The sequence below is a fragment of the Aquamicrobium defluvii genome (assembly GCF_004363725.1).
GTDB classification, from domain to species: Bacteria; Pseudomonadota; Alphaproteobacteria; order Rhizobiales; family Rhizobiaceae; genus Mesorhizobium; species Mesorhizobium defluvii.
The window spans coordinates 111,863-169,533 of sequence record NZ_SNZF01000002.1; the positions used below are offsets into that span (position 1 = coordinate 111,863).

Here is a 57,671-nt window from a genome sequence, read left to right on the forward strand (position 1 = left end):
CACCCCCTTGACTAAACGCCACGGAAAATCCTGCCGGGGAAATTTCGTCCTTCCCGGTCGCGGTGACGATAGGGCGTTGCGGAGGGGGGGATAGCTGGCCGGGAGGCAGACCACCACCAACCCCATCGTGACCATCAAGGACGGCAAGGTCTTTGCCAACAGCCGGGACGTGGCGGAGTTCTTTGGGAAGGAGCATCGAAACGTTCTTGCGGACATTGATCGTCTGATTGAACAGGGGGTGCTGGATTTTCAGCAGACCCCCTACAAGCACCCGCAGAACGGCCAGTTGTACCGCTCCTACGACATGACCCGAGACGGCTTCACCCTGCTCGCCATGGGCTTCACCGGAAGGCGCGCGTTGGAGTTCAATCTGTCCGCTGGGGTATAGGCTAGCGGTCGCCCCTAACCTGACCATGAGCCCTGTACGCATGGGTTGACAACGATCAACGTACATGCCTTTCTACGTACATGATCCATTCGTACATGCGGAGGCAATCTCATGGCAACCATTCTCTATGCCCGCGTCTCGACCGCTGACCAGACCCTTGACCATCAGCGCACCCAAGCCGAGCAGGCTGGATTCGCGATTGATATGGTCATTGCCGACCATGGTGTTTCCGGCGTCTCGACAACCCTTCGCGAGAGACCGGAAGGCCGGAGGTTGTTCGACATGCTACGCAAGGGGGATACCCTCGTTGTCCGCTGGGTGGACAGGCTGGGCCGCAACTATCAGGACGTGACAGACACCATCCGAGAGTTCATGCGCAGGGGCGTCATCATCAGGACCGTCATCAACAACATGACATTCGATGGAGCGACCGCAGACCCGGTGCAAATGGCCGTGCGGGATGCCCTTATCGCCTTCATGGCGGCAACCGCACAGGCGCAATATGAGGCGACCAAGGCGAGCCAGCGGGCAGGCATTGAAGATGCGAAGCTGAATCCGAAGCCGGGAAAGAAGCCGTATCTAGGCCGGAAGCCGAGCTATGACCGGGCGGCGCTGGAGACCGTCAAGAACATGCTGGCGATGGGGACGGCAGGCACCAGCGAGATAGCCAAGGCCACGGGACTGACCCGGCAGACCGTTTTACGCATCAAGGCGGACCCGACCAAGGCCGAGGCCGTTCTGAATGCGTGGGAGTGAGCCGGGGCGTCTATTAGTTTTCGTTAGCCTTGGCCCAGGGCAGGGGACCAAACAAAATTGAACCGGGGGGTCTTTTGTTTTCAATATGAGGAGATTGTGGCCGCCCGCCGCCGCCACTTCCAGCGCACGCCGGGCACTCTCCTGCCCCTTGATCTCGGCAAGGTCGGGCAGATCCGGTCCACCCGACCTCACGCCGGGCTCGGGCCGCGACAGCACCTGCGTGCCACGGAAATGATTGGCCAGCGCGATCAGGCTGCGCGGTGCCAGAATGTCGATCCCGCTGCCAGCCCATGCGGCCTCCGGTCCGCACTCGTGCGGGCAGATCAGGCCACGGCCATCCCCGTTGGCCGCAATCGCCGCCGGCAGCGCCCCGGCCACGGAGGCGATAGTGCCGTCGAGAGACAATTCGCCCAGCACCACATAGGCCGAAAGCGCATCCACGGGTATGACGCCAATCGCCGCCATGAGGCCCAGCGCAATCGGAAGATCGTAATGGCTGCCTTCCTTGGGCAGGTCGGCCGGCGCCAGATTGATCGTCACCCGTTTCGCGGGCATCGAAAGGCCGGAAGCATGCAGCGCGGCCTGCACGCGTTCCCGGCTTTCGGCCACCGCCTTGTCCGGCAGACCGACGATCGACATACCGACCTTGCCAGGCGCTACCATCACCTGCACATCGACAGGCACGGCCTCGATGCCCTGAAAGGCGACGGTGCGCACGCGTGAAACCATATCCCCCTGCCCCCGACCGATGACGGCCCGCCCGGCAATTCGTCCCCACGCCAGCGCATGAAGGGAAATGAAGCACGAATCGCTGCATTCTGCAAGAACATTACAGGAACGAATTCGCCTCAAAGGTGCAATCAGGTTGCATGAAATTGAAAATGGAGAACATCCGTTCCGGCCAGACGACTTCGCGCATGAGAAAAGGGCCGGCGGTTCATCACCGCCGGCCCTCCTTCGAAGTCGTGTGCAAGCGCCGGCTTACTGAGCGGCGGCCTTGGCGGCCTCGATCCAGCCGTCGAAGGTCTGCTGGTTGGCCTTGATCCACTCGTCGGCCTGACGCTCAAGGTCGGCGGGCTTGTCCGCGCCCTGATACATCTGGGCGTTCTGCGCGAAGATGTCCTCGAGCGGAATGCTCATCTCCTCGAACAGCTTCTTCGCGGCCGGATTGCTCTCCAGGAACTCGTTGTTGGCGACGACCTGGATGTCGTTGGCCGGCCAGCCCATCTGGCACGGATTGCTGGCGCAGCCCTTCACGTCCGGGATGGATGTCTGCGATTCCATTTCCTTCTGGTCTTCGGGCAGCGACGGCTTCGAGACTTCAAGCCAGACGACGTCCTCGTCCGGCTTGAGCATGCCGACCGTCCAGTTGGGGGTCCATGTGTAGAAGAAGATCGGCTTGCCCTGCTCGTAGCGGCTGATGGCATCGGCCATGGATGCGGAATAGGCGGCCTTGATCGGCTCGACCGTGTCGCCCAGCTCATAGGCTTCCATCTGGTGGGTGATGGTCAGTTCGCAGCCCCAGCCCGGAGGACAGGCGACCAGATCCGCCTTGCCGTCGCCATTGTCGTCGAACAGCTTGGCGACCTCCGGTTTCCTGAAGTCGTCGACGGTGCGGATGTTGTGTTCATCGGCCGTCTTCTTGTCGATCAGATACCCCTGCAGCGCACCACCCTTGGCGACATAGCCGACCGTGCTGGCCTTGCCCTTGATCTCTTCCAGATAGGTGTTGTGCAGCGGGAACCAGCCGCTCGCCCAGAAGTCCATGTCGCCCTGGGAAAGGGCCTGATAGAAAGGCGGGTTGTCGAGCGCCGTCGGCCCCGCGACCGTATAGCCCAGCGCCTCCATGGCCTTCTTGTAGACCTGCGCCTGGAACCATTCCGTGTCCCAGGTGGGCTGGCCCATGCGAACGGTCTTGCCCTCGCCCGGCAGCGATTGCGCAACCAGCGGCGAGACGCTGAGCGTCAGCGCCGTCAGCGCCGCGCCGATACCGTAGAGAATCCTGTTTCCAGCCATGTCTTGTTTCTCCCTTTTCTGGTTTGGAGTGAGCCTGGATCTGGTGGTCGTCCGGATGTGTTTCACAGTCTCCTGTCAGCGGGGCTGCCGTCAGCCGCCCGCGCCCTTGCCGTCCCTGCCGGTTTCCCCCAGCGCCTGGGTGACCCGGTCGAGGATGATCGCCATCAGCACGATGCCAAGACCGCCAACGCTGGCGTAACCGACATCGAGCCTGCCGAGGCCGGTGTTGACGATGAGGCCGAGGCCGCCGGCTCCGATCAGCGCGCCGATCACCGCCATGGAAAGCGCCAGCATCAGCGTCTGGTTGACGCCGGTCATGATGGTGCGCAGCGCCAGCGGCAGCTGGATCTCCCACAGGATCTGGCGCGAGGTGGAACCGAAGGCGCGGCCTGCCTCCACAAGTTCCTCCTGCACCTGCCTTATGCCGAGATTGGTAAGGCGCACCAGCGGCGGCAGGGCGAAGATGATGGTGGCGATGACCGCCGGCACCATGCCGACGCCGAACAGCATGACGATCGGCACCAGATAGACGAAGGACGGGATGGTCTGCATGACGTCCAGTATCGGGCGGATGACCGCCGCCGCCCGGTCGCTGCGCGCCGCCAGAATGCCCGCCGGAATGCCGACGATGATGCAGAAAACGACGGCGGTCAGGATCATCGCCAGCGTGATCATCGTCTCGCGCCAGATGCCGATCCAGTCGAGAAGCAGCAGCGACACCAGCGTGAATATGGCCACGCCCCGCCCTGCCGCCCGCCAGGCGCCAAGCACGATTACAATGAGCAGAACGGCAAAGGGAATGGCCAGAAGCAGAGCCTGCAGATTGTCCAGCAACATCTGGATCGGCATTTGCAGCGCACGGAAAAAAGGACGCAGGACCGGCACCAGCCAGTCCTTGACGACAGCCTGGATCCAGTCGTCGAGCGGCAGCTCCCCATAGTGCGAGGGCCGGGCCATATCGGTAGCCGCGCGCAGTGCGTTCATGGAGTCCGACATGGTCACGACCTCCCTTGCCTTGTCTGGCCCTGCCTTGTCTGGCCGGCCTCCGGGCGAACCTGCGCTGGCTGCCCTTTTCCGGCGTCGTCGCCGGCGAGCATCGCGGCCATGTCGGTTGCGTCGAACTGGCCTTCGGGTTTGCCGTCCGGACCGATAACGACAACCGGCTTTCCGCCCGAAACAAGGCCGAACGCCTCATGGAGGGGACGGCTGCCTCCTATGCTTGCGGCACCTTTTTCGATCAGCGCGCTCAGCGCGGCGGGGTCGGCCGGGCGCCTTATGGCGGTGCGTGCCGGCAGCACACGCCCGCGATCTATGTCGCGGGTGAAGGCCGAAACATAGTCGTCGGCCGGATTGAGCACGATCTCGGCCGGCTTGCCGACCTGCGCCAGCCGTCCGTCCTTCATCACCGCCACGTGGTCGCCCAGCGTCAGCGCCTCGTTGAGGTCATGGGTAATGAAGATGATGGTGGTGCGGTAACGGCGCTGCAATTCGATCAGCTCGCCCTGCATGTCGCGGCGGATCAGCGGGTCGAGCGCGCTGAACGGCTCGTCCATGAGCAGGATCTCGGGATCCAGGGCCAGCGCGCGCGCCAGCCCCACGCGCTGCTGCATGCCGCCGCTGAGGTTGTGCGGATAACGGTCGCCCCAGCCGGCGAGACCGACATTCTCCAGCGTCTTCAACGCCTTTTCACGGCGCTCCGCCTTGCCCATCCCGCGCATCTTGAGGCCGTATTCGACGTTTTCCGCAACGGTGCGATGCGGCAGCAGCGCGAAATGCTGGAACACCATGGTGATCTTGCCGAGGCGCAATTCGCGCAGGCGCTGTTCCGACGCCTTGAGAATGTCCTCGCCATCGATCTCGATGGAACCGACGGTCGGGTCATGCAGACGGTTCAGGCAGCGCACCAGCGTGGACTTGCCCGAGCCCGACAGCCCCATGACGACGAAGATTTCACCGGCATCCACCGAAAAGGAGACGTCGTCGATGGCAAGCACCGCGCCGGTTCGTTTGAGAATCTCGCTCTTCGAAACGCCTTGCCGCGCCAGCTCCAGGGCTTCGTCCGCCCTGGTGCCGAACGCCTTGCTGACGCCGCGCACCTCGATGCGTCTGGCGGCTTGCGGAGTGCTGGAGGGATCCAGGGGCGGGGTTCCATGCATCAGTTGCAGCCTCCCGGAGAAACAGGAGCGATTGCAGGCACGCCCATGCGGGCGGATATGGATGCTGGAACAGTCAGGCTGGAAATTTCGGCGCTGTTTCCGTCCGGGAAGATGCGGAGGGCGCCAGGCACTGTCTGGCAGAAGGCTTTCCCGCAGGCGGAAAAACCTGATTTCAATACAGGGATAACGAGTCTCCTCATCGTTCTTGTCCCCCCAATGCTCGTCCCGGGTTCCCGGCCGGGCGGCCTTTGTTTGAGGGTCATGATTTCAATCTTGCCCCGGGGTTGTAAACCCCAAGACCCCGAATGATAGGCATTACATTATGTAATGCAACCCGCAATGAAAAGAACGAGCCTTTTAAGCCTCGGAGAGCGCGGCAGCGGTTTCCGGAGCGGCGATGCCCGGCTGGGCGCGCTCGGCGCGGATCCAGCGCAGAAACGCCTCGACCTGGGGCTTGATCGGATGGCCATTGCGCAGCACCACGAAATAGGCTTCGCGTGTGCGAAGCGACTCGGCAGAAACCCGCACCAGCCGGTTCTGCTGCAGCAGATCGTGGACCAGCCTGTTCCAGCCGAGCGCGATTCCTTCGCCGCGCATCGCGGCATGGATCGCATCCGTGTAGAAGCTGCAGCTCAGCGCCACGTTGCGCGGCGCAGCTCCATGCCCGAAGGCATTGAGCCAGCGGTCCCAGCCGATCCAGCTCGGATCGGGAGAATCGCTGACGATCAGGCTGTGGCGAATGAGATCCGCCACGCAGTCGGGAGAGCCGTTTGCGGCCAGATAATCCGGGCTGCACACCGGGAAAATATCGTCATTGAACAGCATGATTGCACGGCCGTCGCCCCAGTTGCCCTCACCGTAGCGAATGGCGATGTCGACGTCCTCGCGCAGCAGGTTCACATTGGCGTCCTGACTGATCACCTTGAGCCTGATCTCAGGGTGAAGGCGACGAAAATCGGAAATCTTCGGAAGCAGCCAGAAGTGCGAGAAGGCCACCGACGCCGAGATCACAAGCTCGCCCGGACTGGTCTCGGCGGTGAGCGACTGAACGGTGCGGGTGATGGTGCCCAAAGCTTCCGACATGGATTTCGACAGTATCTGGCCGCGTTCGGTGAGTTCGATGGAGCGATGCAGGCGGCGGAAAAGCTGGAATCCGAGATTCTGCTCCAGCGCCTGCACCTGGCGGCTCACCGCCGCCTGCGTGATGCCGAGTTCGGCCGCGGCACGGGTGAAGCTCAGTTGCCGCGCGGCGGCTTCGAACACCACCAGCGACGTCATCGAGGGAAGCTGACGGCGAAAACCAGACATGAGCCTGCCTTATGCTTGGAAAGCCGCATGATGGGCCGGAAGCCGCCTTCCGGCAAGCCTGTCGCATCGCCGGATACCTTCAGGCGCAGCATTCAGGTGCCCCTCGGCTTGGCGCGGCTGGTGGCCTGCGCCAGAAGCGGGTTCTCCGGCCAGACATGTTTGGGATAGCGCCCGCGCATGTCGGAGCGCACATCCGCCCACGACCCCCGCCAGAAGCCGGGAAGGTCGCGCGTGGTCTGGATCGGCCGGTGCGCCGGCGACAGCAGTTCCAGCGTCAGCGGCACGGTGCCGTCGGCAATGGCCGGGTGGGTGGCGAGGCCGAACAGTTCCTGCACGCGGATGGCCAGCACCGGCTGCTCGCCATCATAGCGGATCGGCACGCGGCTGCCCGACGGCGCATCGAAATGGGTGGGAGCGAGCGCATCGACGCGCCGCTGAAGATCGTGCGGCACCAGAGCGGCGAGGCCCGCCTCCAGCGTGCCGCCGCCGATGGAGCCAAGCGAGGCCGAGCCGGTGAGGAAGGGCAGCAGCCAATCCTCCAGCCGGGCGGCCAGCGCCTCGTCGCTCATGCCCGGCCACGGCTCGCCAAGCCCTTTGCGCAGCCATGACAGGCGCTGGCGCAGTGTCGTCGCCTGCCTGTCCCATGGCAGGATGGAAAGCCCATGGGCGCGCACCGCATCGAGCACGGCTTCATTGGCATCGTCGCCTGAAGGCGCGGGCAGCATGCGCTCCGAGAGCACGATGGCACCCAGCCGGCTCTGCTCGCGCACGCGCACGCTGCGGCGCTCCAGATCGAACAGCGTCTCGCGGCGGCTTTCGATGGCGTGACCGAGCAGCGCGCGGATGTCGTCCCCGCCAACGGCGGCCGCCGCGGTGATGCGCGCATTCTGCGCCTTGCCCTGCAAATCCGCGACGACGAGGAAGGTTTCCCCTGCCATAGGGTCGGATGCATCGACCATCGCGCCCGAGCCGTTGGCGAGCACGAAGCGCCCGCGTTCGCCGCGCGCTTTCGCGACGCGATCCGGCCATGCGTGCAGCAGCAGCGCGCCGGGCGAGAATGGGACGTCGCTCTTCACACCCTTGCCGGCGTTGCGCGCCAGCCGCTGCGCCAGTTGCCTCGCCGCATTGGCGCGCGGCGAGCGGTCGCCGGCAAAGCGCATCAGCCGCCGTTCCAGATCGGTGCTGTCGCCGCCCAGCCCGCGTTCGGTCAAAAGCACAGCGACAAGGGCCGCGTCCCTTTCATGGCCCGCACGGGCGGCTTCGGCCACCATATGCGCAAGCCGCACCGGCAGAGCGAGGCGCCGCATCGCCTGCCCGGTTCCGGTGAGGCGGCCATCGCCATCGATGGCATCCAGCGTGCGCAACAGGTTGCGGGCCTCGTTGAGCGCCGGACCGGGCGGCGGATCGAGGAAGGCGAGGCTTGCGGGATCGGCAACGCCGAAGGCCGCGCAGTCGAGCAAGAGGCCCGAGAGGTCGGCGGCGAGAATTTCGGGCGGCGTGAAGGCAGGCAGCGCCGCCGTCTGCTCGGCGCGCCACAGCCGGATCGCCACGCCCGGTTCCGTGCGCCCGGCGCGGCCGGCGCGCTGGTCGGCCGAGGCGCGCGACACGCGCACCGTCTCCAGCCGGGTCAGGCCACTGGCGGGCTCATAGGCAGGCAGGCGCGCCAGCCCGCTGTCGATGACGACGCGCACGCCATCTATGGTGATCGAGGTTTCGGCGACGGCAGTGGCCAGCACCACCTTGCGCCGGCCGGCGGGCGGCGGGCGGATGGCGGCATCCTGCGCCCTGGCGTCCATCATGCCGTAGAGCGGCACGATGTCGGTGTCGGTCCCGACGCGCCCTTCCAGCCGTTCTGCGGTGCGCTCGATCTCGCGCTGGCCGGGAAGGAAGGCGAGCACGCTGCCGGTCTCCTCCGCCAGCGCCGTACGGATGGCGGCGGCCATGGCGTCCTCGACCGGGATGCCTGCGGCACGCTCACGATAGCGGATGTCGACGGGAAAAGACCTGCCCTCGCTCTCGATCACCGGGGCACCGTCCAGCAGCCTTGCCACGCGCGCGCCGTCGAGCGTCGCCGACATGACCAGAAGGCGCAAATCGGGACGCAGCGCGCCCTGCACGTCGAGCGCCAGCGCCAGTCCGAAATCGCCGTCCAGCGAGCGTTCGTGGAACTCGTCGAAGATGACCGCCTTGATGCCCGGCAGTTCGGGATCGTCGAGGATCATGCGCGCCAGCACGCCCTCGGTGACAACCATGATACGGGTGCGCTCCGACACGCGCTTTTCCATGCGCATGGCATAGCCGACCACACCGCCCGGCTCCTCGCCAAGCAGGGACGCCATGCGCCGCGCCGCGGCGCGGGCAGCGAGCCGGCGCGGCTCCAGAAGCACGATGGTGCCATGCTCGCGCCAGCCGGCATCGAGCAGGCTGAGCGGCACCAGCGTCGTCTTTCCGGCGCCCGGCGGGGCAACCAGCACCGCCTTGTTGCCGCGCTCCAGCGCTGTGCCCAGATCGGCCAGAACGGCGGTGACCGGAAGCTCCGGCAGCGCAACCTTGCTCATCAAGGGATCAGACCGGCTCCCAGCCGTCGTGTTGGCCGGCGCGGAAGATGGCGTCGATGACCTTCTGGTTCAGGATGGATTCCTCCAGCGTGAAGATGCGGTCTGTCCCTCCACGGGCGGCCCGCACGAACGCCTCGACCTGAAGGCGATATTGCTGCGCGCCGGGGAAGCGGAACACCTGCGCCGCATCATGGTTCTGGTTGTGCAGCGTCACGACGTGATCGTCATAGAGTCCGGCATTGAAGGGCGACGCCACCTCTATGAAACCCTTGTCGCCGTGGAAGACCATGCTCTGGCGCGCGGCCAGTTGCGTCGACAGATAGAAGGACAGTTCGAAACCGCCGAAATCGGCGCGCACCGAGGAATGGATATCGGTGCCGAATGTCGCGTCGCGCTCGATGCTGGCCTGCACGCGCTGAGGCTCGCCGCCGGTCGCAAAGCGCGTCGTCACCGTCGGATAGACGCCGATGTCGGGCAGCGCACCGCCGCCGAGATCGAGCTGGTTGCGCATGTTGTGCGGATCGACGTTGAAATAGGAAAAAGCGCCCTGCACATGGCGCAGCCGGCCGATTGCACCCTCGGCGATCAGCTCGCGGACCTTGATCCATTGCGGGTGGTGAACCACCATGAAAGCTTCGCTGACCAGCACCTTGTGGCGGTCGCGCAGCGCAATCAGCGGGGCGATGTCCTGCGCCTTCAGCGCCAGCGGCTTTTCCACCAGCACATGCTTGCCGGCCGCGATCGCCTTTGCCGCCCACTCGACATGCTGCGAGGTCGGCAGGGGAATGTAGACGCCGTCCACCTCCGGCGATGCCAGCAGGTCCTCATAGGAGCCGAAGGCGTGCGGCGCATTCCACTGGTCAGCCAGTTGCCGGGCGCGGGCCGCATCGCGGCTGGCGATGGCCGCCACCACGCCATTGTCGGAACCGGCCATGGCCGGCAGCAATTGCTCGCGCGCGATCTTCGCCGTTGAAAGGACACCCCAGCGGAACATGGTCCTGCCTCCAGAATTATCGGCCCGGATTTGCCCCAAAGGAGCGAAAAAGCCAAGCGCCCGGAAGATTACCTTTTAGCCGCGCCAGCGAAAGAAATCCACGAAGGCCCTGAGCGCCGGACGCATCTGCTTGCGGCTGGGATAGTAGACGAAAAACCCGTCGAAGGGCGGGCACCAGTCCTCCAGCATGCGCACCAGCCTGCCCTCGGCAAGCGGCTGGCTCACATAATCCTCGAAGAGAAAAGCGACCCCTGCGCCATCGAGAGCGGCCTGAACGATGCCACGGTCCTCGCCAAGAATCAGCGGGCCATCCACATCCATGACGATCTCCTCGCCATCCTTTTCAAACTCCCAGCGATAGATGACGCCGCTGGAAAAGCGGAAGCGGATGCAGCGATGACCGGCAAGGTCGCGCGGATGCAGGGGTAGCTCCCTGCCATCGAGACAGGAGGGGGCCGCCACGACCGCCCCGCGCAGCTGCGGCCCGATGCGCACGGCGATCATGTCGCGTTGCAGGCTTTCGCCGAGCCGCACGCCGGCATCGAAGCCGCCTTCCACGACATCGGTGAAGCGGTCCTCGCTGACGATCTCGAGCGTGATGTCCGGATAGGCGGACACGAATGCGCCAAGGCGCGGCGCGAGCGCCAGCTCGGCAGCGGTTCGCGGCACGTTGAGCCGCAGGTTTCCGGCCGGACGGTCGCGTGCTTCCTTCGCCTGCGCAAGTGCAAGGTCTATTTCGGACAAAGCCGGCCGCAGCCGCTCCAGCAAGGCCGCGCCTTCCCCGGTCGGGGCGACGCTGCGCGTGGTTCTGGCAAGCAGCCGCACCCCCAGCCGCGCCTCCAGCACCGAGACGGCGTGGCTGACGGCCGATGGGGCAATGCCCAGCTCCCGCGCGGCGGCCCGGAAGCTGCCGTGCTGGGCAACGACCGAAAGAACGGCGAGATGGGAAAGCTGATTTCGCGACATTGATCTAAAATACAGAACAGCCAGTGCACAAACAAACGGATTATCGAACGGCGATCCCGCTCCTATCTCTGCCGCATCCCACACAGGAGGCTTGCAGATGCAACCACGCAAACTTGGAACGGAACTGACCGTCAATCCCATCGGCCTCGGCTGCATGGGCATGAGCTTCGCCTATGGCGGGCAGGAGGAAAAAGACTCCATCGCCACCCTGCACCGGGCCGTGGAGATCGGCGTCGATTTCTTCGACACGGCGGAAGTCTATGGTCCGTTCGAGAACGAGCGCCTCGTCGGCAAGGCTCTGAAGGGCGTGCGCGACAAGGTCACCATCGCCACCAAGTTCGGTTTCAGGATCAGCGATGAAGGCACCGGGGCCGGGCGCATGACAGGCGTGGACAGCCGCCCCGAGCACGTCAAAGCGGTGGCGGAAGCGTCCTTGAAGCGCCTCGGCACCAATGTCATCGACCTCTATTACCAGCACCGCGTCGACCCCTCGGTCCCGATCGAGGACACGGTGGGCGCCATGGCCGATCTGGTGCGCGAGGGCAAGGTGCGCGCGCTCGGCCTTTCGGAAGTCAGCCCGCAGACCCTGCGGCGCGCCCATGCCGTTCACCCGATCGCGGCCGTGCAGAGCGAATATTCGCTGTGGAGCCGCGAGCCGGAAGAGGAGATCTTCGCCGTCTGCCGGGAACTTGGTGTCGGCTTCGTGCCTTACAGTCCCCTGGGACGCGGCCTGCTGACAGGCACGATCCGCAAGACCGATGCACTGGGCGAAGACGACTGGCGCCGCACCCTGCCGCGCTTTCAGGCAGAGGCGATGGAAACCAATGAACGGCTGGTGACGCTGCTGGAACAGATGGCAGAGGGCAAGGGCGTGACGGCAGCGCAACTGGCGCTGGCCTGGGTGCTGCATCAAGGCGATTTCATCGTGCCGATCCCCGGCGCGCGCCGCATCGCCCATCTCGAACAGAATGTGGCGGCAGCGCAGACCAGGCTGAGCGACACAGAGGTGGCCGACATCGGCGCAGCCCTGTCACCGGACAAGGTGGCCGGCAAGCGCTACACGCAAGAAGCGCTTTCACTCACCAACGGATGAAACGGCTGCGGGCAGGCGGATCGCACCGTCTGCCCGCTTCTCCACTTCTTCAGGCCATTCAGCCGCGCAGCACGCCGCCGGTCTGCTTCTTCACATTCTCGACGATTCGACCGGCCAGCGCCTCGAAATCCTCATCCGTGAGGGTCTTCTCGACCGGCTGGATAGTGACTTCGATGGCGATGGATTTCCTGCCCTCGCCCAGCGAAGCGCCCTCGAAAATGTCGAACACATTGACGTCGGTAACCAGCTTCTTGTCGGCGGAAAGCGCTGCCTTGACCAGTGACCCGGCCTCGACCGCCTTTTCAACCACGAAGGCGAAATCGCGTTTCACCGCCTGGAAGGCGGAAAGCTCCAGCTTCGGCTTGGTGCGGGTCGGCCTGGCCTTGGGCTCGGGGATTGCATCCACGAACACCTCGAAACCGGCCAGCGGCCCGCTGGCATCGAGCGCCTCCAGCACCTTCGGATGGAATTCGCCGAAATGGCCGAGCACCACCTTGGGGCCGAGCTTGATGACGCCCGAACGGCCCGGATGATACCAGCCGGGCGCGGCGGCCTCGATCTGCAAACGGTCCACCGGCGCGCCGCAGGCTTCCAGAACGGCGATCGCGTCGGCCTTGGCGTCGTAGACGCCGACCGGGGCGGCATTGCCGTTCCAGTAGCGGCCCGAGCCTTCCAGCTTCGCGGTGCCGCGACGGATGCCGGCGGCAACGCGGCGCTGCCTGTCGGGCGTATCGCCCTCATAGGTGCCGGACACCTCGAACAGGGCGACGTCGCCCATGCCGCGATCCGCATTGCACTGCGCGGCGGCGATCAGGCCGGGCAGCAGCGAGGGCCGCATGTCCGACATGTCGGCGGCAATGGGATTGGCGAGCTTCAGCCCCGCCTGCCCGCCGCCGAACAGTTCGGCGTGTCTTGCCGGGATGAACGACCAGGTGACCGCTTCCAGCATGCCGCGCACCGCCAGAGCGCGCCGGGCGAAGCGGCTGCGGATCTGCAAGGTGGTGAGGATCTTGCCGTTGACCGCGTCGTGGCTGGACAACGGGCGCGGCTCGATCTCGTCGACGCCGTGGATGCGCATCACCTCCTCCACCAGATCGGCCTTGCCGTCGACATCCGGCCGCCAGGACGGCACCTCGACATCGACCACATCGCCATTGCCGAGCGGCCTGAAGCCGAGACGGCTCAGGATCGACAGGCTTTCGTCCTTCGGCACGTCGAGGCCGGTGAGCCGCTTGACCTCCGACAGCGGGAAGGAAACGATTTTCGGCGTGTGGCCGGCATAGCCGACGACCTGCGCCTCGCCCGGTTCGCCGCCGCACAGGTCCAGCACCATGCGGGTGGCCAGTTCCAGTCCCGGCACCATGAACTCGGGATCGACGCCGCGCTCGAAGCGGTATCGGGCGTCGGTGATGATGCCGAGCGTGCGCCCGGTGCGGGCGACGTTGAGCGCATCCCAAAGTGCGGATTCGATCAGCACGTCGGTGGTGTTCTCGTCGCAGCCGGAATGCTCGCCGCCCATGATGCCGGCGATGGATTCGACGCCGTTGTCGTCGGCGATGACGCACATGTCGGCCTTCAGCTCATAATCGCGCCCGTCCAGCGCCAGCACCGTCTCGCCATCCTTGGCCCGGCGCACCACGAGATTGCCGGCGACCTTGGCGGCGTCGAACACATGCAGAGGCCGGCCGCGGTCGAAGGTGACGTAGTTGGTGATGTCGACCAGCGTGTTGATGGGGCGCAGGCCGATGGCCAGCAGCCGCTGCTGCATCCACTTCGGCGACGGACCGTTCTTCACCCCGCGCACGAGGCGCAGCGCGAAGCCGGGGCACAGGTCGGGCGCCTCGATGGTCAGTTTGACCGGGCATTCACCCTTGCCGGCGACCGGTTCGACGGGAGCCTCCTTGAGCTTGCCGAGGCCGGACGCGGCGAGATCGCGGGCGATGCCGTAAACGCTCGTCGCGTCGGGGCGGTTGGGGGTCAGGTTGATCTCGATAACCGGATCGTCGAGCCCCGCCCAGCTTGCGTAAGACGTGCCGACCGGCGCATCGGCGGGCAGGTCGATGATGCCATCATGCTCGTCGGAAAGCTGCAATTCGCGCTCCGAGCACATCATGCCGTGGCTATCGACGCCGCGGATCTTGCCGACCGAGAGCGTCACGTCGATGCCGGGCACATAGGTGCCAGGCGCGGCGAAGGCGCCAACCAGACCGGCCCGCGCATTGGGCGCGCCGCAGACGACCTGAATGGGCGCCCCCGATCCGGTATCGACCGACAGAACGCGCAGCTTGTCGGCGTCGGGGTGCTTTTCGGCGGTGAGGACTTTCGCGATGACGAAGGGCTTCAGCGCCGCCTTGTCGTCCACGGATTCGACTTCGAGGCCAATGGCCGTCAGCCGCCCGACGATCTCGTCCAGCGTGGCGTCGGTGTCGAGGTGCTCTTTCAGCCAGGAGAGGGTGAATTTCATTTTGTCGTTCCTTGCCGCTCGATCAGTTGCTCAGTCCGCCGAACAGGGTCGGCATGTCGAGCGGGCGGAAGCCGTAATGCTGGAGCCAGCGCACATCGGCGTCGAAGAAGGCGCGCAGGTCCGGCATGCCGTATTTCAGCATGGCGATGCGGTCGATGCCCATGCCCCAGGCGAAGCCCTGATACTCGTCCGGGTCGAGCCCCCCGGCGCGCATGACATTGGGGTGGACCATGCCGCAGCCGAGGATTTCCATCCAGTCGCTGCCCTCGCCAAAGCGTACCTCGCCCGGCCGCGAGCGGTCGCACTGGATGTCCACTTCCAGCGACGGCTCGGTGAAGGGGAAGAAGCTCGGACGGAAGCGCATCTTGACCGACGGCACCTCGAAGAAGGCCTTGCAGAACTCCTCCAGCACCCACTTCATGTTGGCGACATTTGCGGTCTTGTCGATGACTAGCCCCTCGACCTGATGGAACATGGGCGAGTGGGTGGCGTCGGAATCCTGCCGGTAGGTCTTGCCCGGAATGACGATGCGGATCGGCGGGCTCTCGCGCTCCATGGTGCGGATCTGAACCGGCGAGGTGTGGGTGCGCAGCACCTTGCGCTCGCCTTTCTCGTCCGGCTGGAAGAAGAAGGTGTCGTGCATCTCGCGCGCCGGATGGCCTTCGGGGAAGTTCAGCGCGGTGAAGTTGTAATAATCGGTCTCGATGTCCGGCCCTTCGGCGATGGCGAAGCCGAGGTCGCCGAAGATGGCGGCGATCTCGTCGATGACCTGGCTGATGGGATGGATGCGTCCGCGCTCGGCCGGCGAGGCGCGCACGGGAAGCGTGACATCCACCTTCTCGGCCTCAAGCCGCGCCGCGATGGCGACGTCGCGCAGTTCGGCGCGGCGCGCCGAGAGGGACTCGGTGACCCGGTTCTTCAGCCCGTTGATCGCGGGACCCTTCACCTGCCTCTCTTCGGCGCTCATCGCGCCCAGTGTCTTCAGCAGTTCCGAGACCGATCCCTTCTTGCCCAGCGCCGAGACGCGGATTGCTTCCAATGCAGCTTCGTCGCCGGCGCCGGCAATCGCATCCGACAGCGTTCGTTCGAGTTGGTCGATATCCGTCATGATTGTCCTCTGGGCCGCTCGCGGCCGGTGGCTTGAAGGGAAGACGCAGGTGCCGGAGCGGCATCGAGCGCGCTTTTCAGGAAAGAGGTGGCCTTCACGGCATAGAGCGCATCCTTGCCGAGCAGGTTTTCCGACAGCAGCCGCAACGGCGCCATCCCGCGATGGAAGAAACCGACCAGCTGCGCCAGCGCCGGGACCACGGCCGCGGGAGCAGCGGCACGCCATGTCGCAAAGGCGCGCATCTGGGTTCCCGGCAGGGCGGCGCGCGACGATATTTGCAGGAACAGCAGCCACAGGTCGCGAGCCTGCGCCATCGGCAGCGGCATGACGGCCTCGGGTTCCTCCTCGAAGTCGAGGAAGCCGACACGGTCGCCCCGCAAGAACATGTCGCGCGGATGCGGCCTGCCATGGCACAGCCCGGCGCGGTGCGCCTCGCCCAGTGCCTGCGCAAGCTTCACCAGCAAGTCGTCATGGGCGGCAGCGTTCACGCAACGCAGGTCGTCAAGCTGTTTCTGGGCGACCTCTCCCGCATCGGACAGGACCAGCACCGCCTTATCCGCGAACAGGATATCGGCGACCGGGAACCCGGCAGAGCGGAAGCGTTCCATCTTGCGGCGCTCGCGCTCCAGCCCGGACTGTCCCCGCGCTCGCGACGACGAGCGCAGGAAGACCGGAAGCAACGGCGAAACCAGCGCATGCAGCACCTTGCCGAAGGGCATGCGCTCGACGTCGTAGCGCTTGACCCACACCCGCCGGTCACCGACGATGAGCGGTACAACGCGCAGACGCGCATTCGCAGCCAGAAGGTCCGGCAGGCTTGCCAGATCTTCGGCGGAGAGCGCCCCTGTCATGTCGTTTGCGTGTCCGGTCATCGCATTCCATAAGAAAACCCGCGCCAGCCCTGCCAGCGCGGGTTTCCCAAATCGTAATATCGAAAGCTTCGGGAAAACGCTGGCTTAAGCTACAGCGCTCTCAAAAGCATTCGGAGTGGTGTCCTTGAGGTATTCCAGCGCGGTCTTCGACTTCGCCACCAGCGCGGCGAAAGCCTGCGGCTCATGGATGGCCATGTCGGACAGAACCTTGCGGTCGATCTCGATGCCGGCCTTGTTGAGACCGTCGATGAAGCGACCGTAGGTCAGGCCGTGCTCGCGCACCGCAGCGTTGATGCGCTGGATCCACAGGGCGCGGAAATTGCGCTTACGGGCCTTGCGGTCGCGGTAGGCGTATTGCAGCGACTTCTCCACCGCCTGCTTGGCGATGCGGATGGTGTTCTTGCGACGGCCGTAAAAGCCCTTGGCGGCTTTCAGAACCTTCTTGTGCCTGGCGTGGCCGGTAGTGCCTCTTTTCACGCGCATGTCATGATCTCCTTAATATCGTTCCAACCGGCTCAGATGCCGCCGCCGTTAGGCAGGAAATTCTTGACGACCTTCTTGGCATCCGGCTCTGCAAGAACCATGGTGCCGCGGGCGTCGCGGATGAACTTGTTGGTACGCTTGATCATGCCGTGGCGCTTGCCGGCGGCAGCCGAAAGCACCTTGCCGGTGCCGGTGATCTTGAACCGCTTCTTGGCGGAAGACTTGGTCTTCATCTTGGGCATTTTGCTTGTCTCCTTATCGGGCGTATCGCCCTTGTCTTCGCTCCGGACCGACCAAAGTCCGGAAAGCAAGCGAAACCGCCACGGCATGCCCTGCCGGGCGGTTTTCATGAACGGCGGGTCTATACGGCAAAGTGGACGGAAGCGCAACACCTTGCCGTCGCAGCGAATGCCTGCCTACGGAACGGTGAACAGCACCGGCAGGATGCCGGCCATCTGCGCGCCGTCGATGGACTCGAAAACCGGCATGGCCAGCAGGAACACAAGCCCGTCGAGCAGCGTGGTCTTCAGCAGGCGCGGCCTGAACGAGCCCGTATCGCCCTCATGATAGAGCGACAGATCGGGGATGAAGCGCGGAACGCGGGCAAGGTAGGCTTCATATGGCGCACCAAGCTCCTGCCTGAGGAAGCGCTCCTCGCGCAGGATCACGAAATGAAAGGCGAACACGCACAGGAACGCGAAGCCGAACATGGCCGTCAGCGAGCCCATCTGCGCGCCGACACCGGCAGCCGCCAGCGTCGAAAACACATAGAGCGGATTGCGGGTGATCGAATAGGGCCCGCCCGTCACCACCTCGGCCGATTTGCGCCCGCCAATATAGAGCGTGGCCCACAGGCGCCCGACTATGCCGAGAAAGATCAGCAGCACGCCGAACATTTCTATGGTTTCGTGGACAACGGTTTCGGGCGGAAAGACGGACTGGCCGAAGAGCAGCAGGCTGCACAGAAGCACCACCAGAAGCGCAAGCACACGGCGGCGCATGCGCTGGTAGCTGCTGAGGCCGGGTCCTCCTGGCGCTGCATCCTGCGGGGTATGTGCCGCGCCCTCGCCCATGACGGTCTCCGCTCGCGATGTTCGTGAGCTGTCATGAGCACGCGGTTGCGGCGGGATCATGGCACCGCGCGGTCCGCGATGCCACAAATCTGCCGGGACGATGGCTTTCCAACGCCACGCTTCAGCGCGGCGCCAGCACCATCATCATCTGGCGGCCTTCGAGCTTGGGCTCGGCCTCGACCTTGGCGATCGCCGCCGTTTCCTCGCGCACCTTGTTGAGGAGCTGCATGCCGAGTTCCATATGCGCCATCTCGCGGCCGCGGAAGCGCAGCGTGACCTTGACCTTGTCGCCTTCCTCGAAGAACCGGCGGGCCGAACGCATCTTGACCTCGTAATCGTGGTCGTCGATGTTCGGGCGCATCTTGATCTCCTTGATCTCGATGACCTTCTGGTTCTTGCGGGCTTCGGCCGCCTTCTTCTGGGTGGCGTATTTCAGCTTGCCCAGATCGAGGATCTTGGTAACCGGCGGATTGGCATTGGGAGAAATCTCAACGAGGTCCAGCCCGGCCTCTTCGGCGAGCTGGAGGGCTTCGCTGGTGGCAATTTCGCCGCGGTTGTTGCCGTCGGCATCGATAAGCTGGACGCGGGGGACCTTGATGTCCCGGTTAGCGCGCGGCCCTTCCTTGACGGGCGCTGCTGCTTTGAAAGGTCTGCGAATGGTCGTATTCTCCTCGAATTGTTGATATGGCGGATGCGGAGGCGCCTATGTGGGAAGCGCGTGCGCGGTGTCAATAGCACAGCGGGCAATGAAAATCACCACAATCCGCGATGTCAGCCGGCCATTCATATCCGCCTGTTGCAAATCCGGAAATCGCAATGCGGCTTTTCCAGCCGGTCGGCCTGTGCCACAACACGCGGCCTGAACAGGAGCATATCATGACCGCATCGCAAGTCGAGTTTCTGGATGTGGACGGCGTGGAAATCGCCGTGCGCCGCCAGGAGGGCGATACGCCCGGCCTGGTGTGGCTGGGCGGGTACAAGTCCGACATGCTCGGGACCAAGGCAGAAGCGCTGGCAGAGTGGGCAGCCGGACAGGGCCGTGCCTTCATACGGCACGACTATTCCGGCCACGGCGAATCAGGCGGGGAGTTCGCGGACGGCACGATCTCGAAATGGCTGCGCGAGAGCCTGGCCGTATTCGCCCGTTATACGCGCGGGCCACAGGTTCTTGTCGGCTCCTCCATGGGCGGATGGATCGCGCTGCGCATGGTGCAGGAACTGCTCAAGGCCGGCGAGAACCGCGTCAGGGGGCTGGTGCTTGTCGCCCCGGCGCCCGATTTCACCGCCGAACTGGTGGAGCCGGAGATGACGGACACCCAGCGCGGCGAACTGGCCAGCAGGGGGTATTTCCAGATTCCCTCAGAATATGTGGACGAGCCCTATATCTACACACGCGCGCTGATCGAGGACGGACGCGACAATCTGGTCATGAACGGCCCCATCGATACCCATTGCCCGGTTCACATCCTGCAAGGCATGCGGGACGAGTCGGTGCCGCACGCCCATGCGCTCAGGCTGGTCAGCCTTCTTCCCGCAGACGACGTCACGCTCTCCCTGGTGCCCGACGGCGACCACCGCCTGTCGCGGGCACAGGACATCGAGCTGCTGATTTCGGCGGTAAACGGCATGGCCGCGCGGGCCGGCTGACGCAACGACCGACTTCTTCTTCCACGCGAGCTCTCTCAAGATGCGCATATCCATCCCGGTGTCGGCCTTCGTGGCTGCGATCGTCGGTTTCGGCGGAACGCTCGCCATCGTCATCGCGGCCGCGGGCGCCGTCGGCGCGACCCAGTTGCAGACGGCGAGCTGGGTGACCGCGCTGTGCCTTGCCATGGCCTTCGAGACGGCATGGCTGTCATGGCGCACGAAAATGCCGGTCATCACCGCATGGTCTACCCCGGGCGTGGCGCTGATCGCCGCCTCCAGCGGCTTTTCCATGGGCGAGGCCGCAGGCGCATTCCTCGTCACCGGCGCTCTTCTGGTGCTGACGGCGCTGTTCCGGCCGCTGACCATGCTGATCGCGCGCATTCCGGCCTCGGTCGCTTCGGGAATGCTGGCGGGCATCGTCGTCACCTTTGCCACCGACGCGGCAAAGACAGTGCCCGCCGATCCATGGCTGATCGTACCGCTGATTGCCGCCTTCTTCGTGCTCAGGCTGGTAAATCCGGCAATTTCCGTTCTGGCCGTGCTGATCGGCGGCGGCGCGGCCGCCTTCCTGACCGGGCGCGTGGGCGGCCTGCCGACCCCCGAGCTCTCGACCCTGACCTGGATCTGGCCTGAATTTTCGGCCGGTGCGATCGTCGGCCTCGCCGTTCCGCTTTATCTGGTCACCATGGCTTCGCAGAACCTGTCCGGACTGGCGGTGCTGCGCGCCTCGGGCTACGAGCCGGACCCCGCCCCGCTGATCGGCGTGACCGGGCTGTTCTCGGTTCTGACCGCGCCGTTCGGCGCTTCGACCACCAACCTCGCCGCGATCTCCGCTGCCATCTGCACCGGCCCCGACGTGCATCCCGATCCTGCCGAGCGCTGGAAAACGGGACCTTTCTACGCGCTCGCCTATCTCGTCTTCGCCATTTTCGGCGCCTCGCTGGTGGCGATCTTCGCCGTGCTGCCGCAAAGCCTGATCGTGCTGGTCGCGGGGCTGGCGCTGCTCGGGCCCCTCGCAAACGCGCTCGGAATCGCGCTCCGGAACGACGAGGAGCGGATGGCTGCCACCGTTACCTTCGCGGTCACCGCCTCCGGGCTCGTGCTGTTCGGCATCGGCTCTGCGTTCTGGGGGCTGATTGCCGGGCTCGTCGTCCTGTTCCTCGACAGGCTCAAAAAATCCTAGAGCAGCGGATCGGAAAGTGGAATCCGATTTCCGGAGATTCCTATGCCATGTCAATAACTTAGATCGCCCCTTGTGCATCCTGAAGGACACAAGGCGATCTGCGCGATGCCAGCCAATTAAGCGTTTCGTTCCGATTTTGTCTTGAATCGCCTTTTTTCGCTTCCCATTTCGATTGCAGGCAGCCGGACCGGCTGGCTCCAACTGAAGGAACGCGAAGAACATGAACACGACTGCACTGATCCGCCCGGCATGGACGCCGGCGACCATCGCGCTGATGGTGATCGGCTTCATGGTGTTCTGGCCGCTCGGCCTTGCCATGCTCGCCTACATCATCTGGGGCGACCGGCTGGAAGGCTTCAAGAAGGACGTCAACCGCGCGACCGACGGCATCTTCGCCGGCTGCCGCCGCGGCGCAGACAAGGCCCAGCGCTGGGGCCACACCTGCACCGGCCACACCCGCACTGGCAACGTCGCCTTCGACGACTGGCGCGAGAAGGAACTGGCCCGTCTTGACGAAGAGCGCCGCAAGCTCGACGAGATGCTGAACGAGTTCGACGAATATGCGCGCGAACTGCGCCGCGCCAAGGACCAGGAAGAGTTCGACCGCTTCATGGCCGAGCGCAACCGCGCCACCGCGCCCACCACCACAACGCCGGCCGGGCCGGCACCGAAGAAGCGCGGCAAGCCCAACGACAATCTGCTCGACGACTGAACGGGGAGTTCTTCCCCCCACCGCAAAGCGGCGCCGCCAATTCAGCGGCGCCGTTTGTCTTATGCAGTTCCGCTTGCCTGATCCGGCCAGCACTTCACCCCATCCATCCCGCCGGCGAATCGCCTATGGTAGGGTCATGTCCTTCGGCTTCTTTCGAAATCTCAACAAAGCCGCGAAGCCCGCGCCGCAGCCGGTCGAGCTGCGCGAGCACACGGTCGCAGGCCGCACGCTGCCGCTGCGCATCGTGGAAAACGGGCGCGCGCGCCGCCTGACCCTGCGCATCGACGCAGGCGGACAGGGCCTGCGCATCACCGTTCCGCCCGGCCTGCGCGGCGGCGAGGTCGACAATTTCCTGACCCGCCATCAGGGCTGGCTGGAGGAAAGGCTGGCGAAGCTGCCGGATCGGCCGCAGGTGCGCCCCGGCATCAAGCTGCCGCTCTACGGCGTGCCGCACAGGATCGTGCATGAGCCGGGCAAGCGCGGGACGGTCACGGTCGGCAAGGACGAAACCGGCCCGCTGCTGATCGTCCATGGCGAGCGCGCCCATCTGCCGAGACGCGTGGCGGACTTCCTCAAGCGCGAGGCGCGGCGCGAGATCGGCGCGCTGGTCGAAAAGCATTCGGCTGCGGTCGGCCGCAAGGCGAAGGCGGTGCGCTTCAAGGACACGTCGAGCCGCTGGGGCTCCTGCACCGCCGACGGCACGCTGTCCTTCTCATGGCGCATCATGATGGCGCCACGCCCGGTCATCGACTACCTCGTCGCGCACGAGGTCGCGCATCTGCGCGAGATGAATCACGGTCCGAAATTCTGGAAGCTGTGCGCAGAGCTGTGCCCCGATACCGAACGGTGCAAGAGCTGGCTGAAGCGCAACGGCTCGGCGCTTCAGGCGATCGTGTTCGAATAGCCCCGGCCGCGCTTCAGTCGTCGTTGGTGGCGTTCAGCTCGTCCGGATGCAGCGATTCGCCCGTATGGCGCGGCCATGGCAGGAAATCGCGGTCGAAGGCAGCGCCGCTGAAATAGTCCAGCGCGCGCTGGCCCTCGGCTCCGTCCATTCCGGCGCGCTGCAACAGCCAGGCGATAACCTCACGGGCCTGCGCCAGCTTTTCCTTCGCTTCGCGGATGCTGTCGTCGTTCATCGCCACTCCAGCCGGATCGGGACATGTCCCGATACTATCTCCGCTTCGCCTCCACGCAATCCCAGAACAGGGCGGCGATGTCGGCGCCGCCGAAACGCTTCACCTCACGGATGCCGGTCGGCGAGGTGACGTTGATCTCCGTCATATAGTCGCCGATGACGTCGATGCCGACCAGTATGAATCCGCGCGCCTTCAGCGAAGGGCCGATCGCCTCGCAGATCTCGCGCTCGCGAGCGGTCAGCTCGGTCTTCTCGGCGCGCCCGCCCACATGCATGTTGGAGCGCGATTCATGGTCGGCCGGCACCCGGTTGATCGCTCCGACCGGCTCGCCATCGATGAGGAGGATGCGCTTGTCGCCCTTGCGCACGTCCTTCAGATAACGCTGGACGATGAAGGGTTCGCGGAACATCTGCGAGAACATTTCGAGCAGCGACGACAGGTTCTGGTCGTCGTCGCGCAGATGGAAGATGCCCGCGCCGCCATTGCCGTAGAGCGGCTTGATGATGATGTCGCCGAACTGGCGGCGGAAGGCGGCGACCTCGCCGGGATCCTTGGTGATCAGGGTCTCCGGCATCAGGTCGGCGAATTCGGTGACGAAGATCTTCTCCGGGCTGTTGCGCACCCAGGCCGGATCGTTGACCACCAGCGTCGCCGGATGGATGCGCTCCAGCATGTGGGTGGTGGTGATGTAGTTCATGTCGAAGGGAGGGTCCTGGCGCAGCAGGATGACGTCCATCTCCGACAGATCGGTGCGCACCGGCTCGCCCAGCGTGAAATGGCTGCCCTTCTCGTCGCGCACCGTCATCTCCTCGATGCGGGCGAACACCCTGCCGCCGAGCAGCGACAGGCGGTCGGGCGTATAATGATAGAGAACATGCCCACGCCGCTGCGCTTCCAGCGACAGCGCGAATGTGGTGTCACCGGCAATCGACACGGTGGAGATATGGTCCATCTGGACCGCGATCCTGAGCGGCATGGGGAAGGTCTCCGAAGTCCTGAGGCGCGAGATATAGGCAAGTTGGCCCTGCCTGCCAATGCAGCGGCGGAACGAAGAATGCGGCCGGGGCGAAATAACGTTCCATCGATACCTTTCCTAAAGGGTTTGATGCCATGGTCCGCCACGACGATTTTTTGTTTATTTTCAGGAAGCACGATGCACATGCCGTTTGGTGGCCGGCAAGTCAGCGGAGACGGCAACGACCTCGCATACACAGATGTACTGACAGGTCTCGGCAATCACCGGCGCTTCTGCGACCGGGTCGACCGGCTGATCCGCGACCGCGCCGACGACCCCGCCCCTTTCGCCATCGGCATTCTCGACCTCGACGGTTTCAAACCGATCAACGATCTGTTGGGCTATCAGGCCGGCGACGACATACTCGCCCAGATCGCCATGCGCCTTCGCGCCTCCATGGACAGCCACTCGCTGGTTTGCCGCATCGGCGCCGACGAGTTCGCCTTTCTGTGCCCCATGGTGTTCAGCGAGGAGGCGGCAGCCGAGAAGGCGCGTACGCTGATCGAGATCCTGTCGGCTCCCTACGACGTCGGCGAGCGCACGGCGCGCCTGTCGGCCTCGGCCGGCTGCTCGCTGTTCTATTCCCAGGACGAAACCACCGGCATATTGCTGAGCAAGGCCGAAACCGCGCTCTATCATGCCAAGCGCTCCGGGCGCGGACAGGTCATGGTCTACACGCGCGAAATGGAGGAAGCCGCAAGGCGCCTCACCCATATCGAGCAGGCGCTGCGCCGCGCGGTCTCGACCGGCGAGGTGGAGCCGCACTTCCAGCCCATAGTCGACCTGCGGACGCGGCGCATCATCGGCTTCGAGACACTGGCCAGATGGACCGACCCCGATCTCGGGCACGTCTCGCCAGCCATTTTCATCCCCATCGCCGAGGAGCGCGGCATCATCGGACCGCTGTCGCAGCTCGTGCTTCGCAAGGCAGCCGAGGCGGCACGGGCCTGGCCGGACGACCTGTTCCTGTCCTTCAATCTTTCGCCGTCGCAACTCGTCGACCAGAACACCGGCCATCATATCCTGGCCATGCTCGAACGCACCGGGTTCAATCCGCGCCGGCTGGAGGTCGAGATCACCGAAAGCGGCCTGATGAGCGATTCAGCCTCGGTCGCCAAGATCATCGACGAGCTGCGCCGCCATGGCATCCGCATCGCACTCGACGATTTCGGCACGGGCCAGTCCTCGCTCAGCCGTTTGCGCGAATTTCCGTTCGACAAGCTCAAGATCGACCGCGCCTTCGTCTCCTCCATGCTGAAGGACCGGCCCTCGCAGCACATCATCCGCGCCATATTGTCGATGTGCGACGGCCTCGGCATCCATGTCGTCGCCGAAGGCATCGAAGAGGAGGAGCAGGCGGAATGCCTGCTCGAATTCGGCTGTCAGGCCGGACAGGGCTTCCTGTTCGGAAAACCGGTGGACGCCACCTCCACGCTCGCCCTGCTGCGCGGGCTGATGCGCAACATCCCGCAATCTGCCGCAATCTGAAAACGCCTGCCGCACCGCCTTTGCGGGCAACTCCCATGCCGAGCGACGCGTATCGGGGCACCTCTCCTCATGGAGATGCGGGTTTTCCGGCAGCCGTATCTCCTTTGCAAGGCTGATGCTCCCGATCCGGCGTCGTGTCGCCGGGGCTTTCGGGATGGCCGCCACAAAGCTGCAACATGTTCCGTGATCCGGTCCGCAACAGCTTCCGCGCGGCATGCAGATTCGTCCGGCCCTCCCAAAATTGACGTTTACGCAAACGTCAATACTTGCTATGTCTGGGCCATTATCGGATTCAGTGCGCTGCGCGCGCCCGCATCATTCCCACGGGTGGAGGAACTGCATGCCCATCTACCAGTCGCCGGTCCAGGACACGCTCTATCTTCTCAACGACGTCCTGGGTTATCCCGACCACGCCAGCCTGCCCGGCTTCGCCGACGCCTCGCCCGACGTGCTGGAAGCCATTCTGGCCGAGGGCGCGAAGCTCGCCGAAAACGTCATGCTGCCGCTCAATCGCGTCGGCGATCTTGAAGGCTGCACGCGTCATGACGATGGCTCGGTGACGACGCCGAAAGGGTTCAGGGCTGCCTATCAGCAATATCGCGAGGGCGGCTGGATGGGTCTGTCCACGCCGGCCGAATATGGCGGACAGGGCCTGCCCTACACCATCCATGCTGCCGTCGGGGAATATCTGTCGTCCACCAACATGGCGCTGATGATGTATCCCGGCCTGACGCAGGGGGCGATCGCCGCCATTCTCGTCCACGGCAACGAGGAACAGAAGCAGACCTTCCTGCCGAAGATGATCGACGGCGCCTGGACCGGCACCATGAACCTGACCGAGCCGCATTGCGGCACCGATCTCGGCCTGCTGCGCACCAGGGCGGTGCCCAACGGCGACGGCACCTATCGCATCTCCGGCCAGAAGATATTCATCTCGGCCGGCGACCACGACATGAGCGACAACATCATCCATCTGGTGCTGGCCCGCATCGATGGCGCGCCCGAAGGCGTGAAAGGCATTTCGCTGTTCATCGTTCCGAAGTTCAGGCTCGACGCGAACGGCAATCCGGGCGCGGCCAACGGCGTGTCCTGCGGCTCGCTTGAAGAGAAGATGGGCATCCACGGCAACGCCACCTGCGTCATGAACTATGACGAGGCCGAGGGCACGCTGCTCGGCGCCGAGAATGGCGGCCTCAAGGCCATGTTCGTGATGATGAACGAAGCCCGCCTCGGCGTTGGCCTTCAGGGCCTGTCGATGTCCGAGATCGCTTACCAGAACGCCGTCGCCTATGCCCGCGAACGCCTCCAGGGCCGCTCGCTGAGCGGGCCGAAGAACCCGCAGGGCAAGGCCGATCCGATCATCGTCCACCCCGACATCCGCCGCGCGCTGATGACCATGCGCGCCTTCAACGAGGCCGGCCGCGCGCTGGTGCTGTGGACGGCGCTCAACTCCGACATCGCCCACCGCTCGGACGACGAGAAGGCGCGGCAGGCAGCCGACGACATGCTTGGCCTGATGACGCCTGTCATCAAGGGCGTGCTCACCGACAAGGGTTTCGAGCATGCGGTGATGGCGCAGCAGGTGTTCGGCGGCCACGGCTACATCGAAGAGCACGGCATGAGCCAGTTCGTGCGCGACGCCCGCATCGCCATGATCTACGAGGGCGCCAACGGCATCCAGGCGCTCGACCTCGTCGGCCGCAAGCTGGCGCAGAACGGCGGCCGCGCCGTGCAGGCGTTCTTCAAGGAGGTGGGCGAGTTCTGCGAGCAGAACCGCGCGGACGAGAAGCTCGCACCCTTCACCAAGGGCATCAAGAAGGGCCTCAACGATCTCCAGGCCGCCACCATGTGGCTGATGCAAAATGCTATGGCCAAGCCCGACAATGCCGGTGCGGCCTCGACCGACTATCTGCATCTCTTCGGCCTCGTCGCGCTCGGCTACATGTGGGGCCGCATGGTCAAGGCTTCGCAGGAGAAGCTCGCCGAAGGCGCCGCCGATGCCGCCTTCCATGAGAACAAGATCGTCATCGCCCGCTACTTCATGGAGCGCGTGATGCCGGAGACGAGCGCGCATCTCGCCCGCATCTCCACCGGCGCCGACACGATGATGGCGCTGCCAGCAGAGGCGTTCTAGAACATTTCTGCAAGCAGGAATGCTCTAACCCTTTGTTCTGACGCAATTCCGAACGCAAACCGCTTCGCAGTCTTGCTGGAATTGCTCTGGGGTTTCAGGATTGGATCGTCCCCCTCCGTTTTCTGATGAGGGGGTCGCCGGAGGAAAAGCATGACCAGTCCCGCCGAAATTCTGTCCGTTCCGAAGCCCGGCTGGGCGCAGGAAGACGTCGCCATGCTCTACGACATGGCGCACCGCTTCATGTCGGAAGAGATCGCGCCGCACTACGACGCCTACGAGAAGAACGAGATCGTCGATCGTTCCGCATGGGAAAAGGCCGGCGCCGCGGGGCTTCTGTGCCCCTCAATGCCGGAAGAATATGGCGGCGCCGGCGGCAGCTTCGCCCATGAGAGCGCCATCATCGAGGCCATCGGCCATGTCGGCGTCGACGGCTTCGGCATCGGCCTGCACAACGCCATCGTCGCTCCCTACATCCTGCACTACGGCTCGGAAGAGCAGAAGAAGAAGTGGCTGCCAAAGCTGGCCAGCGGCGAGATGATCGGCGCCATAGCCATGACCGAGCCCGGCGCGGGCTCCGACCTGCAGGGCGTGCGCACCCGCGCCGACAAGGACGGCAACCAGTACCGCATCAACGGCTCCAAGACCTTCATCACCAACGGCCAGCTTGCCAACCTGATCATCGTCGTCGCCAAGACCGATCCGGACAAGGGCGCCAAGGGAACCTCGCTGATCGTGGTCGAGACCGACGGGGCGGAAGGCTTCGAGCGCGGCCGCAACCTCGACAAGATCGGGCTCAAGGCCAACGACACCTCTGAATTGTTCTTCAACGACCTGCGCGTTCCCACCTCCAACCTGCTCGGAACGGAAGAAGGCCAGGGATTCATCCAGCTCATGCAGCAGCTTCCACAGGAGCGGCTGATGATCGGGACAACGGCGATTGCCATGGCCGAGCGGGCGCTGGCGCTGACCATCGACTATGTGAAGGAACGCAAGGCTTTCGGCCAGCCGATCCTCAATTTCCAGAACACCCAGTTCAGGCTGGCCGAACTGAAGACCGAGATCACCATCGGCCGCGTCTTCTACAACGACTGCGTGAAGCGCCATATCGAGGGCGGCCTCGATCCGGCCACCGCCTCCATGGCCAAGTACTGGCTCTCCGACCTGCAAGGCAAGGTCATGGACGAGTGCCTGCAACTGCATGGCGGCTATGGCTATATGAACGAATATCCGATCGCGCGCATGTGGCGCGACGCGCGGGTGCAGCGCATCTATGGCGGCACCAACGAGATCATGAAACTGCTGATCGCACGGAGCCTGTGAGGACCGGAATGTCGACCTATGTCGCCGAGATCGAATGGACGGCAAACCCGGAGGAGGATTTCCGGAGGGGCCGCTATTCGCGCGTGCATGAAATCCGTTTCGACAACGGTCTGGCCGTGCGCGCATCCGCCTCGCCCGCCGTCGTGCCGCAGCCTTTTGCCGATCCATCCGCCGTCGATCCGGAAGAACTGATGGTGGCGGCGCTTTCGTCCTGCCACATGATGTCCTTCCTCGATCTGGCCCGTCGCGCCGGCGTCACCGTACGTGCCTATCACGACACGGCGGAGGGCATTCTGGAGAAGAACGCGGAAGGCCGCGTTGCGCTGACGACCGTCACGCTGCGGCCCCGCATCGACTGTGACGCCGACCGCGCCACGCTCGATGGATTGCATCACAAGGCGCATGAAGTCTGCTTCATCGCCAATTCCGTCAGGACCGACGTGCGCGTCGAGCCCGTTTTCGAACCTACAGGGAAGGAAGCACATCATGGCTGAAGCCTATGTCTATGACGCGGTACGCACACCGCGCGGGCGCGGCAAGAAGGACGGCTCGCTGCACGAAGTGCCGGCGGTGCGGCTTGCCGCAAAGACGCTGGAAGCGATCCGCGACCGCAACGGGCTCGACACCGGCACGGTGGACGACATCATTTTCGGCTGCGTCGATCCGGTCGGCGAAGCGGGCGCGGTGATCCCGCGCGCCGCGGCCTTCGAGGCCGGCTATGCCGACAAGGCCCCCGGCATCCAGCTCTCGCGCTTCTGCGCCTCGGGCCTCGACGCCATCAATCTGGGCGCTGCCAAGATCGCGCAGGGCGCCGACGACATCGTGATTGCCGGCGGCGTGGAATCGATGAGCCGCATCGGCATGGGCGCGGCCGGCGGCGCCTGGTTCATGGACCCGTCGGTGGGCTTCCCCGGCTGGTTCGTGCCGCAGGGCATTTCGGCCGACCTGATCGCCACCAAATACGGCTTCTCGCGCGACGACGTCGACGCCTATGCGGTGGAAAGCCAGAAGCGCGCCGCCCATTCGTGGAAGAAGGGCTGGTTCAAGAACTCGGTCATTCCGGTCAAGGACCAGAACGGCCTCGTCATTCTCGACCATGACGAGCACATGCGCCCCGACACCGACATGCAGGCGCTGGCCTCGCTCAACCCCTCCTTCGTGATGCCGGGCGAGATGGGCGGTTTCGACGCGGTCGCCGTGCAGAAGCATCCCGAGATCGAGACGGTCAACCACGTCCACCATGCCGGCAATTCCTCCGGCATCGTCGATGGTGCCGCCGCCGTGCTGCTCGGCTCGAAGAAGGCCGGCAAGTCGATGGGCCTGAAGCCGCGCGCCCGCATCCGCGCCTTCGCCAATATCGGCTCCGAGCCGGTGCTGATGCTGACCGGCCCGGTTGACGTGACCGAGAAGCTGCTCCAGCGCGCCCGCATGAAGATCTCCGACATCGACCTGTTCGAGCTCAACGAAGCCTTCGCCTCGGTGGTGCTGCGCTACTGCCAAGCTTTCGACATTCCCCACGACAAGATGAACGTGGCCGGCGGCGCCATCGCCATGGGCCATCCGCTGGGAGCCACCGGCGCGATGATCCTTGGCACGGTGCTGGACGAACTGGAGCGGCGCGACCTCAACACCGCGCTGGTGACGCTGTGCATCGGTGCGGGCATGGGCACCGCCACCATCATCGAACGCGTCTGATCGGAGGGCAGGACAAATGACCTACAGGAATTTCACCGTCGAAACCGATGCGGACGGCATCGCCCTCGTTACCTGGGACATGCCCGACCGTTCGATGAACGTATTCACCGAAGAGGCGATGCGCGAGCTTGACAGCATCGTGGACCGCGTGACCGGCGACACCGCCATCAAGGGCGCGGTCATCACCTCCGGCAAGGACACGTTCTCCGGCGGCGCCGACATCACCATGCTGCAGAAGATGCTGTCGATCTTCGCCGAGGAGAAGGCCAGCGATCCACAGAAGGCGACGCAGAAGCTGTTCGAGACCGCCGGCTACATGACCGGGCTTTTCCGCAAGCTCGAAACCTGCGGCAAGCCGTGGGTCTCGGCCATCAACGGCACCTGCATGGGCGGCGCGTTCGAGCTCTCGCTCGCCTGTCACGCCCGCGTCGCCGCTGACAGCGACAAGGTGAAGATGGCGCTTCCCGAAGTGAAGATCGGCATCTTCCCCGGTGCCGGCGGCACCCAGCGCGTGCCGCGCCTGACCGACCAGCAGCAGGCTTTGCAGATGCTGACCACCGGCCAGACGCTGACGCCGAAGAAGGCCAAATCCATGGGCCTCATCACCGAGATCGCCGAACCGGCGAAACTGGTCGAAACGGCGAAGGGCCTCATCAAGAACGGCCTCTCCGCAGTGCAGCCATGGGACCAGAAAGGCTTCAAGCTGCCCGGCGGGCCGATCTACTCGGCGGCGGGCGCCAATCTGTGGCCGCCGGCTATCGCCATCCTGCGCCGCGAAACCTACGGCAACTATCCCGCAGCGGCCGCGATCCTGAAATGCGTCTATGAGGGCCTGCTGGTACCGTTCGATACGGCCCTGCGCATTGAACAGCGTTATTTCACGCAGATCATGCAGTCGAGGGAAGCGGCAGCGATGATCCGCTCGCTGTTCATCTCGCTGCAGGAGCTGAACAAGGGCGCACGCCGCCCCGAGGGCGTGCCGGAAACGAAGTTCAGGAAAATCGGCGTCATCGGCGCCGGCTTCATGGGTGCGGGCATCGCCTATGTCACGGCAAAGGCCGGCATCCCGGTGGTGCTCATCGACCGCGATCAGGCAGGAGCCGAAAAGGGCAAGGCCCATTCCGAAAGCCTGATGGACGGGGCGATCAGGAAGGGCCGCGCCACGCAGGCCGACAAGGAAAAGCTTCTGTCGCTGATCACGCCGAGCGCCGACTATGCCGACCTCAATGGCTGCGACCTCGTGGTCGAGGCGGTGTTCGAGGATTCGGGCGTCAAGAAGGCGGCGACCGAGCAGGCGGAAGCCGTGCTGAAGCCAGCCGCGGTGTTCGCCTCCAACACCTCGACCATTCCGATCACCTCGCTGGCGAAGAACTCGGCGCGCCCGAAGAATTTCGTCGGCATCCACTTCTTCTCGCCGGTCGACAAGATGATGCTGGTCGAGATCATCCTCGGCAAGAAGACCGGCGACAAGGCGCTGGCCGTGGCCATCGACTATGTGCGGGCCATCAGGAAGACGCCGATCGTCGTCAACGACACGCGCGGCTTCTTCGTCAACCGCTGCGTGCTGCGCTACATGGCCGAGGCCTACAAGATGCTCATCGAGGGCGTTCCCGCCCCGATGATCGAGAACGCCGCCAAGGCCGCCGGCATGCCGGTTGGCCCGCTGTCGCTCAACGACGAGACGGCCATCGACCTTGCCCAGAAGATCATGAAGCAGACCATTCGCGATCTGGGTGAAAAGGCCGTCGATCCCCGGCAGATGGAGCTGGTCGACACCATGGTCGACAAGCACGGCCGCCTCGGGCGCAAGAACGGCAAGGGCTTCTACGACTATCCGGAAAAGCCGGCCAGGAAGCATCTGTGGGCGGGCCTGAAGGACCTCTATCCGCAGCAGGATGCCGACAAGATCGACTTCGAGGAGCTGAAGCAGCGCTTCCTGTTCGTCATTGCGCTGGAAGCGGCGCGCGTGATGGAGGAAAAGATCGTCACCGACCCGCGCGAGGCGGATGTCGGCTCGATCCTCGCCTTCGGCTTCGCACCCTATACCGGCGGCGTGCTGTCCTACATCGACGGCATCGGCGTGGCGAAGTTCGTCAAGATCGCCAAAAAGCTGCAAAAGAAATACGGAGCCGAGTTCAAGGCGCCGAAGCTGCTGCTTGAAATGGCGGACAAGGGCGAAACCTTCTACGAGCGCTTCAACCCCTATGCGGGCGCAGAGGCGAAGAAAGCCGCCTGAGGCCGCCGAAAATCTTCAGGTGAACCGGTGCCGGGCGGGGCGCGATGCGCTTCGCCCGGAAGCATGTGAGCCTCGAACACATGAAAAGGCGAGAGCGATGTATGTCTGGGCGCGACTGGCACGGGTGCTGGCCACGGCGAAAAGCCGGGGCGATTATCGGCTCGGCACCGAAACCCGCCTCACCTTCCGCTGTCTGCCAACGGACATCGACCTCAACCTGCATCTCAACAATGCACGCTACATGATGCTGGCCGATGTCGGCCGCATCGACCTGTTCATGCGCGCCGGTCTCGGCAAGATGATCCGCGAGCGCAAATGGGCGCCGATGCTGGGCGGCCTGCAAGCCGTCTATGTGCGCGAGGTCCGCCTGTGGCAGCGCTTTCACGTCTATTCCGCCATCGAGACATGGCAGGGCACGCAGGCGCTCGGGCGTCACCGCTTCGTGCTCGAAACCGGCGAGACCGCAGCCACGGTCATCACCACCGCCGGCATCTATGACCGTCCGGGCCGGCGTTTCCTGGAGATCGGCGAAGTGGTCAGCGCCCTTGGCAGCGATGCCCGGCCCCGGCCTCTCAACGAGGACGAGAGCGCCTTCATGGCCTCGCATATGGCCATGCGTTCCGCCGCGCGGGCGCAAAGCTGACAGGACGTTTTTCCCGCGGGTGGACAAGCCGGGGACCTGCGGGTAAAAATCGACAGGTATTTTTTCCTGTTCAGGAGTTTCAGGGCGCATGCTCTCGCATGAACGCGTATGGGCCGCCATAGACGCGCTCGCCGAGCGTCATTCCCTTTCCGTGTCCGGCCTTGCCCGGCGCGCAGGTCTCGATTCCACGGCCTTCAACAGGTCGAAGCGCCTGTCGTCCGACGGACGGCCGCGCTGGCCCTCGACCGAATCGCTGGCCAAGATCATCGAGGCGACCGGCTCATCGCTGAACGAGTTCATCGCGCTGATCGACGGCAGGAAAGCCGTCTCCGATGCGCTGCCGGCACAGAAGCCCACCGTGCCGCTGGTGGGCTTCGCGCAGGCCGGCGCGGGCGGTTTCTTCGACGATGCCGGCTTCCCCGTCGGCCATGGCTGGGATCTGATCGAGCTGCCAGCACCTGCCGGAGGTCCCGCCTATGCGCTCAAGGTGCAGGGCGATTCCATGCTGCCGCTCTACCGCGACGGCGACGTGCTGATCGTCGAGCCGGGCGCCAGCGTGCGCAAGGGCGACCGCGTGGTGGTCAAGACCACCTCCGGCGAGGTGATGGCCAAGGTGCTCAGCCGCCAGAGCGCCAGAACGATCTCGCTCGTCTCGCTCAATCCGGAGCATCCGGACCGCGAATTTCCCGTCCATGAGGTGGAGTGGATGGCGCGGATCGTGTGGGCGAGCCAGTAGGCATGAAGCCTCTGCATGCCGGATTCGCCGTGTTCTGCCTGCTGGCGATGGGCGTGCTGGTCATTGCGGGCGGCAACAGGCTCAATCCGCGCGCCGACAACACGGCGCAGCGATCCGAAAGCGGCATCGTCTTCGACACGGAGATCGGCGATGTGTTTTCCGAGCCGGAGACGGAGGACGTTGGAACCGGCGCTTCGCGGGATCTGCCGGAACAGCGGCCTTCCCTCCCCGCCCTGCGGCCGATCGAACCGGAGATCATCGCGCCGCCGCAACTGGATCCGGCCGAACTCGAGCGCCTGCCTCCGCGCGCGCCGCTGAGCGATCTCTCCCTCGCCGTTCCGCCCCCGCCCAAGCCCGATGCCGAGTGGAAAGGCACGACGCTGTTTCGTCCCCTTGCCACCGGCGCAGGACAGATCAGGGTGCAGGGCCGGACCGTGACCATCGCCGGAATCGAACTTGTCGGGCCGGAGGAAACCTGCACCGATCAGGACCGGCAATGGCCGTGCGGCACCCGCGCCACAACCGCTTTCCGCGGTTTCCTGCGCGGCCGCGCGGTGGTCTGCGACATCCCGGACGATGCGGGCAGCAGCGATCTCACCGCACGCTGCCGGATGGGCAGGCAGGACATCGGCGAATGGCTGGTGGCGAATGGCTGGGCGCGCGCCGATGCGAACGGCCCTTATGCGCAGGCGGCCGAAAAGGCGCAAAAAGGCGGGAAGGGCATATATGGCCACGCGCCGGACCTTTCGGGCCTGCCACCGCCACCGCCTTCAGGGGGCTCACAAATTCCGGCAGTGCCGGACAGCATCATCGAGCTGCCCGGCCCTTCCGAGGCTGACCCCCTTATGCCGCCAGACGGCCTTCCAGCGCCTTCCCGATAAGCTCCCGGGTTTCGGATATGCCGTAAAGCGCGGCGAACGACCCGAAGCGCGGGCCGCGCTCCTGCCCGATCAGGACCTGATAGATCATCTGGAAGAAGGCGACCGAGACGCCCGGGCCGCCCTCGGGGCTCTTTTTCGCGTGGTCCTGATAGCGCTCGATGGCGCGCGCCACGTTGAGCGCCGCATTCTGGATCGCCTCGCCGTCAGCGCCCTCAGGCAGGTCTGCCAGCGCCTGCGACAGTTTCGCCAGCGCGTCGCGCTCCACCTCGTCCGGCGCGCGATACACCTTCGACGGCTTCACGAAGTCGTCGAAGTAGCGGATCGCATAGCCGGTCAGCCTGTCCAGTTCGGGATGCGTCCGGGGCGTCACGCCCGGCGCGTAGCGCGAAATGAAGCCCCAAAGCACGTCCTTGTTCTGGGCATTGGAGACGCTGACCAGATTGAGCAGCAGCGCGAACGGCACCGGAAGGTCGATCGCGGGCGGGTTGCCGCTGTGGATGTGCCAGACCGGATTGCCGAGGCGGTTCTTCCAGTCCTGCTTCGGATAGGCCGACAGGAACTGGTAATACTCGTCCACAGCGCGCGGGATGACGTCGAAATAGAGCTTCTTGGCCACGCGCGGCTTCTGGAACATGTAGAGCGCCAGGCTCTCGGTCGGCGCATAGGTCAGCCACTCGTCGATGGTCAGCCCGTTGCCCTTCGACTTGGAGATCTTCTGGCCGTTCTCGTCGAGGAACAGTTCATAGACGAAGTGCTCGGGCGCGCGCCCGCCGAGGATTTCGCAGATGCGGTCGTAGATCGCCGCATTGGTCTGGTGGTCCTTGCCGAACATCTCGAAATCGACGTTGAGCGCCGCCCAGCGCATGCCGAAATCCGGCTTCCATTGCAGTTTCACCGCGCCACCGGTGACGGGCAGCGTGGTCTCGGTGCCATCCTCGTCGTCGAAGGTAATGGTGCCGGCCTGCGCATCGACATGCTTCATCGGCACGTAGAGCACGCGGCCGGTCTTCGGCGAGATCGGCAGGAAGGGGCTGTAGGTCGCCTGCCGTTCCTCGCCCAGCGTCGGCAGCATCACCTTCATGATGTCGTCATAGCGCCCGGCCGCACGCAGAAGCACCGCGTCGAAACGGCCTTCCTTGTAGTACTCGGTCGCGCTGGCGAACTCGTAGTCGAAGCCGAACGTATCGAGGAAGCGCCGCAGCATGGCGTTGTTGTGATGGCCGAAGCTCTCGTAGTCGCCGCCGAACGGGTTGGGGACCGACGTCAGCGGCTTGTGCAGATAAGGCTCCAGGAAGGCGCGATCCGGCACATTGTCGGGAATCTTGCGCATGCCATCCATGTCGTCGGAGAACACCAGAAGCCGCGTCTTCACCTTGCCTTCGGTGAGGATGTGAAAAGCGTGACGCACCATGGTGGTGCGGGCGACTTCGCCGAAGGTGCCGATATGCGGCAGACCCGAGGGGCCGTAGCCGGTCTCGAACAGGATCGTTTCCGGAAAGCCGGTTTTCGCATAGCGGGCGACGATTTTTTTCGCTTCCTCGAACGGCCAGGCTTTGTTCTCGCCGGCGGCGGCGAGAAGTTCCGGGTTGAGGTCGAGGGCGTCGTTTCCGGCCATGTCGTTGGTCCTGTTGGTGAAGCCGGCTTCGATGCCGGCCGGCCTGCTCTATGCGGGCCGCTGCCCAAGGTCAAATTTTTCCCGCCCGAAAGCAGCCGACAGGGGCGCAAAACGGCCAGATTTTGCGATTCCATGCTATTTTTTGCGCCGATCCGCCGCGGCGGGCCTTGCATGCATGCCAAGAGCGCGCAGAACGCTTGCACCCCGCGAAGCCTGTTCTTATATACGCCGCAGATCCGGACGGGCCTTCGATGCAAGCAGGCGCGTTCGGAAATTCTTGTGAACAGGGGCTTTCGCCGGAACGCCTGACAGGGTCCTTGAAAGCCTGCTTGAAGGAGAGATTGAACCAATGGCTAAAGTAATCGGCATCGACCTCGGAACCACCAATTCCTGCGTCGCCGTGATGGACGGCAAGGACGCGAAGGTGATCGAAAACGCGGAAGGCGCGCGCACCACGCCCTCGATCGTCGCATTCACCTCCGACGGCGAACGCCTCGTCGGCCAGCCGGCCAAGCGCCAGGCGGTCACCAATCCCGAAAACACCATCTTCGCGGTCAAGCGCCTGATCGGCCGCCGCTATGACGATCCGGTCACCGACAAGGACAAGGGCCTCGTTCCCTACAAGATCGTCAAGGGCGACAATGGCGACGCCTGGGTCGAAGCCGGCGACAAGAAGCAGTCGCCTTCGCAGATCTCGGCCATGATCCTCCAGAAGATGAAGGAAACGGCGGAAGCCTATCTCGGCGAGAAGGTCGAGAAGGCCGTCATCACCGTGCCCGCCTACTTCAACGACGCCCAGCGCCAGGCCACCAAGGACGCCGGCAAGATCGCCGGCCTGGAAGTGCTGCGCATCATCAACGAGCCGACCGCTGCTGCCCTGGCCTATGGCCTCGACAAGCGCGACGGCAAGACCATCGCCGTCTATGACCTCGGCGGCGGCACCTTCGACATTTCCGTGCTGGAAATCGGCGACGGCGTGTTCGAGGTGAAGTCGACCAATGGCGACACCTTCCTCGGCGGCGAGGACTTCGACATGCGTCTGGTCGAGTATCTGGCCGACGAGTTCAAGAAGGAGCAGGGCATCGACCTGCGCAACGACAAGCTCGCCCTCCAGCGCCTGAAGGAAGCAGCCGAAAAGGCCAAGATCGAGCTGTCGTCCACCACGCAGACCGAGATCAACCTGCCCTTCATCACCGCCGATGCGACCGGCCCCAAGCACCTGACGCTGAAGCTGACCCGCGCCAAGTTCGAATCGCTGGTTGACGACTTCGTCCAGCGCACCATCGAGCCGTGCAAGGCCGCGCTCAAGGATGCCGGACTCAAGGCCGGCGAGATCGACGAGGTGGTTCTGGTCGGCGGCATGACCCGCATGCCCAAGATTCAGGAAGTGGTGAAGCAGTTCTTCGGCAAGGAGCCGCACAAGGGCGTCAACCCCGACGAGGTCGTCGCCATGGGCGCGGCCATTCAGGCCGGCGTGCTTCAGGGCGACGTCAAGGACGTGCTGCTGCTCGACGTGACCCCGCTGTCGCTGGGCATCGAGACGCTGGGCGGCGTGTTCACGCGCCTCATCGAGCGCAACACCACGATCCCGACCAAGAAGAGCCAGACCTTCTCCACCGCCGAGGACTCCCAGTCCGCGGTGACGATCCGGGTCTTCCAGGGCGAGCGCGAGATGGCGGCCGACAACAAGCTGCTCGGCCAGTTCGATCTGGTCGGCATTCCGCCTGCACCGCGCGGCGTGCCGCAGATCGAGGTCACCTTCGACATCGACGCCAACGGCATCGTCAACGTGTCGGCCAAGGACAAGGGCACGGGCAAGGAGCACCAGATCCGCATTCAGGCATCTGGCGGCCTGTCCGACGCCGACATCGAGAAGATGGTCAAGGACGCCGAGGCCAATGCCGAGGCCGACAAGAAGCGCAAGGCGCTGGTCGAGGCCCGCAACCAGGCCGAGTCGCTGATCCACTCCAGCGAGAAGTCGCTGAAGGACTATGGCGACAAGGTTTCGGAAGCCGACCGCACGGCCATCGCCGATGCCATCGCGGCGCTGAAGACCGCCGCCGAGGGTGACGACCCGGCCGACATCGAGGCAAAGACGCAGACCCTTGCCGAGGTTTCCATGAAGCTCGGCCAGGCCATGTACGAGGCTTCGCAGAAGGAGGCGGCCGAGGCCGACGCCCAGGCGGATGCCGCCAGGGACGGCGATGTGGTCGATGCCGACTTCGAGGAGATCGACGAGGACGACGACAAGAAGAAGTCGGCCTGATCCCTGTTGCAGACAATGAAAAGCCCGGTCCCGGCCGGGCTTTTCGGCAACTTCGGCCGGAAAAATGCTGCCGGACCTTTGCCGGCTCTGGCATCGGGACCGCGCAGCACCTAAATCGAAGGCCGCAAAAGAAGAGCAGAACGCAGAATCATGCGCGCGGGCGCATGGCATGCGCAAAACATGCCGGGGAATAGCGACCGTTCAGGCGCATCGACCGACAGGAATGGCCGTTTCGGCCGATTTGGAGCCATCGGGCAGAAGAACCAGGACAGGCTTTAAATGAAGGTTGATTTCTACGAAACGCTCGGCGTGAGCCGCAGTGCGGACGACAAGGAACTCAAGAGCGCGTTCCGCAAGCTCGCCATGCAGTTCCATCCCGACCGCAATCCGGGCGACGAAGCCTGCGAGCACAAGTTCAAGGAAATCAACGAGGCTTACGAATGCCTCAAGGACCCGCAGAAGCGGGCCGCCTATGACCGCTTCGGCCACGCGGCGTTCGAGAATGGCGGCATGAACGGGGGCCACGGCTTCGCGGCGGGCGGCTTCGCCGACATCTTCGAGGATATCTTCGGCGAGATGATGGGCGGCGGGCGCCGCCGATCTTCGGGCGGGCGCGAGCGCGGCGCGGACCTGCGCTACAACATGGAAATCTCGCTGGAGGAAGCCTTTACAGGCAAGACCGCGCAAATCCATGTGCCGGCCTCGGTGTCCTGTGACGAATGCTCCGGCACGGGCGCGAAGCCGGGCACCCAGCCGGTCACCTGCACCATGTGCGGCGGCCACGGCAAGGTGCGCGCCTCTCAGGGCTTCTTTTCCATCGAACGCACCTGCCCCCAGTGCCAGGGGCGCGGCCAGACCATCAAGGACCCGTGCGGCAAATGCTCCGGCCAGGGCCGCGTCACCGAAGAGCGCTCTTTGTCAGTCAATATTCCAGCAGGCATCGAGGACGGCACCCGCATCCGGCTGGCCGGAGAGGGCGAGGCAGGTATGCGCGGCGGGCCTTCGGGCGACCTCTACATCTTCCTGTCGGTGAAGCCGCACGAGTTCTTCCAGCGCGACGGCGCCGACCTCTATTGCAAGGTGCCGATCTCCATGACCACGGCGGCCCTTGGCGGTTCCTTCGAGGTGACGACGCTCGACGGCAGCCAGACCCGCGTCAAGGTGCCGGAAGGCACCCAGAACGGCCGCCAGTTCCGCCTCAAGGGCAAGGGCATGCCGGTGCTGCGCCAGCCGCAGGTGGGCGACCTCTACATTCAGACGGCCGTCGAGACGCCGCAGAACCTGACCAGGCGGCAGCGCGAATTGCTGGAAGAGTTCGAGCAGCTCTCGTCGACAGAGAATTCACCGCAATCGAGCGGGTTCTTCAGCCGCATGAAGGACTTCTTCGAATCCTTCGCTGAAAAATAAACGCTGTCCCGCAGACGACTTTTCCTGACGCTGTCAGCATATTGGTCCGGATTTTTCTTGAACCGGGCCAATCAGATGCTAAGTACCACCAAGGGGAGCGCAGGAGATTTGCATGGCTAAGGGAACCGGACTGCGCAAGACGCTGGCGGCCAAGTTCGACGACGAACTCAAATTCTTCAGGGGCTGGATAGACAAGCCGAAGGCCGTGGGCGCCATCGTGCCAACCAGCTCGGTCACAGCGCGGCGCATGGCGTCGGTCATCGATCTCGGCTCCGGCCTGCCGGTGCTGGAGCTGGGCCCCGGCACCGGCGTCATCACCAAGGCGATCCTGCGCCATGGCGTGAAACCGGAAAATCTCTATGCGGTCGAATATTCGGCGGATTTCGCGCGCCATCTGCGCGCCAATTTTCCGGGCGTGAACGTCATCGAGGGCGATGCCTTCAATCTCGACACGACGCTCGGCAATGCTGCGGACCTCACTTTCGATTCGGTCATCTCGGGCGTGCCGCTGTTGAATTTCCCGGTTCCGCGCCGTGTGGAATATCTCGACGGGCTCCTGTCGCGCATGCCCGAAGGCCGGCCGGTGGTGCAGATCACCTACGGCCCGATGTCGCCGATCCCGCCCGGCCGCGGCGACTACACCGTCGAGCATTTCGACTTCATCCTGCGCAATATCCCGCCCGCAAGGCTGTGGATCTATCGCCGCCGCACGCACTGACTTTCCGGCATTCAGCCCTGGGTCACCAGCCGGGCGAATTCGCCTTCGGCTGCCGTCTCGTGATGCTGGCTGTGCCGCAACATGAAGAATTTGCGGCGCGGAACCGGATAGTCCACCGCGGCAAGCCGGCCTGCCTTGAGGGCATTGGCGACCGCCAGCCGCGACATGACCGTGGCCCCTGCCCCCGATTCGACGGCGACCCGCACCGATTCGTTCGTCGGCAGCACCAGGCTGATCTCGACATCGGACAGGCTATGTCCACGCGCCGCCAGCATCGCCTCCAGTATCGAGCGTGTGCCGGACCCATGCTCGCGCATGACCCATGGCGAGGTTCTCAGATCGAGACCCTCCCCGTCTCTCGCCGCTGCCCACGAATGAGAAGGCAGCACCACCAGCGCCATGTCGTCGTCGGCCACGGGCACGACGTTCAGCGCATGGGCGTCGACCTCGCCTTCGACAAAGCCGAGATTGGCCTCACCCTTGCGCACCATCGCCGCCACCGTCTCTGTGTTGCCCATCGTGAGTTCCACCGAAAGCCCGGGATAGGCGGAGCGGAATTTGTGGATGATGCCCGGCAGCCAGTAGTTGCCCACCGTCTGGCTCGCGGCGAGCCTGAGCGAACCGACCTTGAGCCCCGCCAGATCGGCCAGAATCAGCTCGGCGCTGGAAGCTCTTGCCAGCACTGCCCTTGCTTCGGCCAGAAAGGTGCGGCCGGCGTCTGTCAGGGCAATGCGCCGCCCGACCCGGTCGAAAAGCCTGGTCGCATAACGCGCCTCGAGCGCGGAAACCGCCGCACTCGTCGCAGACTGGGTGAGGTTGAGATCGGCGGCGGCCCGCGTGACATGCTCGCGTTCGGCGACAGCAACGAAAATACGCAACTGCTCGAGCGTCATCGTCTTGTTCTCAGACCAGAAGCTTCACCAATACCAGACTGAAGCCAGCGATAAACACAAACGCGGAAAGCGCAAGCAGAAGCGGCCGCAAGCCCCGCGACCTGATCTCCGACACATTGGCGTTCAGGCCCATGGCGGCCAGACCCATGGTGAGCATCAGGGTGGTGAAGAAGACGATATAGGGGCGCAGCGCATCGGGAATGCCGACAAAGCTGTTCCACAGAACCACGGCCACAAAACCCAGCACGAACCACGGCATCGGCGCGCGCGCACCCGTCTCGCCTCCTCCGGAGCGGCGGGCGGCGAAGCCCATGGCGAACACCATCGGCGCCAGAAGCGCGACGCGGGTGAGCTTGGCAACGGTTCCCGCTTCACCGGCCTGCGGACCGTACTGGAAGGATGCGCCGATGACCTGCGCCACCTCATGGATCGAAGCGCCTGCCCACAGGCCGAAGGCGTTCTGGTCGAGGCCGGCGAACGCGCCGAGCAGCGGATAGGCCAGCATGGCCACAGTGCCGAACAGGGTGATCGAGGCCACCGCATAGGCGACGTCCTCGTCGCGCGCATTGGTGACGGTGTTGGCAGCCACGATGGCGGAGGCGCCGCAGATCGAGGTGCCTGCGGCAATAAGCTGGGCAAGCCGGCGCTCCACGCCAAGCAGGCGCGCGGCACCAAGAGTGAAGAGGAAAGTCGCGGCAAGGGTCAGCGCGACGAGGCCGAAGCCTCCGATTCCGATCGAGGCAGCCTGATCGACAGTCAACTGGAAGCCGAGCAGAACGATGGCCAGACGCAGCAGCGTCTTCTGGCTGAAGCGGATGCCTTCCTTCGCGTTGTGGGCCACGCCCACGGTGTTGGCGAACAGCATGCCGATGATCACCGCCAGAATCATCGGGCTGAAGATCACGAGACCCGGCATCTCGCGCAGCGAATAGCCCGCGCCGGTAATCACGCCGACCAGCACCAGTCCGGGCCAGATGCCACCGACACGTCCGATACCAGCCTTGCTGGCACCGGGTACCGACGAAAAGCTTTCACTTGCAGTCACGACATTCTCCATTTCAGGCAGAATGGGGATTGCCATTTCCCTTGAAAGCAATCCAGCGCATTATTTATGTCGTAACGTTCGATTTCTCCGAACGATTGCGACAGTTGTCCGGCGCCGGTCCGATTTTCGGCCCTTGCCGGCGGACGCGCGGCCATTCATTGTATCCGGATCATGCCTCCGCAAACCATGACATCGCAACATCGCAGCGTGGCACCGCCCACGCACGAACCCTTGCAGCCCGCGGATTTCGTCGGGCTCTGGCAGGTGCGGCGACGGCTGGTGGATCATCTGGGGCATGAGACACTCGGCTTCGCCGGACAGGCCCGGATAGAGACCGCGTCGATCACGGAAACCGGCGAGGTGCACAGCAGCCGCGGGACGCTTGAGGCGAAACGCCTCTACCTGCTGGAAATGGACGCCGCAGGCGTCGATGTGCGGTTCGCGGGCGGCGCGCACTTCGTGCACCTTGGCCTTGCCCCCGACCAGCGTGTGCTCCATCATTGCGGCGACGATCTCTATGAAGGCCGGTTCATCTTTCGTAGCCGTGATTGCTGGATCGAATTCTGGCGGGTGTCGGGACCGCGCAAGCGCTATGCCAGCCTTACCCGTTACGAGCGGATTCCGGACCCGGCCTGACCCGCGACAAGATGCGGCTTGTACGAGGCCGGCTGCGGTGGTTCGCTGGCTGCTTAAGGGGATTTATCCCGGGGGCAAATTGCGATGTACGAACATATCCTCGTTTCCAGCGACGGTTCCGAAGCCGCGCAGGCCGGTGTCGACCATGGTCTGGAACTGGCGAAGAAGCACGGCAGCAGGGTCACCGCGATCACGGTGACCGAACCGCTCGGCGGCCAGTTCGCCTTCGCCTCGGAGCTGTGGTCGCCGAGCGAGACGGAGATCGAGGCGTTCGACGAGGCGCAGGCGCGCATCGCCCAGCGCATCCTCGAGCCGATCCGGCGAAAGGCGGAAGCGCTGGGCATCCCGATCGAGACCGTGCATGTTCCGTGGCGTCTGGTGGCGGGCGCGATCTGCGAGGCCGCCGACGAATATGGCTGCAGCCTCATCGTCATGTCCTCGCACGGGCGCACGGGCATGAACCGGGTCATGCTGGGCAGCCAGACGGCGGAAGTCGTGGCCAAGGCCAGGGTTCCGGTTCTTGTGGTGCGCTGACGCGGCCGGGAGTAGACTGCCACCGGGTTAGAGCATTTCCGCTTTTCCTCGAATTGCAAGAACGCTCTAACCTTTTGTTTTTACACAATTCCAAACGCAAAACCGCTTCGCACTTTTGCTGGAATTGCTTTAGGGTGAAGACGGCGGGGTGACGGAGAAGACGGCATGATCATCACCGAAATGACCCGGTCCGAATGTCTCGAACTGCTCGCGGCGCAGCGCCTGGGGCACCTCGCCTGCTGCCGGGACGGACAGCCCTACGTCGTGCCGGTCACCTTCGCGCTCGACGGCAATTATCTCTACAGCTTCTCGCTCGCCGGCCAGAAGATCGAATGGATGCGGGCCAATCCGCTCGTCAGCCTGCAAACCGACGTGCTTGGCGAGCACGGCACATGGCGCAGCGTCGTCGTGAACGGCCGCTTCGAGGAACTCCCCGACCGGATCGGCTGGAAGCATGCACGCGACCATGCATGGTCGCTGCTCAGCCAGCATGCCAACTGGTGGGAGCCCGGCGGGCTGAAGCCGGCCGATGAGGGCCCCACACAGCATGTGTTCTACCGTATCATGATCGAAACCATGACAGGACGGCGCTGCGTGGCCGCACAGGATTAGGCAAATCCGGTTCAGGCGGGCAGCGCTCGTCAGGGCGCCTGCCGTTCCCCATTGGACGGCACGGTCGCCGCAACCGCACGCGCCAGCGCCTCGATCTCGTCCTCGCCCGGACCGTTGCGCCGCCAGGCGAGCCCGATCTGGCGGGATGGCTGCGGCTCGGCAAACGCCACGATGCGGATGTCGTTGCGGGCCGTCTCGGCCGGCACGGCAATCTCCGGGATCAGCGTCATGCCCATGCCGTGCGACACCATCTGCAGCAGCGTCGCCATGGAGGTGGCGCCGAAATTGACGAGGCTGCGCTTGCCGGCCATACCGCACACGGCCAGCGCCTGATCGCGCAGGCAGTGCCCCTCTTCCAGAAGAAGCAGGCGCCCGGCATCGACCTGCGCTTCGGTCAGCGGGGACATCAGCACATGCCGATCGTTAGTGGCAGTTGCCATGAAGAAGCGGTCGCGGAACACGGGCCGCGTGGCGATGCCTTCATGATCGATCGGCAAGGCGGCGATCACCACGTCCAGCCTGCCTTCGGAGAGTTCGGCAAGCAGCCTGTCGGTAACAGCCTCCTTCAACTCCACTTCGATGGCAGGATAGGTGGTGCGCAGATACGGCACCAGACCGGGCACCAGATAGGGCGCGACGGTCGGGATGATGCCGAAGCGCACCGGGCCTTCCAGCAGGCCGTCGCCGCGTCGCGCCGCATGTTCCAGCCGCTCCACCCCCGCCAGCACTTCCCGCACATGCTCCAGCACCTCCTCTCCCTTGCGGGTGAGCAGGATGTTGCCGCGATTCCGTTCGACCAGCGTGACGCCGAGATGAGCCTCCATCTCCCTGATCTGGGCCGAAAGGGCAGGCTGGCTGACATGGACGAGCTCGGCTGCCCGGCCGAAATGGCGGGCCGTGGCGAGCGCCTCGAAATAGCGCATCTGGCGAAGGGTTATCATGATAGGAAAATCTTATCGCCAAAAGTGGGAAATACAATTGGAAACTATCGTCAGCACATGGGACAACACTCTCTAGAAGCATTCTAAAAACGCTTGCACGGCACATCAGGAAAAGTGCCACAGCGTTGCGGAGGACTTCCGGCGACAGCCGGCGCCTTCGCCAGTCCTTGTCGAAGGCCAGATCGAAACAGGAGGCTCCATGTCTGATCGACCCACGCTGACCACCACCGCTGGCGCACCGGTGCCGGACAACCAGAACTCGATCACCGCCGGCGAACGCGGCGGGGTGATGCTGCAAGACTACCAGCTCATCGAGAAGCTGGCCCACCAGAACCGCGAGCGCATTCCCGAACGCGCCGTCCACGCCAAGGGCTGGGGCGCCTTCGGCACCCTGACCATCACCGGCGATATCTCGAAATACACCAAGGCCAGGGCCCTTCAGCCCGGCGCAGTGACGCCCATGCTGGCCAGGTTCTCCACCGTGGCCGGAGAAATGGGCGCTGCCGACCATGAACGCGACGTGCGCGGTTTCGCGCTCAAATTCTATACGCCGGAAGGCAACTGGGATCTGGTGGGCAACAACACGCCGGTGTTCTTCGTGCGCGACGCCTACAAGTTCCCCGACTTCATCCACACGCAGAAGCGCCATCCGCGCACCAACCTGCGCTCCGCCACCGCCATGTGGGACTTCTGGTCGCTGTCGCCGGAAAGCCTGCATCAGGTGACCATCCTGATGTCGGACCGCGGCCTGCCTGTCGACCCGACCTTCATGAACGGCTACGGCTCGCACACCTATTCGCTCATCAACGCGGCCGGCGAGCGCTTCTGGGTGAAGTTCCACTTCAAGACCCAGCAGGGCCACAGGCACCACACCAACGAGGAAGCCGAGCAGATCATCGGCCGCACCCGCGAGGGCTATCAGGAAGCGCTGTTCGGCAAGATCGAGAAGGGCGAATATCCGCGCTGGAAACTGCAGGTGCAGATCATGACGGAAGCGGAGGCCGAAAAGACCTCCTACAATCCGTTCGACATCACCAAGGTGTGGCCGCATGGCGAGTTCCCGCCGATCGACGTCGGCATCATGGAACTCAACCGCAACCCTGACAATTACTTCGCCGAGATCGAGCAGGCGGCCTTCTCGCCGTCCAACATCGTGCCCGGCATTTCCTATTCGCCGGACAAGATGTTGCAGGCCCGCATCTTCTCCTATGCGGACGCCCACCGCTACCGGCTGGGCACGCATTACGAGAACATTCCGGTCAACCAGCCGAAATGCCCGGTGCACCACTATCATCGCGATGGCCAGATGAACACGTATGGCGGCATCCGCACCGGCAATCCGGACGCCTATTACGAGCCGAACTCCTTCAACGGCCCGTTCGAGGACGCCTCGGCCAAGGAGCCGCCGCTGAAGATCGAAGGCGACATGTCGCGCTTCGACCACCGTGCCGGCAATGACGACTATGTACAGGTGCGCGCGCTGTTCAACCTGTTCGACGATGGCCAGAAGAGCCGTCTGTTCAGCAACATCGCGGCGGCCATGGGCGGCGTGCCCGGCCACATCGTGGAGCGCCAGCTCGGCCATTTCCACAAGGTCCATCCGGACTATGCGGCCGGGGTGCGCAAGGCGCTGAAGGACGCGCACGGCTACGAAGCCGATACGCTGAGCGCGGCCGAGTAAAGGTCGAAAAACCAGTCAGGCATGAGCCGCGGGGACACTCTCCGCGGCTCCTTCTTTTGGGGATGCGGGGTTGTGCCGCCGCATCCGGGAGATAGAGCATTTATGCTTTTCTCCGAATCGCAGAAATGCTCTATCTCTTGGTTTTGGTCGCATTTATGCGGCGCCAGATGTTTCCATCTGGCTGCAAAATGCTCTAGACCGGCCCTGAACCTCAATCCGGATCGAACCGATGCGCATGGGCGGAAGGCTGGCAGCGGCCATGGAAGTGCTGGCGGATATCGAAGGACGGCAACGGCCGGCGGCAGAAGCGCTGCGCGACTGGGGCATTGCCCACCGTTTCGCTGGCGGCGGCGACCGCGCGGCCATCGGCAACATCGTCTACGACGCACTGAGGCGCAGCCGCTCCGCCGCATGGCTGTTCGACGATGCCAGCCCGCGAGCCCTTGCCATCGGCGCTGTTGTGCTGGAATGGGGCGAGACGCCCGAAGGCATCAACGCCATGCTCGACGGCGACAGGTTTGCTCCTGATCCGCTGGATGATGCGGAGTTGCGCATTCTGCGTGAAAGGCTATCCGCCGACATGCCACACGAGGTGCGCGCCGACTGCCCGGACTGGTGCGCGCCCCTCCTGCAACAGGCTTTAGGCGAAAGCTGGACAGACGAGGCGGCAGCGCTCGCCCGCCGTCCGCCGCTCGATCTGCGCGCCAACCTGCTGAAGGGCGGACGCGATGCCGTGCTTGCCGGGCTCGCGGCAACGGGCGCCCGCGCCACCGACATCGCCCCGCACGGCATCCGCATTCCGCCCATCGAGGGCAGCGGCCGGCATCCGAATGTGCAGGCTGGCGAGGCTTTCGCGGAAGGCTGCTTCGAAGTGCAGGACGAGGGTTCGCAGATCGTTTCCGAACTGGCCGGCGCCCGGCCCGGCATGCAGGTGCTGGACTATTGCGCAGGCGCCGGCGGCAAGTCGCTCGCCCTTTCGGCAGCCATGCGCAACCAGGGCCAGATTTTCGCGCATGATGCGCTGAAACCCCGTCTTGCGCCTATCGTGGAGCGCATGAAACGCGCCGGCAGCCGCAACATCCAGCTTGCCGCAGGCAGGGGTGAGCTATCCCCGCTGGAAGGGCGCATGGACATCGTGCTCGTCGACGCGCCCTGCACTGGCTCCGGCACATGGCGGCGGCGGCCCGACACCAAATGGCGGCTCACCCGCCAACAGCTCGACCAGCGCATTGCCGAGCAGGCGGAGATTCTCGACAACGCCGCCGCCTATGTGAAGCCCGGCGGCCTGCTCGCCTACGTCACCTGCTCCGTGTTTCCGGAAGAAAACGGCGAACAGGCGAACGCCTTTCTGGAGCGTGTGCCGGGCTTTGCCCCGGCAGACCATAGGGAACTGTGGAAACATCACTTCCCGGCCCATGAGGACCGGGCCGGCATCGGCATGGGTATTTCCCTGTCTCCGTCCCGCACAGGAACCGACGGCTTCTATTTCTGCGCCCTGCGCCGCACTTGATCGTTCCGGACCGCGCCCCAGTTTGAAGTGGCAGGCGTCCTGCCTGCCATCACAGGGGCCTGCCGTGAACAAATATCTGTCGCTTGGCGTTTTCCTCGTTGCCGTCGTCGGCATCGGCATCTTCATCGGCATCGCGACGCCGCCCGGAGACTGGTATGCGGGGCTTGCCAAACCGTCCTTCAATCCGCCGAACTGGCTGTTCGCTCCGGTATGGACGATCCTCTATATCCTGATCGCCATCGTCGGCTGGCGCACATGGCGGCGCAATCCGTCCGGCATGGCCATGAAGCTCTGGTTCACCCAGATGGCGCTCAATTTCGCATGGTCGCCAATATTCTTCGCCGCGCATGCAACGGCGGCGGCGCTGGTCGTCATCATCCTGCTGCTGGCGCTGATCCTGTGGTTCATCGATACGGTCCGCGCCGATGACAGGCCCTCTGCCCTGATGTTCGTGCCCTATGCGCTGTGGACAGGGTTCGCCACCCTGCTCAACGCCTCCATCCTCTATCTCAACTAGCCGTCGTTTTACCCGTGCCTTTGTCCGGAAAGCGGTTCCCACCCTTGCCGGACATGCTCTATGTTCGCAGCCCATCAACGATTCCGGGACAGGCATGAAGACCGACATCAAGCGCATCGCAGCGATCATCTCCGCCGAGATCAACGCCCGGCCCGATCAGGCCGCAGCGGCGATCACGCTGCTGGACGACGGGGCGACCGTGCCGTTCGTCGCACGCTACCGCAAGGAGGCGACCGGCGGGCTGGACGACACGCAACTGCGCACGCTTTCGGAGCGGCTTGCCTATCTGCGCGAGATGGATGCGCGGCGCGACACCATCCTGTCGTCCATCCGCGAGCAGGGAAAGCTCACGCCCGAGCTTGAAGGCAAGATCGCGGGCGCCGCCACCAAGGCCGAGCTTGAGGACATTTATCTTCCCTACAAGCCGAAGCGCCGCACCAAGGCGGAAATCGCCCGCGAGCGGGGGCTCGGGCCGCTGGCGGAAGCGATCCTTTCCGACCGCGCCGCCGTGCCTGCCGATCTGGCGGCCGCCTATCTCACCGACGAGGTGGCGGACGTGAAGGCGGCGCTGGAGGGCGCACGCGACATCATCGCCGAGCAATTCTCGGAGAACGCCGATCTCGTCGGCCGACTGCGCAGCTACATGCACGAACGTGCCGTGCTGCGCTCGCGCGTGGTGGACGGCAAGCAGGAGGAAGGCGCGAAATTCTCCGACTATTTCGACCATTTTGAGCGCTGGTCTGGCGTGCCCAGCCACCGGGCGCTGGCCATGCTGCGCGGCCGCAACGAGGAGGTGCTGTCGCTCGACATCGAGGTCGATGCCGACGACACCTCGCCGGTGCGTCCCACCGTGCGCATGATCTGCGACGCCTGTGCCATCGGACGCACGCTGCCCGGCGATCTGTGGCTCGCCGAGGTGGCCGGCTGGACGTGGCGGGTGAAGCTGTCGCTGCACCTGTCGCTTGACCTGATGCGCGACCTGCGCGAACGGGCCGAGGAAGCGGCGATCCACGTCTTCGGCCGCAACCTGAAAGACCTGCTACTTGCCGCTCCTGCCGGCTCGCGCCCGACCATGGGTCTCGACCCCGGCATCCGCACCGGCGTCAAGGTCGCCGTGGTGGACGGCACCGGCAAGCTGCTCGCCACCAGCACCGTCTATCCGTTCCAGCCGCGCAACGACCTGCGCGGCGCACAGGCGGAACTGTCCTCGCTGATCCGCAGGCATGGCGTGGAACTGATCGCCATCGGCAACGGCACCGCCAGCCGCGAGACGGAGCGGCTTGTCGCCGACATGCTGTCCGATATGCAGGCGCCGAAACCCACCAAGGTCATCGTCTCGGAAGCCGGGGCTTCCGTCTATTCGGCCTCTTCGACGGCGGCGGCCGAGTTTCCGGACCTCGACGTGTCGCTGCGCGGCGCGGTCTCCATCGCCCGCCGCCTTCAGGACCCCCTGGCGGAACTGGTCAAGATCGAGCCGAAATCCATCGGCGTCGGCCAGTATCAGCACGATGTCGACCAGTTCCGGCTGGCAAAGGCGCTGGACGCCGTGGTCGAGGATGCCGTGAATGCGGTCGGCGTCGATCTCAACACGGCGTCGGCCCCGCTGCTGGCGCGGGTGTCGGGCCTCGGCTCCTCGCTGGCGGAAGCCATCGTTGTGCACCGCAACGCCAACGGTCCCTTCGCCACGCGGCAGGACCTGCTCAAGGTGTCACGGCTCGGGCCGCGCGCCTTCGAGCAATGCGCCGGCTTCCTGCGCATTCCGGACGGCACCGAGCCGCTCGACGCCTCGGCCGTCCACCCGGAAGCCTATGCCGTAGCCAAGAAGATCGTGTCCGCCTGCGGCCGCGACGTGCGCGCTCTGATGGGCGACAGCGCGGCCCTGAAAGCGCTCGATCCGCGCGTCTTCGCCGACGAGCGCTTCGGCCTGCCCACCGTGCGCGACATCATTTCCGAGCTGGAGAAGCCCGGCCGCGACCCGCGCCCGAGCTTCCGCACCGCGACCTTCGCCGAGGGCGTGGACGACATCAAGGACCTGAAACCGGGCATGCTTCTGGAAGGCACCGTCACCAATGTGGCTGCCTTCGGCGCCTTCGTCGACATCGGCGTGCATCAGGACGGGCTGGTTCATGTCTCGCAGCTTGCCGACCGCTTCGTGAAGGATGCGCATGAGGTGGTGAAGGCGGGCGACGTGGTGAAGGTGCGCGTGGTCGAGGTGGACGTGAAGCGCAAGCGCATCGGGCTTTCCATGCGCAGGGACGGCGGCGCGCCTCAGCAGGAAAGACGCCAGAACGACGACGCCGGCCGGCGCGGCTCCCATTCCCCGGGCAAGCCCAAACCCGACCGGAGCGGGCAAGGCACGGCCCGGCAAGGCGCATTCGGCGCCGCCCTTGCAGAGGCGATGCGACGCAAATAAGCAAAGGGTTCGGGAGTCGAATCTGGCCCCGGCACGGTTTCGCCGGCGGCATTGCCAAAGGATGCTGGTCATGCAGATCGGAATGATGGGTTTGGGCCGGATGGGCGGCAACATGGTACGCCGGCTGATGCGCGCCGGCCATGAATGCGTCGTCCACGACATCGACCCCAAAAGCGTCGCGGCGCTTGCGAGCGAAGGGGCTGTCGGCGCTTCCTCCATGGAAGAGCTGGTCGCAAAGCTCGACAAGCCCCGGCACATCTGGCTGATGCTGCCGGCCGCCATCACCGGCGGCGTCGTGGAGCAGCTCGCCGCTCTGATGGAAGCCGGCGACACCATCATCGACGGCGGTAACTCCAACTACCGCGACGCGGTGGACCTGGCTGCGCGCCTCGCGGCGCAACAGATCAGCTTCGTCGATGTCGGCACCAGCGGCGGCGTGCACGGGCTGGAGCGCGGCTATTGCCTGATGATCGGCGGTCCTGACGAATCGGTGCGCCAGCTCGATTCCGTCTTTGCCGCCCTTGCACCCTCTCTGGCCTCTGGGGGCGACGACAGCGCACCGGGGACCGCCGCGCGCGGCTATCTGCATTGCGGCCCGAGCGGCGCCGGCCATTTCGTCAAGATGGTCCATAACGGCATCGAATACGGCATGATGGCCGCCTATGCGGAGGGCTTCAACATCCTGAAGGCCGCCAATGCCGGCAAGCAGGAGCGCAGCGCCGACGCCGAGACCAGCCCGCTTTCCGAGCCGCAATACTACCAGTTCGACATCGATGTCGGGCAGGTCGCCGAAGTGTGGCGGCACGGCAGCGTCATCAGCTCATGGCTTCTCGACCTCACCGCCGACGCACTTGCCGACGATCCCGCACTATCGCAGTTCGGCGGGCGTGTCTCGGATTCCGGCGAAGGCCGCTGGACGGTGAAAGCGGCCATCGACACCGGCGTGCCGACGCCGGTTCTGTCTTCGGCCCTCTACAGCCGCTTCGCCTCGCAGGGCCATTCCGTCTATGCGGAAAAGCTGCTCTCGGCCATGCGGCTGGCGTTCGGCGGCCACTTCGAGAAGAAGGGCTAAAGGCGCGTCACCAGCGCATCGGCACCATGCGGACGGGCCGGCGCGGCCCGCCCGCGAAAGGCGGAACCGGCACAAGACACCACGGACAACGCGAAGCCGCGCGGGGAAGCACGCGCTTGCAGCTTCTGCACAGGTGATCATGTGAACTGGCAATCATGAAAAGCTCCTTCGGGGCGACATATGGGCGTCGCAGGGAATGAGCCGCTTTCAGGCTTGTCCCGGAGCGAAAAGGGCGCGGCCGTCAGGATTCAGTCGCTTCGCCCCGGGCCACATGCCGTGCTTTGCCGGCCATCCTCGACATAAGTGTGAAAGTTTCCGTGCACATGGCTTCAAGCTGGGTTGCAATCGCGGCTTTTCAAGGGCCGAGCCCTTCGCGCAGCGGATATTTTCTCTTTTATTTCAAATATTTGTTCTGATCGTTCATATGTATCGTTCAAACCCGGGCGGCTGCGCCAGGAAAAGCGACGACAAATCGCTCAAGGCGGCTGGACAGGCGGAAATCTCGTGCTATAACCCACGCGCTCTCGCAGGCGTTCCGGCGTCGTGCCGGGCCGGGAAATCCCTCCGGCTTCTTCGAGACAGGCCCAGGTAGCTCAGTTGGTAGAGCATGCGACTGAAAATCGCAGTGTCGGCGGTTCAATTCCGTCCCTGGGCACCACTCGTTCTTCTCTGAACCTGCCCGATATTTTCCGAAACGTCCCGCCATGCGCGGCGCTCCGTTGCCTTTTCGGCGCGACTCTGGCTGACATCGCAGATGGCGGCTTGTCCGCGACGAGGCACCCGGGAAGATTGGAATAGCCGGTTCATCATGCTGCGTTTCATTCATTCGAGCGACCTGCATCTGGGAAAGCGCTTCGGCAATTTCTCCGGCGACCTGCCGGGCCGGCTGCGCGAAGCGCGCCATACGGTGCTCGCACGGCTGGCGCAGCATGCGCGCGAGCAGGGAGCGTCCACCATCCTGCTGGCAGGCGATACGTTCGACACGGAGACGCCCGCCCCGGACATCCGCCGTCAGGCGCTTGCCGAAATGGCCCATCATGCACCGATCCGGTGGGTGATCCTGCCCGGAAATCACGATTCGTTGCAGGCATCGCAGCTCTGGACGACGCTGAAAGCGGAAGCCCCGGAAAATGTCGTTCTGGCGCTGGAGCCCCGGCCGCTTGAGCTGGCGCGCGACGCCGTTCTGTTGCCGGCGCCATGCACCACGCGACGCCCCGGCCGGGACCTTACCGAATGGATGGACAGCGCAGCTTCGCCGGAAGGGGCGATCCGCGTCGGGCTGGCCCACGGCGCGATCCAGAGTTTTTCCGAGGATGCGGCAGCCTCGGAGGTCATCGCGCCCGACCGGGCACGCCGCGCCGGCCTCGACTATCTGGCGCTGGGCGACTGGCACGGCGCTATCGGGATCGATGCGCGCACACGCTACAGCGGCACGCCCGAACCCGACCGTTTCAAGCACGACCGGCCGGGTGAAGCCCTGCTGGTGCAGATCGCCGGGCCTTCCGCGTTGCCGGAGGTGACCTCGCTTCCCACGGCAAGCTTTGCGTGGCGCACGCTGGAACTGCATATGCTGGACGGCGACGATGCAGCCAGCGCGCTGGAAGCCCTGCTTCCCGAGACGAGGCAGCGCCGGCAATCGCTTGTGCGCGTGGCGGCCTCGGGACGCTGCCGTCTTTCCGGCCGAGCGGCACTGGCGGAGGCGACAAAGAGCCTGGCGCCGGACTTCGCATTCATGGAGCTCGACGACAGCGGCCTCGAAACGGAATGCGAAATCGGCGATCTCGATCAGATCGACAGGGCTGGCGCGCTGCGTGAAGCCGCGAATGCCCTGCTGGCGGAAGCCACGGACGAAAGCCGCCCTGCGGCCGAGCGCGACATCGCGCAGGCCGCGCTCGGCCGGCTCTACTCCCTCGCGCGGGCGGTGACGCCATGAAGATCTCGGCGCTGCGGCTATTCAATGTGAAGCGCTTTGCCGGACGCGGGGTCGCAATCGAAGGGATCGGCGACGGCGTCAACGTGCTTTGCGCCGCCAACGAGTTCGGCAAGTCGACGAGCTTCGAGGCGCTTCATGCGCTGTTCTTCCAGCCGCATTCCAGCACATCCGGCGATGTCCGGAGCCTGCGCCCCTACAGCGGCGGCAATCCGCTGGTGGAGGCCGACATCGCCACCGCGGAGGGCTCCTTCCGCATCACCAAGCAGTATTATGGCGGCCGCTCTGCCCGCGTGTCCGACCTGTCGAGCGGACGTCTTCTGGCCCAGGCCGATGAGGCGGAAAATTTCATCGGCAACCTGATCAGGGGCGGCAGTGCCGGCCCCGCCGGGCTGTTGTGGGTGCGGCAGGGCATCACCGGCATCGAAAAGCGCAGCCGTTCGGAAGAGGACAGCGAAAAGGAAGTTCGCAAGACCCTGCTGGAATCCGTTCAGGGAGAGGTGGAAGCCATCACCGGCGGGCGGCGGATGGCGGACATCATGGCGGCCACGGCGCAAGCTCTTTCCGAACTGGTGACCGCAACCGGCCGGCCGAAAACCGGTGGCCGCTACGCCACCGCGATCGAGGCCCGCGACAGGCTGGCCATGGAAGAGCAGCGGCTTGCCGGAGAGGTTGCGGCGCTGCGGGACGCGCTCGACAAGCGGGCTGCCGCCGCAAGGCGGCTGGCCGAGCTGGACCGCGCCGAAGACCGGCAGGAACGCAAGGCCGCCGTCGACAGGGCGCAGGCCGCCTTCGATCAGGCCAGAGCCCGGATCGACACGCTGAAGGCTGCGGAAGCGGAACTGAGCCTCGCCCGTGAACGCCGCGATGCCGCCGCGCGCGAGGTCCAGGCATTGCAGGATGCGCTTGAGAAGGCCAGGCTTCTGCGCGGCAGGCTGGACGACGCGGAACGACAGCATGCGGGGGCTCTGGCAAAACGGCGGGAGGCCGCCGATGCCATGGCCAGCGCGCGGGAAGCGGCCGATATTGCCGAACAGGAAGAGCAGGAAGCGCGCGATCTGCTCGCCCGAATGGATGCCGCGCTGAAAGCGCGGGACGCGGCGGAGCGTCATGCAAAGCTGAAGGAGCGGTTGAGCGCGGCCGAGGAGACCCGTCTCATACTCGAACAGGTGGAAGCGAGACATGCCGTTCTGAAGACCGACCCGAAGGCCATCGAAGATCTTCAGGCTCTGGAAATCGAGGTCGCCCGGCTGCGCGCGCTCGAAGACGCGGCCCGTCCATCGGTTGTTGTCGCCTATGAGCGCGGCGGCATCGATCCCGTGAAAATGGACGGCGTCCCGCTCGGCGACGGAGAGGAACGCCGCTACGGCGAGCAGGCGCAGCTTTCCATACCGGGCATCGGCTCCATCACACTGAGGGCGAACCGCCCCGCACAAAGCGACGGACGGCTGCACCGGGCAGAAGAAAAGAAGCGGGCATTGCTGGAAGCGCTGGCTGTGGACGATGTCGCGGCGGCAAGGTCGCGGCAGATGCAGGCCCAACAGCTTGCCATGGAGGCGCAGGGCCTGCGCAGCCGCTTGTCCGCGCTGGCGCCGGATGGGTTGGCGAAGCTGCGGGAAGAATGTGCCGCGCAGGAGCCGGCCCCCGCGTCTCACCCCGATGAAACCGGGAGCAGCACTGAACAGCTTGAAACCGCCCATGCGGGTGCCGAAGAACGCCGCAAATCGGCGCGCCAGGCATTGCGGGAAGCGGAACCGCTCCAGCGCATCGCCGACGAAGCGTTCATTGCGGCCCAGACGAGCCTGGTGACGCTGCGGGCTGAAATGGCCCAGATCGAGGCACTGCTCGGCCCGGAAGATACGCGCGCCGACCGGCAGCGGGCACTCTCGGAGCAGCTGGAACGCTTCGGGCAGAGCGTTCAGACGCAGGAACTCCAGTTGCAGAAACTGCGCGATGCGGCCGTCGATCTCGAGTCGGTCGAGGCCGCCCTGAAACGGGCCCGCTCCGCCGAGGCGGCCGCAGAAACGGAAGCCGGAGCGCTGCGCGAGACGACCGCCGAACTGAACGGCCGTATCCGTGCCTATGCGGATGAGGCTGTCGAGGAAAAATGGCGCGAAACCGGCGATGCCCTTTCGGCGGCGACCGGCAGGGTCGATGCCTTCGAGAAGGAAATCAGGGTTTTGCAGCGGCTTTCATCCGCGCTGGAGGCGGCGCGCTCACAGGCAAGCGAGCTTTATCTGAAGCCGGTGATGACCGAATTGCGGCCACTGATCGGCCTGCTCTTCGACGATGTCTCCATCACTTTCGACGACAGGACGCTGCTGCCGCAGACCATCCTGCGGAACGGACAGGAGGAAGAGGTCGAGCGCCTGAGCGGCGGCATGCGCGAGCAGCTTTCCGTGCTTACGCGTCTGGCCTTCGCGCGGCTGCTCGCCCGCGACGGGCGGCCGGCTCCGGTCATCCTCGACGATGCGCTGGTCTATTCGGACGACGACCGCATCGAGAGGATGTTCGACGCCCTCCACCGGCAATCCCGCGACCAGCAGATCATCGTCTTCACCTGCCGCCAGCGCGCATTCCAGAAACTCGGCGGGAATATCCTTCGAATGACGGACTGGCTGCCCTCAAGCCCGTAAGACAGGAACAGCGTGCCGCTGACCTTCCGCCACGTGTTTCGACCGGAACGGCACCGGATAAAGCCCAAATTCCGGAACCTCTACATATCGTCCAGCGAGACCGGAGAAGCGCGGCGAGAAAGCTTGATGGATTCGCGCGGGAGGGCTACGGGGTCCTTTGATCAACCCCTGGAGCGGAAAATTG

At 64.8% G+C, this 57,671-nt stretch carries 49 protein-coding genes, 1 tRNA gene and 1 pseudogene; 30 read left to right on the forward strand and 21 right to left on the reverse strand.

Annotated elements, in window-relative coordinates; genetic code table 11:
- Positions 1-127 precede the first annotated feature (127 nt).
- Together DES43_RS01895 and DES43_RS01900 are read left to right on the forward strand one after the other, a co-directional pair.
- Positions 128-388, forward strand: a complete 261-nt coding sequence (locus tag DES43_RS01895; protein WP_245514520.1) for a Rha family transcriptional regulator — start codon at positions 128-130, stop codon at positions 386-388.
- A 111-nt stretch (positions 389-499) separates the two neighbouring features.
- Positions 500-1,144 (forward strand): recombinase family protein, encoded by a 645-nt coding sequence (locus DES43_RS01900; protein WP_133674786.1) that lies wholly within the window; start codon positions 500-502, stop codon positions 1,142-1,144.
- 81 nt (positions 1,145-1,225) lie between these two features.
- Here DES43_RS01900 and DES43_RS01905 read toward each other — a convergent pair.
- From DES43_RS01905 to DES43_RS01940, 8 genes and pseudogenes are all read right to left on the reverse strand, one after another.
- A pseudogene (locus DES43_RS01905) lies at positions 1,226-1,873 on the reverse strand (magnesium chelatase domain-containing protein); the annotation flags it as partial.
- Between the two features lie 252 nt (positions 1,874-2,125).
- Positions 2,126-3,160 (reverse strand): glycine betaine/L-proline ABC transporter substrate-binding protein ProX, encoded by a 1,035-nt coding sequence (proX, locus tag DES43_RS01910; RefSeq protein WP_035025146.1) that lies wholly within the window; start codon positions 3,158-3,160, stop codon positions 2,126-2,128.
- Between the two features lie 90 nt (positions 3,161-3,250).
- Positions 3,251-4,156 (reverse strand): ABC transporter permease, encoded by a 906-nt coding sequence (locus DES43_RS01915; RefSeq protein WP_245264668.1) that lies wholly within the window; start codon positions 4,154-4,156, stop codon positions 3,251-3,253.
- Positions 4,157-4,158: 2 nt separating this feature from the next.
- Positions 4,159-5,316, reverse strand: coding sequence for a quaternary amine ABC transporter ATP-binding protein (locus tag DES43_RS01920; RefSeq protein ID WP_051520476.1), 1,158 nt, complete (start codon positions 5,314-5,316; stop codon positions 4,159-4,161).
- 357 nt (positions 5,317-5,673) lie between these two features.
- Positions 5,674-6,624: a LysR substrate-binding domain-containing protein gene (locus DES43_RS01925; RefSeq protein ID WP_063608022.1), complete on the reverse strand. Its 951-nt coding sequence runs from the start codon at positions 6,622-6,624 to the stop codon at positions 5,674-5,676.
- Between the two features lie 92 nt (positions 6,625-6,716).
- Positions 6,717-9,182, reverse strand: a complete 2,466-nt coding sequence (hrpB, locus tag DES43_RS01930; protein WP_035025152.1) for an ATP-dependent helicase HrpB — start codon at positions 9,180-9,182, stop codon at positions 6,717-6,719.
- Positions 9,183-9,189: 7 nt separating this feature from the next.
- Complete coding sequence (locus DES43_RS01935; protein ID WP_035025154.1) at positions 9,190-10,176, reverse strand: Gfo/Idh/MocA family protein; 987 nt, start codon at positions 10,174-10,176, stop codon at positions 9,190-9,192.
- 75 nt (positions 10,177-10,251) lie between these two features.
- Entirely contained in the window at positions 10,252-11,142 is an 891-nt protein-coding gene (locus DES43_RS01940; RefSeq protein ID WP_035025157.1) for a LysR family transcriptional regulator, read from the reverse strand.
- A gap of 97 nt (positions 11,143-11,239) precedes the next feature.
- Between DES43_RS01940 and DES43_RS01945 the strand changes: the two genes are divergently transcribed.
- The gene (locus tag DES43_RS01945) at positions 11,240-12,235 is read left to right on the forward strand and encodes an aldo/keto reductase (RefSeq protein WP_035025159.1); all 996 of its coding nucleotides are present in this window, start codon (positions 11,240-11,242) and stop codon (positions 12,233-12,235) included.
- Positions 12,236-12,293: 58 nt separating this feature from the next.
- On the opposite strand, the gene pheT is transcribed toward DES43_RS01945, so the two are convergent.
- The 7 genes from pheT to infC form a co-directional block, all read right to left on the reverse strand.
- Complete coding sequence (gene pheT, locus DES43_RS01950; protein WP_035025160.1) at positions 12,294-14,699, reverse strand: phenylalanine--tRNA ligase subunit beta; 2,406 nt, start codon at positions 14,697-14,699, stop codon at positions 12,294-12,296.
- 22 nt (positions 14,700-14,721) lie between these two features.
- Entirely contained in the window at positions 14,722-15,807 is a 1,086-nt protein-coding gene (gene pheS, locus DES43_RS01955; protein ID WP_035025162.1) for a phenylalanine--tRNA ligase subunit alpha, read from the reverse strand.
- A complete protein-coding gene (locus tag DES43_RS01960) occupies positions 15,804-16,679 on the reverse strand; it encodes a BUD32 family EKC/KEOPS complex subunit (RefSeq protein ID WP_035025164.1) in 876 nt (291 codons plus the stop codon). Before DES43_RS01960 ends, pheS begins: the two co-directional genes overlap by 4 nt.
- A gap of 84 nt (positions 16,680-16,763) precedes the next feature.
- Positions 16,764-17,162, reverse strand: a complete 399-nt coding sequence (rplT, locus tag DES43_RS01965) for a 50S ribosomal protein L20 (RefSeq protein WP_035025166.1) — start codon at positions 17,160-17,162, stop codon at positions 16,764-16,766.
- A 32-nt stretch (positions 17,163-17,194) separates the two neighbouring features.
- Positions 17,195-17,404, reverse strand: coding sequence for a 50S ribosomal protein L35 (gene rpmI, locus DES43_RS01970; protein ID WP_035025357.1), 210 nt, complete (start codon positions 17,402-17,404; stop codon positions 17,195-17,197).
- 174 nt (positions 17,405-17,578) lie between these two features.
- On the reverse strand, positions 17,579-18,235 hold the full coding sequence (locus DES43_RS01975) for a methyltransferase family protein (RefSeq protein ID WP_035025167.1): 657 nt from the start codon (positions 18,233-18,235) through the stop codon (positions 17,579-17,581).
- 121 nt (positions 18,236-18,356) lie between these two features.
- A complete protein-coding gene (infC, locus tag DES43_RS01980) occupies positions 18,357-18,893 on the reverse strand; it encodes a translation initiation factor IF-3 (protein ID WP_084496438.1) in 537 nt (178 codons plus the stop codon).
- 218 nt (positions 18,894-19,111) lie between these two features.
- Here infC and DES43_RS01985 point away from each other — a divergent pair, with 218 nt between their 5' ends.
- From DES43_RS01985 to DES43_RS02000, 4 genes are all read left to right on the forward strand, one after another.
- Positions 19,112-19,882 carry an alpha/beta hydrolase gene (locus DES43_RS01985; RefSeq protein WP_035025360.1) on the forward strand — a complete coding sequence of 257 codons (771 nt, stop codon included), beginning with the start codon at positions 19,112-19,114 and terminating at the stop codon, positions 19,880-19,882.
- Between the two features lie 40 nt (positions 19,883-19,922).
- Positions 19,923-21,065: a benzoate/H(+) symporter BenE family transporter gene (locus DES43_RS01990; protein WP_035025170.1), complete on the forward strand. Its 1,143-nt coding sequence runs from the start codon at positions 19,923-19,925 to the stop codon at positions 21,063-21,065.
- A 220-nt stretch (positions 21,066-21,285) separates the two neighbouring features.
- On the forward strand, positions 21,286-21,777 hold the full coding sequence (locus DES43_RS01995) for a DUF2852 domain-containing protein (RefSeq protein WP_035025174.1): 492 nt from the start codon (positions 21,286-21,288) through the stop codon (positions 21,775-21,777).
- A 136-nt stretch (positions 21,778-21,913) separates the two neighbouring features.
- The gene (locus DES43_RS02000; protein ID WP_035025176.1) at positions 21,914-22,681 is read left to right on the forward strand and encodes a M48 family metallopeptidase; all 768 of its coding nucleotides are present in this window, start codon (positions 21,914-21,916) and stop codon (positions 22,679-22,681) included.
- Between the two features lie 13 nt (positions 22,682-22,694).
- Here DES43_RS02000 and DES43_RS02005 read toward each other — a convergent pair whose 3' ends face one another.
- Positions 22,695-22,913 (reverse strand): hypothetical protein, encoded by a 219-nt coding sequence (locus DES43_RS02005; protein WP_035025361.1) that lies wholly within the window; start codon positions 22,911-22,913, stop codon positions 22,695-22,697.
- Between the two features lie 34 nt (positions 22,914-22,947).
- Complete coding sequence (gene gshB, locus DES43_RS02010; protein WP_035025178.1) at positions 22,948-23,889, reverse strand: glutathione synthase; 942 nt, start codon at positions 23,887-23,889, stop codon at positions 22,948-22,950.
- Between the two features lie 177 nt (positions 23,890-24,066).
- Here gshB and DES43_RS02015 point away from each other — a divergent pair, with 177 nt between their 5' ends.
- The 9 genes from DES43_RS02015 to DES43_RS02055 all read left to right on the forward strand — a co-directional run bounded on the left by DES43_RS02015 (position 24,067) and on the right by DES43_RS02055 (position 35,061).
- Complete coding sequence (locus DES43_RS02015; RefSeq protein WP_035025180.1) at positions 24,067-25,416, forward strand: putative bifunctional diguanylate cyclase/phosphodiesterase; 1,350 nt, start codon at positions 24,067-24,069, stop codon at positions 25,414-25,416.
- Positions 25,417-25,756: 340 nt separating this feature from the next.
- Positions 25,757-27,550: an acyl-CoA dehydrogenase C-terminal domain-containing protein gene (locus DES43_RS02020; RefSeq protein ID WP_035025182.1), complete on the forward strand. Its 1,794-nt coding sequence runs from the start codon at positions 25,757-25,759 to the stop codon at positions 27,548-27,550.
- A gap of 150 nt (positions 27,551-27,700) precedes the next feature.
- Positions 27,701-28,870 carry an acyl-CoA dehydrogenase family protein gene (locus tag DES43_RS02025; RefSeq protein WP_133674788.1) on the forward strand — a complete coding sequence of 390 codons (1,170 nt, stop codon included), beginning with the start codon at positions 27,701-27,703 and terminating at the stop codon, positions 28,868-28,870.
- Between the two features lie 8 nt (positions 28,871-28,878).
- Positions 28,879-29,364, forward strand: a complete 486-nt coding sequence (locus DES43_RS02030) for an OsmC family protein (RefSeq protein ID WP_035025184.1) — start codon at positions 28,879-28,881, stop codon at positions 29,362-29,364.
- Positions 29,357-30,565 carry an acetyl-CoA C-acetyltransferase gene (locus DES43_RS02035; RefSeq protein WP_035025185.1) on the forward strand — a complete coding sequence of 403 codons (1,209 nt, stop codon included), beginning with the start codon at positions 29,357-29,359 and terminating at the stop codon, positions 30,563-30,565. Before DES43_RS02030 ends, DES43_RS02035 begins: the two co-directional genes overlap by 8 nt.
- A gap of 16 nt (positions 30,566-30,581) precedes the next feature.
- Positions 30,582-32,801, forward strand: a complete 2,220-nt coding sequence (locus DES43_RS02040; RefSeq protein ID WP_035025187.1) for an FAD-dependent oxidoreductase — start codon at positions 30,582-30,584, stop codon at positions 32,799-32,801.
- A 97-nt stretch (positions 32,802-32,898) separates the two neighbouring features.
- Positions 32,899-33,444, forward strand: a complete 546-nt coding sequence (locus tag DES43_RS02045; protein WP_035025189.1) for a thioesterase family protein — start codon at positions 32,899-32,901, stop codon at positions 33,442-33,444.
- An 88-nt stretch (positions 33,445-33,532) separates the two neighbouring features.
- On the forward strand, positions 33,533-34,180 hold the full coding sequence (locus DES43_RS02050; RefSeq protein WP_035025190.1) for a S24 family peptidase: 648 nt from the start codon (positions 33,533-33,535) through the stop codon (positions 34,178-34,180).
- Positions 34,181-34,182: 2 nt separating this feature from the next.
- Positions 34,183-35,061, forward strand: coding sequence for a thermonuclease family protein (locus DES43_RS02055; protein WP_051520478.1), 879 nt, complete (start codon positions 34,183-34,185; stop codon positions 35,059-35,061).
- On the opposite strand, the gene DES43_RS02060 is transcribed toward DES43_RS02055, so the two are convergent.
- On the reverse strand, positions 35,024-36,676 hold the full coding sequence (locus DES43_RS02060; RefSeq protein WP_035025191.1) for a lysine--tRNA ligase: 1,653 nt from the start codon (positions 36,674-36,676) through the stop codon (positions 35,024-35,026). The genes DES43_RS02055 and DES43_RS02060 overlap by 38 nt on opposite strands.
- A 349-nt stretch (positions 36,677-37,025) precedes the next feature.
- Here DES43_RS02060 and dnaK point away from each other — a divergent pair, with 349 nt between their 5' ends.
- The 3 genes from dnaK to pmtA all read left to right on the forward strand — a co-directional run bounded on the left by dnaK (position 37,026) and on the right by pmtA (position 41,067).
- Positions 37,026-38,942, forward strand: coding sequence for a molecular chaperone DnaK (dnaK, locus tag DES43_RS02065; protein WP_035025192.1), 1,917 nt, complete (start codon positions 37,026-37,028; stop codon positions 38,940-38,942).
- Between the two features lie 279 nt (positions 38,943-39,221).
- Positions 39,222-40,349, forward strand: coding sequence for a molecular chaperone DnaJ (gene dnaJ / locus DES43_RS02070; protein WP_035025193.1), 1,128 nt, complete (start codon positions 39,222-39,224; stop codon positions 40,347-40,349).
- 112 nt (positions 40,350-40,461) lie between these two features.
- Positions 40,462-41,067 (forward strand): phospholipid N-methyltransferase PmtA, encoded by a 606-nt coding sequence (gene pmtA, locus DES43_RS02075; protein WP_035025194.1) that lies wholly within the window; start codon positions 40,462-40,464, stop codon positions 41,065-41,067.
- A gap of 11 nt (positions 41,068-41,078) precedes the next feature.
- Here pmtA and DES43_RS02080 read toward each other — a convergent pair whose 3' ends face one another.
- The gene (locus tag DES43_RS02080; RefSeq protein ID WP_035025195.1) at positions 41,079-41,960 is read right to left on the reverse strand and encodes a LysR family transcriptional regulator; all 882 of its coding nucleotides are present in this window, start codon (positions 41,958-41,960) and stop codon (positions 41,079-41,081) included.
- Positions 41,961-41,970: 10 nt separating this feature from the next.
- Complete coding sequence (locus DES43_RS02085; protein ID WP_245264669.1) at positions 41,971-43,005, reverse strand: YeiH family protein; 1,035 nt, start codon at positions 43,003-43,005, stop codon at positions 41,971-41,973.
- A 207-nt stretch (positions 43,006-43,212) separates the two neighbouring features.
- Here DES43_RS02085 and DES43_RS02090 point away from each other — a divergent pair, with 207 nt between their 5' ends.
- The 3 genes from DES43_RS02090 to DES43_RS02100 all read left to right on the forward strand — a co-directional run bounded on the left by DES43_RS02090 (position 43,213) and on the right by DES43_RS02100 (position 44,787).
- Positions 43,213-43,641, forward strand: a complete 429-nt coding sequence (locus DES43_RS02090) for a DUF6314 family protein (protein WP_133674789.1) — start codon at positions 43,213-43,215, stop codon at positions 43,639-43,641.
- Positions 43,642-43,725: 84 nt separating this feature from the next.
- A complete protein-coding gene (locus DES43_RS02095; protein ID WP_035025197.1) occupies positions 43,726-44,175 on the forward strand; it encodes a universal stress protein in 450 nt (149 codons plus the stop codon).
- A gap of 165 nt (positions 44,176-44,340) precedes the next feature.
- Positions 44,341-44,787: a pyridoxamine 5'-phosphate oxidase family protein gene (locus DES43_RS02100; protein WP_035025198.1), complete on the forward strand. Its 447-nt coding sequence runs from the start codon at positions 44,341-44,343 to the stop codon at positions 44,785-44,787.
- Between the two features lie 29 nt (positions 44,788-44,816).
- On the opposite strand, the gene DES43_RS02105 is transcribed toward DES43_RS02100, so the two are convergent.
- Positions 44,817-45,728: a hydrogen peroxide-inducible genes activator gene (locus DES43_RS02105; protein WP_035025200.1), complete on the reverse strand. Its 912-nt coding sequence runs from the start codon at positions 45,726-45,728 to the stop codon at positions 44,817-44,819.
- A 199-nt stretch (positions 45,729-45,927) separates the two neighbouring features.
- Here DES43_RS02105 and katA point away from each other — a divergent pair, with 199 nt between their 5' ends.
- The 8 genes from katA to DES43_RS02145 all read left to right on the forward strand — a co-directional run bounded on the left by katA (position 45,928) and on the right by DES43_RS02145 (position 57,487).
- Entirely contained in the window at positions 45,928-47,409 is a 1,482-nt protein-coding gene (katA, locus tag DES43_RS02110; protein WP_035025201.1) for a catalase KatA, read from the forward strand.
- 229 nt (positions 47,410-47,638) lie between these two features.
- Positions 47,639-48,919, forward strand: coding sequence for an RsmB/NOP family class I SAM-dependent RNA methyltransferase (locus DES43_RS02115; protein ID WP_035025202.1), 1,281 nt, complete (start codon positions 47,639-47,641; stop codon positions 48,917-48,919).
- Between the two features lie 64 nt (positions 48,920-48,983).
- Positions 48,984-49,436 carry a TspO/MBR family protein gene (locus tag DES43_RS02120; protein ID WP_035025204.1) on the forward strand — a complete coding sequence of 151 codons (453 nt, stop codon included), beginning with the start codon at positions 48,984-48,986 and terminating at the stop codon, positions 49,434-49,436.
- 94 nt (positions 49,437-49,530) lie between these two features.
- Positions 49,531-51,849 carry a Tex family protein gene (locus DES43_RS02125; RefSeq protein ID WP_035025206.1) on the forward strand — a complete coding sequence of 773 codons (2,319 nt, stop codon included), beginning with the start codon at positions 49,531-49,533 and terminating at the stop codon, positions 51,847-51,849.
- A gap of 22 nt (positions 51,850-51,871) precedes the next feature.
- A complete protein-coding gene (gene gnd / locus DES43_RS02130) occupies positions 51,872-52,921 on the forward strand; it encodes a phosphogluconate dehydrogenase (NAD(+)-dependent, decarboxylating) (RefSeq protein ID WP_245264671.1) in 1,050 nt (349 codons plus the stop codon).
- A gap of 582 nt (positions 52,922-53,503) precedes the next feature.
- A tRNA-Phe gene (locus tag DES43_RS02135) sits at positions 53,504-53,579 on the forward strand.
- Positions 53,580-53,729: 150 nt separating this feature from the next.
- On the forward strand, positions 53,730-54,854 hold the full coding sequence (locus DES43_RS02140) for a metallophosphoesterase family protein (RefSeq protein WP_035025208.1): 1,125 nt from the start codon (positions 53,730-53,732) through the stop codon (positions 54,852-54,854).
- Positions 54,851-57,487 carry an AAA family ATPase gene (locus DES43_RS02145; protein ID WP_035025209.1) on the forward strand — a complete coding sequence of 879 codons (2,637 nt, stop codon included), beginning with the start codon at positions 54,851-54,853 and terminating at the stop codon, positions 57,485-57,487. The genes DES43_RS02140 and DES43_RS02145 overlap by 4 nt, the downstream gene beginning before the upstream one ends.
- The last annotated feature ends 184 nt before the right edge of the window (positions 57,488-57,671 follow it).

What these genes read in the sequence shown, in the direction of transcription:
- rpmI (WP_035025357.1), bottom strand. Translation starts at nt 17,404, where the DNA reads ATGCCCAAGATGAAGACCAAGTCTTCCGCCAAGAAGCGGTTCAAGATC.
- DES43_RS01915 (WP_245264668.1), bottom strand. Translation starts at nt 4,156, where the DNA reads ATGTCGGACTCCATGAACGCACTGCGCGCGGCTACCGATATGGCCCGG.
- katA (WP_035025201.1), top strand. Translation starts at nt 45,928, where the DNA reads ATGTCTGATCGACCCACGCTGACCACCACCGCTGGCGCACCGGTGCCG.
- pheT (WP_035025160.1), bottom strand. Translation starts at nt 14,699, where the DNA reads ATGAAATTCACCCTCTCCTGGCTGAAAGAGCACCTCGACACCGACGCC.
- DES43_RS02060 (WP_035025191.1), bottom strand. Translation starts at nt 36,676, where the DNA reads ATGGCCGGAAACGACGCCCTCGACCTCAACCCGGAACTTCTCGCCGCC.
- DES43_RS01900 (WP_133674786.1), top strand. Translation starts at nt 500, where the DNA reads ATGGCAACCATTCTCTATGCCCGCGTCTCGACCGCTGACCAGACCCTT.
- DES43_RS01995 (WP_035025174.1), top strand. Translation starts at nt 21,286, where the DNA reads ATGAACACGACTGCACTGATCCGCCCGGCATGGACGCCGGCGACCATC.
- DES43_RS02140 (WP_035025208.1), top strand. Translation starts at nt 53,730, where the DNA reads ATGCTGCGTTTCATTCATTCGAGCGACCTGCATCTGGGAAAGCGCTTC.
- DES43_RS01920 (WP_051520476.1), bottom strand. Translation starts at nt 5,316, where the DNA reads ATGCATGGAACCCCGCCCCTGGATCCCTCCAGCACTCCGCAAGCCGCC.
- rplT (WP_035025166.1), bottom strand. Translation starts at nt 17,162, where the DNA reads ATGCGCGTGAAAAGAGGCACTACCGGCCACGCCAGGCACAAGAAGGTT.
- hrpB (WP_035025152.1), bottom strand. Translation starts at nt 9,182, where the DNA reads ATGAGCAAGGTTGCGCTGCCGGAGCTTCCGGTCACCGCCGTTCTGGCC.
- DES43_RS02100 (WP_035025198.1), top strand. Translation starts at nt 44,341, where the DNA reads ATGATCATCACCGAAATGACCCGGTCCGAATGTCTCGAACTGCTCGCG.
- DES43_RS01985 (WP_035025360.1), top strand. Translation starts at nt 19,112, where the DNA reads ATGACCGCATCGCAAGTCGAGTTTCTGGATGTGGACGGCGTGGAAATC.
- DES43_RS02040 (WP_035025187.1), top strand. Translation starts at nt 30,582, where the DNA reads ATGACCTACAGGAATTTCACCGTCGAAACCGATGCGGACGGCATCGCC.
- DES43_RS02115 (WP_035025202.1), top strand. Translation starts at nt 47,639, where the DNA reads ATGCGCATGGGCGGAAGGCTGGCAGCGGCCATGGAAGTGCTGGCGGAT.
- DES43_RS02035 (WP_035025185.1), top strand. Translation starts at nt 29,357, where the DNA reads ATGGCTGAAGCCTATGTCTATGACGCGGTACGCACACCGCGCGGGCGC.
- DES43_RS01925 (WP_063608022.1), bottom strand. Translation starts at nt 6,624, where the DNA reads ATGTCTGGTTTTCGCCGTCAGCTTCCCTCGATGACGTCGCTGGTGGTG.
- DES43_RS02045 (WP_035025189.1), top strand. Translation starts at nt 32,899, where the DNA reads ATGTATGTCTGGGCGCGACTGGCACGGGTGCTGGCCACGGCGAAAAGC.
- DES43_RS01935 (WP_035025154.1), bottom strand. Translation starts at nt 10,176, where the DNA reads ATGTTCCGCTGGGGTGTCCTTTCAACGGCGAAGATCGCGCGCGAGCAA.
- DES43_RS01940 (WP_035025157.1), bottom strand. Translation starts at nt 11,142, where the DNA reads ATGTCGCGAAATCAGCTTTCCCATCTCGCCGTTCTTTCGGTCGTTGCC.
- gshB (WP_035025178.1), bottom strand. Translation starts at nt 23,889, where the DNA reads ATGCCGCTCAGGATCGCGGTCCAGATGGACCATATCTCCACCGTGTCG.
- dnaJ (WP_035025193.1), top strand. Translation starts at nt 39,222, where the DNA reads ATGAAGGTTGATTTCTACGAAACGCTCGGCGTGAGCCGCAGTGCGGAC.
- DES43_RS02080 (WP_035025195.1), bottom strand. Translation starts at nt 41,960, where the DNA reads ATGACGCTCGAGCAGTTGCGTATTTTCGTTGCTGTCGCCGAACGCGAG.
- DES43_RS02125 (WP_035025206.1), top strand. Translation starts at nt 49,531, where the DNA reads ATGAAGACCGACATCAAGCGCATCGCAGCGATCATCTCCGCCGAGATC.
- DES43_RS02030 (WP_035025184.1), top strand. Translation starts at nt 28,879, where the DNA reads ATGTCGACCTATGTCGCCGAGATCGAATGGACGGCAAACCCGGAGGAG.
- DES43_RS01990 (WP_035025170.1), top strand. Translation starts at nt 19,923, where the DNA reads ATGCGCATATCCATCCCGGTGTCGGCCTTCGTGGCTGCGATCGTCGGT.
- proX (WP_035025146.1), bottom strand. Translation starts at nt 3,160, where the DNA reads ATGGCTGGAAACAGGATTCTCTACGGTATCGGCGCGGCGCTGACGGCG.
- DES43_RS02025 (WP_133674788.1), top strand. Translation starts at nt 27,701, where the DNA reads ATGACCAGTCCCGCCGAAATTCTGTCCGTTCCGAAGCCCGGCTGGGCG.
- DES43_RS01975 (WP_035025167.1), bottom strand. Translation starts at nt 18,235, where the DNA reads ATGGGCGAGGGCGCGGCACATACCCCGCAGGATGCAGCGCCAGGAGGA.
- DES43_RS01960 (WP_035025164.1), bottom strand. Translation starts at nt 16,679, where the DNA reads ATGACCGGACACGCAAACGACATGACAGGGGCGCTCTCCGCCGAAGAT.
- DES43_RS02105 (WP_035025200.1), bottom strand. Translation starts at nt 45,728, where the DNA reads ATGATAACCCTTCGCCAGATGCGCTATTTCGAGGCGCTCGCCACGGCC.
- DES43_RS02145 (WP_035025209.1), top strand. Translation starts at nt 54,851, where the DNA reads ATGAAGATCTCGGCGCTGCGGCTATTCAATGTGAAGCGCTTTGCCGGA.
- DES43_RS02020 (WP_035025182.1), top strand. Translation starts at nt 25,757, where the DNA reads ATGCCCATCTACCAGTCGCCGGTCCAGGACACGCTCTATCTTCTCAAC.
- DES43_RS02055 (WP_051520478.1), top strand. Translation starts at nt 34,183, where the DNA reads ATGAAGCCTCTGCATGCCGGATTCGCCGTGTTCTGCCTGCTGGCGATG.
- dnaK (WP_035025192.1), top strand. Translation starts at nt 37,026, where the DNA reads ATGGCTAAAGTAATCGGCATCGACCTCGGAACCACCAATTCCTGCGTC.
- pmtA (WP_035025194.1), top strand. Translation starts at nt 40,462, where the DNA reads ATGGCTAAGGGAACCGGACTGCGCAAGACGCTGGCGGCCAAGTTCGAC.
- DES43_RS02005 (WP_035025361.1), bottom strand. Translation starts at nt 22,913, where the DNA reads ATGAACGACGACAGCATCCGCGAAGCGAAGGAAAAGCTGGCGCAGGCC.
- pheS (WP_035025162.1), bottom strand. Translation starts at nt 15,807, where the DNA reads ATGACGGATATCGACCAACTCGAACGAACGCTGTCGGATGCGATTGCC.
- DES43_RS02095 (WP_035025197.1), top strand. Translation starts at nt 43,726, where the DNA reads ATGTACGAACATATCCTCGTTTCCAGCGACGGTTCCGAAGCCGCGCAG.
- DES43_RS02015 (WP_035025180.1), top strand. Translation starts at nt 24,067, where the DNA reads ATGCACATGCCGTTTGGTGGCCGGCAAGTCAGCGGAGACGGCAACGAC.
- DES43_RS01945 (WP_035025159.1), top strand. Translation starts at nt 11,240, where the DNA reads ATGCAACCACGCAAACTTGGAACGGAACTGACCGTCAATCCCATCGGC.
- DES43_RS02000 (WP_035025176.1), top strand. Translation starts at nt 21,914, where the DNA reads ATGTCCTTCGGCTTCTTTCGAAATCTCAACAAAGCCGCGAAGCCCGCG.
- DES43_RS02050 (WP_035025190.1), top strand. Translation starts at nt 33,533, where the DNA reads ATGCTCTCGCATGAACGCGTATGGGCCGCCATAGACGCGCTCGCCGAG.